The organism is Candidatus Thermoplasmatota archaeon, assembly GCA_035540375.1.
Taxonomy (GTDB): Archaea; Thermoplasmatota; SW-10-69-26; order JACQPN01; family JAJPHT01; genus DATLGO01.
Map to the genome: position 1 here is coordinate 1 of DATLGO010000107.1, position 51135 is coordinate 51135.

64 protein-coding genes are annotated in these 51135 nt (G+C 70.6%); 28 read left to right on the top strand and 36 right to left on the bottom strand.

Features of this window, described 5'->3' with window-relative positions; genetic code table 11:
- Positions 1–243, top strand: a 243-nt coding sequence (locus VM889_14125) for a hypothetical protein (GenBank protein HVL49689.1), incomplete at its 5' end; no start/stop codon positions are given.
- Here the strand turns inward: VM889_14125 and VM889_14130 are convergent.
- Positions 244–786, bottom strand: coding sequence for a cob(I)yrinic acid a,c-diamide adenosyltransferase (locus tag VM889_14130; protein HVL49690.1), 543 nt, complete (start codon positions 784–786; stop codon positions 244–246).
- Between the two features lie 90 nt (positions 787–876).
- On the opposite strand from VM889_14130, the gene VM889_14135 reads away from it, so the two are divergent.
- Both VM889_14135 and VM889_14140 read left to right on the top strand, forming a co-directional pair.
- The gene (locus tag VM889_14135) at positions 877–1596 is read left to right on the top strand and encodes a hypothetical protein (GenBank protein ID HVL49691.1); all 720 of its coding nucleotides are present in this window, start codon (positions 877–879) and stop codon (positions 1594–1596) included.
- Between the two features lie 9 nt (positions 1597–1605).
- Positions 1606–2259, top strand: a complete 654-nt coding sequence (locus VM889_14140) for a hypothetical protein (protein ID HVL49692.1) — start codon at positions 1606–1608, stop codon at positions 2257–2259.
- On the opposite strand, the gene VM889_14145 is transcribed toward VM889_14140, so the two are convergent.
- Positions 2260–3651, bottom strand: coding sequence for a class II fumarate hydratase (locus VM889_14145; GenBank protein ID HVL49693.1), 1392 nt, complete (start codon positions 3649–3651; stop codon positions 2260–2262).
- 56 nt (positions 3652–3707) lie between these two features.
- Positions 3708–4262, bottom strand: coding sequence for a peroxidase-related enzyme (locus VM889_14150; GenBank protein ID HVL49694.1), 555 nt, complete (start codon positions 4260–4262; stop codon positions 3708–3710).
- A gap of 41 nt (positions 4263–4303) precedes the next feature.
- Between VM889_14150 and VM889_14155 the strand changes: the two genes are divergently transcribed.
- The 3 genes from VM889_14155 (at position 4304) to VM889_14165 (ending at position 6105) form a co-directional block, all read left to right on the top strand.
- A complete protein-coding gene (locus VM889_14155) occupies positions 4304–5023 on the top strand; it encodes a class II aldolase/adducin family protein (GenBank protein HVL49695.1) in 720 nt (239 codons plus the stop codon).
- Between the two features lie 454 nt (positions 5024–5477).
- On the top strand, positions 5478–5693 hold the full coding sequence (locus VM889_14160) for a type II toxin-antitoxin system CcdA family antitoxin (protein HVL49696.1): 216 nt from the start codon (positions 5478–5480) through the stop codon (positions 5691–5693).
- Complete coding sequence (locus VM889_14165; protein ID HVL49697.1) at positions 5677–6105, top strand: type II toxin-antitoxin system VapC family toxin; 429 nt, start codon at positions 5677–5679, stop codon at positions 6103–6105. Before VM889_14160 ends, VM889_14165 begins: the two co-directional genes overlap by 17 nt.
- Before the next feature lie 12 nt (positions 6106–6117).
- Here the strand turns inward: VM889_14165 and VM889_14170 are convergent, their stop codons facing one another.
- From VM889_14170 to VM889_14180, 3 genes are read right to left on the bottom strand one after another with little or no spacing between them, the layout of a single operon-like run.
- Complete coding sequence (locus VM889_14170) at positions 6118–6882, bottom strand: proteasome assembly chaperone family protein (GenBank protein ID HVL49698.1); 765 nt, start codon at positions 6880–6882, stop codon at positions 6118–6120.
- Positions 6883–6887: 5 nt separating this feature from the next.
- Complete coding sequence (locus VM889_14175; GenBank protein ID HVL49699.1) at positions 6888–7061, bottom strand: RNA-protein complex protein Nop10; 174 nt, start codon at positions 7059–7061, stop codon at positions 6888–6890.
- On the bottom strand, positions 7058–7852 hold the full coding sequence (locus VM889_14180) for a translation initiation factor IF-2 subunit alpha (GenBank protein ID HVL49700.1): 795 nt from the start codon (positions 7850–7852) through the stop codon (positions 7058–7060). The genes VM889_14175 and VM889_14180 overlap by 4 nt, the downstream gene beginning before the upstream one ends.
- Before the next feature lie 179 nt (positions 7853–8031).
- Between VM889_14180 and VM889_14185 the strand changes: the two genes are divergently transcribed.
- The gene (locus VM889_14185) at positions 8032–8400 is read left to right on the top strand and encodes a hypothetical protein (GenBank protein ID HVL49701.1); all 369 of its coding nucleotides are present in this window, start codon (positions 8032–8034) and stop codon (positions 8398–8400) included.
- A gap of 76 nt (positions 8401–8476) precedes the next feature.
- On the opposite strand, the gene VM889_14190 is transcribed toward VM889_14185, so the two are convergent.
- The 3 genes from VM889_14190 to VM889_14200 all read right to left on the bottom strand — a co-directional run bounded on the left by VM889_14190 (position 8477) and on the right by VM889_14200 (position 9494).
- Complete coding sequence (locus VM889_14190; protein HVL49702.1) at positions 8477–8656, bottom strand: 30S ribosomal protein S27e; 180 nt, start codon at positions 8654–8656, stop codon at positions 8477–8479.
- Positions 8657–8660: 4 nt separating this feature from the next.
- Positions 8661–8939 carry a 50S ribosomal protein L44e gene (locus tag VM889_14195; GenBank protein ID HVL49703.1) on the bottom strand — a complete coding sequence of 93 codons (279 nt, stop codon included), beginning with the start codon at positions 8937–8939 and terminating at the stop codon, positions 8661–8663.
- Between the two features lie 255 nt (positions 8940–9194).
- Positions 9195–9494 carry a hypothetical protein gene (locus VM889_14200; GenBank protein ID HVL49704.1) on the bottom strand — a complete coding sequence of 100 codons (300 nt, stop codon included), beginning with the start codon at positions 9492–9494 and terminating at the stop codon, positions 9195–9197.
- A gap of 130 nt (positions 9495–9624) precedes the next feature.
- On the opposite strand from VM889_14200, the gene VM889_14205 reads away from it, so the two are divergent.
- From VM889_14205 to VM889_14245, 9 genes are all read left to right on the top strand, one after another.
- The gene (locus VM889_14205; GenBank protein HVL49705.1) at positions 9625–10923 is read left to right on the top strand and encodes an alpha/beta family hydrolase; all 1299 of its coding nucleotides are present in this window, start codon (positions 9625–9627) and stop codon (positions 10921–10923) included.
- Positions 10924–11007: 84 nt separating this feature from the next.
- Positions 11008–12378 (top strand): solute carrier family 23 protein, encoded by a 1371-nt coding sequence (locus VM889_14210; protein ID HVL49706.1) that lies wholly within the window; start codon positions 11008–11010, stop codon positions 12376–12378.
- A gap of 20 nt (positions 12379–12398) precedes the next feature.
- Positions 12399–13376: a cysteine hydrolase gene (locus VM889_14215; GenBank protein ID HVL49707.1), complete on the top strand. Its 978-nt coding sequence runs from the start codon at positions 12399–12401 to the stop codon at positions 13374–13376.
- Positions 13373–14785, top strand: coding sequence for a solute carrier family 23 protein (locus tag VM889_14220; GenBank protein HVL49708.1), 1413 nt, complete (start codon positions 13373–13375; stop codon positions 14783–14785). The genes VM889_14215 and VM889_14220 overlap by 4 nt, the downstream gene beginning before the upstream one ends.
- Before the next feature lie 41 nt (positions 14786–14826).
- Positions 14827–15705 (top strand): carbon-nitrogen hydrolase, encoded by an 879-nt coding sequence (locus VM889_14225; protein HVL49709.1) that lies wholly within the window; start codon positions 14827–14829, stop codon positions 15703–15705.
- A gap of 9 nt (positions 15706–15714) precedes the next feature.
- A complete protein-coding gene (locus tag VM889_14230; protein ID HVL49710.1) occupies positions 15715–16770 on the top strand; it encodes an agmatine deiminase family protein in 1056 nt (351 codons plus the stop codon).
- A 2-nt stretch (positions 16771–16772) separates the two neighbouring features.
- Positions 16773–16952, top strand: a complete 180-nt coding sequence (locus tag VM889_14235; GenBank protein ID HVL49711.1) for a hypothetical protein — start codon at positions 16773–16775, stop codon at positions 16950–16952.
- An 83-nt stretch (positions 16953–17035) separates the two neighbouring features.
- Positions 17036–17257 carry a heavy metal-associated domain-containing protein gene (locus tag VM889_14240; GenBank protein HVL49712.1) on the top strand — a complete coding sequence of 74 codons (222 nt, stop codon included), beginning with the start codon at positions 17036–17038 and terminating at the stop codon, positions 17255–17257.
- A gap of 119 nt (positions 17258–17376) precedes the next feature.
- Positions 17377–17760, top strand: a complete 384-nt coding sequence (locus VM889_14245; protein HVL49713.1) for a hypothetical protein — start codon at positions 17377–17379, stop codon at positions 17758–17760.
- Here VM889_14245 and VM889_14250 read toward each other — a convergent pair whose 3' ends face one another.
- Positions 17761–18489, bottom strand: coding sequence for a hypothetical protein (locus VM889_14250; protein HVL49714.1), 729 nt, complete (start codon positions 18487–18489; stop codon positions 17761–17763). It lies immediately after the preceding gene.
- A 268-nt stretch (positions 18490–18757) separates the two neighbouring features.
- Positions 18758–19426 (bottom strand): fumarylacetoacetate hydrolase family protein, encoded by a 669-nt coding sequence (locus VM889_14255; GenBank protein ID HVL49715.1) that lies wholly within the window; start codon positions 19424–19426, stop codon positions 18758–18760.
- An 80-nt stretch (positions 19427–19506) separates the two neighbouring features.
- Between VM889_14255 and VM889_14260 the strand changes: the two genes are divergently transcribed.
- Entirely contained in the window at positions 19507–20241 is a 735-nt protein-coding gene (locus VM889_14260) for an MBL fold metallo-hydrolase (protein ID HVL49716.1), read from the top strand.
- Positions 20242–20266: 25 nt separating this feature from the next.
- On the opposite strand, the gene VM889_14265 is transcribed toward VM889_14260, so the two are convergent.
- Both VM889_14265 and VM889_14270 read right to left on the bottom strand, forming a co-directional pair.
- Complete coding sequence (locus VM889_14265; protein ID HVL49717.1) at positions 20267–21022, bottom strand: peptidylprolyl isomerase; 756 nt, start codon at positions 21020–21022, stop codon at positions 20267–20269.
- A 40-nt stretch (positions 21023–21062) separates the two neighbouring features.
- Positions 21063–22340, bottom strand: a complete 1278-nt coding sequence (locus VM889_14270) for a DNA primase small subunit PriS (GenBank protein HVL49718.1) — start codon at positions 22338–22340, stop codon at positions 21063–21065.
- Positions 22341–22430: 90 nt separating this feature from the next.
- Here VM889_14270 and VM889_14275 point away from each other — a divergent pair, with 90 nt between their 5' ends.
- Positions 22431–22658 (top strand): hypothetical protein, encoded by a 228-nt coding sequence (locus tag VM889_14275; GenBank protein HVL49719.1) that lies wholly within the window; start codon positions 22431–22433, stop codon positions 22656–22658.
- Here VM889_14275 and VM889_14280 read toward each other — a convergent pair whose 3' ends face one another.
- Both VM889_14280 and VM889_14285 read right to left on the bottom strand, forming a co-directional pair.
- Positions 22659–23705 (bottom strand): hypothetical protein, encoded by a 1047-nt coding sequence (locus VM889_14280; protein HVL49720.1) that lies wholly within the window; start codon positions 23703–23705, stop codon positions 22659–22661. It abuts the gene before it with no gap.
- Between the two features lie 2 nt (positions 23706–23707).
- Positions 23708–23878, bottom strand: a complete 171-nt coding sequence (locus VM889_14285; protein ID HVL49721.1) for a hypothetical protein — start codon at positions 23876–23878, stop codon at positions 23708–23710.
- A gap of 80 nt (positions 23879–23958) precedes the next feature.
- Between VM889_14285 and VM889_14290 the strand changes: the two genes are divergently transcribed.
- Both VM889_14290 and VM889_14295 read left to right on the top strand, forming a co-directional pair.
- Complete coding sequence (locus tag VM889_14290; protein HVL49722.1) at positions 23959–24903, top strand: DNA cytosine methyltransferase; 945 nt, start codon at positions 23959–23961, stop codon at positions 24901–24903.
- 26 nt (positions 24904–24929) lie between these two features.
- On the top strand, positions 24930–25349 hold the full coding sequence (locus VM889_14295; GenBank protein HVL49723.1) for a hypothetical protein: 420 nt from the start codon (positions 24930–24932) through the stop codon (positions 25347–25349).
- A gap of 110 nt (positions 25350–25459) precedes the next feature.
- Here the strand turns inward: VM889_14295 and VM889_14300 are convergent, their stop codons facing one another.
- The 6 genes from VM889_14300 to VM889_14325 are packed head-to-tail and all read right to left on the bottom strand — an operon-like array spanning position 25460 to position 30677.
- Complete coding sequence (locus VM889_14300) at positions 25460–26116, bottom strand: hypothetical protein (protein HVL49724.1); 657 nt, start codon at positions 26114–26116, stop codon at positions 25460–25462.
- Positions 26113–27381: a DUF58 domain-containing protein gene (locus VM889_14305; GenBank protein ID HVL49725.1), complete on the bottom strand. Its 1269-nt coding sequence runs from the start codon at positions 27379–27381 to the stop codon at positions 26113–26115. The genes VM889_14300 and VM889_14305 overlap by 4 nt, the downstream gene beginning before the upstream one ends.
- Position 27382: 1 nt before the next feature.
- The gene (locus VM889_14310) at positions 27383–28384 is read right to left on the bottom strand and encodes a MoxR family ATPase (GenBank protein ID HVL49726.1); all 1002 of its coding nucleotides are present in this window, start codon (positions 28382–28384) and stop codon (positions 27383–27385) included.
- Positions 28381–29265, bottom strand: coding sequence for a hypothetical protein (locus VM889_14315; protein HVL49727.1), 885 nt, complete (start codon positions 29263–29265; stop codon positions 28381–28383). Before VM889_14315 ends, VM889_14310 begins: the two co-directional genes overlap by 4 nt.
- A complete protein-coding gene (locus tag VM889_14320; protein HVL49728.1) occupies positions 29258–30103 on the bottom strand; it encodes a DUF4129 domain-containing protein in 846 nt (281 codons plus the stop codon). Before VM889_14320 ends, VM889_14315 begins: the two co-directional genes overlap by 8 nt.
- Entirely contained in the window at positions 30096–30677 is a 582-nt protein-coding gene (locus tag VM889_14325; GenBank protein ID HVL49729.1) for a hypothetical protein, read from the bottom strand. Before VM889_14325 ends, VM889_14320 begins: the two co-directional genes overlap by 8 nt.
- Before the next feature lie 124 nt (positions 30678–30801).
- Here VM889_14325 and VM889_14330 point away from each other — a divergent pair, with 124 nt between their 5' ends.
- On the top strand, positions 30802–31548 hold the full coding sequence (locus VM889_14330) for a molybdopterin-binding protein (protein ID HVL49730.1): 747 nt from the start codon (positions 30802–30804) through the stop codon (positions 31546–31548).
- Here the strand turns inward: VM889_14330 and VM889_14335 are convergent, their stop codons facing one another.
- The 7 genes from VM889_14335 to pcn form a co-directional block, all read right to left on the bottom strand.
- Positions 31549–32655, bottom strand: coding sequence for a DNA primase large subunit PriL (locus VM889_14335; protein HVL49731.1), 1107 nt, complete (start codon positions 32653–32655; stop codon positions 31549–31551).
- 23 nt (positions 32656–32678) lie between these two features.
- Entirely contained in the window at positions 32679–33683 is a 1005-nt protein-coding gene (locus VM889_14340; GenBank protein ID HVL49732.1) for a homoserine dehydrogenase, read from the bottom strand.
- On the bottom strand, positions 33680–34177 hold the full coding sequence (locus VM889_14345; protein HVL49733.1) for a hypothetical protein: 498 nt from the start codon (positions 34175–34177) through the stop codon (positions 33680–33682). The genes VM889_14340 and VM889_14345 overlap by 4 nt, the downstream gene beginning before the upstream one ends.
- Positions 34174–35358: a threonine synthase gene (thrC, locus tag VM889_14350; GenBank protein ID HVL49734.1), complete on the bottom strand. Its 1185-nt coding sequence runs from the start codon at positions 35356–35358 to the stop codon at positions 34174–34176. Before thrC ends, VM889_14345 begins: the two co-directional genes overlap by 4 nt.
- Positions 35345–36268, bottom strand: coding sequence for a homoserine kinase (locus VM889_14355; protein ID HVL49735.1), 924 nt, complete (start codon positions 36266–36268; stop codon positions 35345–35347). Before VM889_14355 ends, thrC begins: the two co-directional genes overlap by 14 nt.
- A gap of 35 nt (positions 36269–36303) precedes the next feature.
- Positions 36304–37203, bottom strand: coding sequence for a hypothetical protein (locus VM889_14360; GenBank protein ID HVL49736.1), 900 nt, complete (start codon positions 37201–37203; stop codon positions 36304–36306).
- A 208-nt stretch (positions 37204–37411) separates the two neighbouring features.
- A complete protein-coding gene (gene pcn / locus VM889_14365; GenBank protein HVL49737.1) occupies positions 37412–38146 on the bottom strand; it encodes a proliferating cell nuclear antigen (pcna) in 735 nt (244 codons plus the stop codon).
- A gap of 146 nt (positions 38147–38292) precedes the next feature.
- On the opposite strand from pcn, the gene VM889_14370 reads away from it, so the two are divergent.
- On the top strand, positions 38293–38913 hold the full coding sequence (locus VM889_14370; protein HVL49738.1) for a hypothetical protein: 621 nt from the start codon (positions 38293–38295) through the stop codon (positions 38911–38913).
- Between the two features lie 205 nt (positions 38914–39118).
- Here the strand turns inward: VM889_14370 and VM889_14375 are convergent, their stop codons facing one another.
- From VM889_14375 to VM889_14395, 5 genes are all read right to left on the bottom strand, one after another.
- Positions 39119–39847 carry a hypothetical protein gene (locus VM889_14375; protein ID HVL49739.1) on the bottom strand — a complete coding sequence of 243 codons (729 nt, stop codon included), beginning with the start codon at positions 39845–39847 and terminating at the stop codon, positions 39119–39121.
- A gap of 108 nt (positions 39848–39955) precedes the next feature.
- Positions 39956–40231: a hypothetical protein gene (locus VM889_14380; GenBank protein HVL49740.1), complete on the bottom strand. Its 276-nt coding sequence runs from the start codon at positions 40229–40231 to the stop codon at positions 39956–39958.
- Between the two features lie 70 nt (positions 40232–40301).
- Positions 40302–41411, bottom strand: coding sequence for a DegT/DnrJ/EryC1/StrS family aminotransferase (locus VM889_14385; GenBank protein ID HVL49741.1), 1110 nt, complete (start codon positions 41409–41411; stop codon positions 40302–40304).
- Positions 41408–42046: an acyltransferase gene (locus VM889_14390; protein ID HVL49742.1), complete on the bottom strand. Its 639-nt coding sequence runs from the start codon at positions 42044–42046 to the stop codon at positions 41408–41410. The genes VM889_14385 and VM889_14390 overlap by 4 nt, the downstream gene beginning before the upstream one ends.
- A gap of 64 nt (positions 42047–42110) precedes the next feature.
- Positions 42111–43091, bottom strand: coding sequence for a Gfo/Idh/MocA family oxidoreductase (locus VM889_14395; GenBank protein HVL49743.1), 981 nt, complete (start codon positions 43089–43091; stop codon positions 42111–42113).
- A gap of 99 nt (positions 43092–43190) precedes the next feature.
- Here VM889_14395 and VM889_14400 point away from each other — a divergent pair, with 99 nt between their 5' ends.
- Genes VM889_14400 through VM889_14425 form a run of 6 tightly spaced genes read left to right on the top strand, consistent with a single transcriptional unit; the run spans position 43191 to position 49335 of the window.
- Entirely contained in the window at positions 43191–44261 is a 1071-nt protein-coding gene (locus VM889_14400; GenBank protein ID HVL49744.1) for a glycosyltransferase family 4 protein, read from the top strand.
- 48 nt (positions 44262–44309) lie between these two features.
- The gene (locus VM889_14405) at positions 44310–45143 is read left to right on the top strand and encodes a glycosyltransferase (GenBank protein ID HVL49745.1); all 834 of its coding nucleotides are present in this window, start codon (positions 44310–44312) and stop codon (positions 45141–45143) included.
- Positions 45140–46168, top strand: a complete 1029-nt coding sequence (locus tag VM889_14410; protein HVL49746.1) for a glycosyltransferase family 4 protein — start codon at positions 45140–45142, stop codon at positions 46166–46168. Before VM889_14405 ends, VM889_14410 begins: the two co-directional genes overlap by 4 nt.
- Entirely contained in the window at positions 46156–47757 is a 1602-nt protein-coding gene (locus tag VM889_14415; GenBank protein ID HVL49747.1) for a polysaccharide biosynthesis C-terminal domain-containing protein, read from the top strand. Before VM889_14410 ends, VM889_14415 begins: the two co-directional genes overlap by 13 nt.
- Before the next feature lie 53 nt (positions 47758–47810).
- Positions 47811–48632 (top strand): glycosyltransferase, encoded by an 822-nt coding sequence (locus tag VM889_14420; protein HVL49748.1) that lies wholly within the window; start codon positions 47811–47813, stop codon positions 48630–48632.
- 19 nt (positions 48633–48651) lie between these two features.
- On the top strand, positions 48652–49335 hold the full coding sequence (locus tag VM889_14425) for a glycosyltransferase family 2 protein (GenBank protein HVL49749.1): 684 nt from the start codon (positions 48652–48654) through the stop codon (positions 49333–49335).
- On the opposite strand, the gene VM889_14430 is transcribed toward VM889_14425, so the two are convergent.
- The 3 genes from VM889_14430 to VM889_14440 all read right to left on the bottom strand — a co-directional run bounded on the left by VM889_14430 (position 49336) and on the right by VM889_14440 (position 50982).
- Complete coding sequence (locus VM889_14430; GenBank protein HVL49750.1) at positions 49336–49725, bottom strand: (deoxy)nucleoside triphosphate pyrophosphohydrolase; 390 nt, start codon at positions 49723–49725, stop codon at positions 49336–49338.
- Between the two features lie 40 nt (positions 49726–49765).
- Positions 49766–50302 (bottom strand): transcription factor, encoded by a 537-nt coding sequence (locus VM889_14435; GenBank protein HVL49751.1) that lies wholly within the window; start codon positions 50300–50302, stop codon positions 49766–49768.
- Between the two features lie 131 nt (positions 50303–50433).
- Complete coding sequence (locus tag VM889_14440; GenBank protein HVL49752.1) at positions 50434–50982, bottom strand: tRNA (cytidine(56)-2'-O)-methyltransferase; 549 nt, start codon at positions 50980–50982, stop codon at positions 50434–50436.
- Between the last annotated feature and the right edge of the window lie 153 nt (positions 50983–51135).

Sequence of the window (51135 nt, forward strand, 5' to 3'; positions counted from 1 at the left end):
AGCCCCTACAACTTCGCGTGGTGGCTCGGCGCGGGGACGTCGCTCCTCTCGAGCCTCGGACCCGCGCTCGCGTTCGGGTTCGTCGCGGGCGTTCTCCTCTGGGTCGCGACCTTCCCCGCGGCCGTGGTGGCGGCGCGACGCCGAATCCCCTCGCTCGACCGCTGGATCTCGCTCGCGAGCGCGGTCATCCTCGCGGCGTTCGCGGGTTGGCTCGCCTGGTCCGTCCTTTCGCCCCGCCTCTGATCAACGCTTGCGCGGTCGCCATTCGGGCTCGGCCACGCTGGCCCGGCGGTTCTCGGCGCGGGCGAGGAGGAACAGCATGTCGCTCAATCGGTTGAGGTAGACGAGCCCATACCGATTCACGGACTGCTCGGTGGCGAGACGCCACACGGCGCGCTCGGCCCGCCGCGCGAGACCCCGCGCGACGAAGAGGCGGGCGGCCGGCTCCGCTCCGCCCGGCAGGATGAAGTGGCGAAGCGGCGGGAGCTCGGCTTCGAGACGGTCGGTCTCGCGTTCGACACGCTCGACCGCGTCGGGACCGAGACGCATCGGACCGTCCTTGTCGCCCGGCGTGGCGAGGTCCGCGCCGAGGACGAACAGATCCTCCTGGAAGGCGGCGAGGGCCGAGCCGAGGTGCGGGGCCGCGGAAGCGGCAAGGCCGAGGGCATCGTTCACCTCGTCGACCGCGCCGACGGCCTCGACGCGCAGGTGCGCCTTGGGGAGGCGGGACCCGTCGACGAGCCCCGTCGTTCCATCGTCGCCCGTGCCGGTGCTGATGCGGGACACGCCGCGACATCGGTTCCCGGGCCAAAACACTTGCCGGACCGAAGACGCGGGCACAACGTACATCCCCACCGCGGTGGCGAGCGTCGTCCGATGGACGAGCGCGAAGTACGCCGGGAGCACGAAGAGCGCCGCCTTGCGACAGACGCGCGGATGCGCGACCCGGACGCGACCCTCCCCGAAAAGCTGCTCGCCGCCTTGAGCGGGGCCGCCGAGGGATTCGCCGAGGAGTCCCGGAACGGGTCCCTGCCCGCCGTGGTCGGCGCCGCCGTCGAACGCACACAGGAGGCCCGCGTCGAGCTCGGGGGCTTCGCGGGCGGGTCGACGCAGACAATGGAATCAGGCCCTTCCTTCGTCGAGCGCGGCGAGGCCGCGGCCTCGCGGGCCGCCGAATCGGCCGCAGCGCGCGCTGCGGACGCGGCGAATGCCGTCGCAACGGCGGCCGACCGCGCGTCGCGCGCGGCCTCGGCCGTCGCCTACGAGGCGCGCGCCACCTCGAAGGCGGCCGCGCGACGCGCCGGCCGCGCGCTCGCGGCCTACGCGGTGGCCGCGCTGTTCGCCGTCACCACGTTCGCGCTCCTCACGGCGGCCTTCGCGGGCGTGCTCGACGACGTCCTCGGGTTCCCCTGGGGGGCGATCGTGCTCGCACTCGTGTACGCCATCATCGCGGCGATCGCCTACGCCTTCGCGAACCGTGGCATCGACCGCGCGAAGGCGCGCGTCGAACGCGGCGTGGCGGCCGCGCGCGAGGAGATCCGATCGATCACGCGACCCGTCGAGCGATTCAACCGGCCCGGCGCGGGCGCGAGGTGAGGTATCGACATGGACGAGCATCCAAGGAGAATGGGAACGCACGTGGGCGATCCCCGGCCTGAAAGCTGGGAACGCCTCGAGCACGAGCAGGGCATGGGAAAGAAGGACATGATGGGCCGCCTCGACGAGGCGCTCAAGGGTCGGTCTCCCGAGGAGATCCGCCAACGCGCCAAGGAGGCCGCCGCGAAAGTCACGGCCTCCGCGACGGGCGCGCTCGAAGGATACGCCGAGGGGTTCGACCCCCACGCCGCCGGGATGGCGGCCCGGAAGACCGCCGCCGCCGCGCGCGCCGTCGCGAACGAGGCGAAAAGCGAGATGCCGAGCGGCGGGCAGGGCGCGATCGCAACCGACACCGCCGCGCACGCGCGGCGGGATCCGATGGAGGTCGTGCGGCAAGGGGCGACGCGAGCCGCGCGCGGCGTGCGCGAGGAGATGCGCGGCCGATCGCCGGCCGAGCTTCGCGAGTCCATGAAACGCCGCGTGGGCGGCGCCATGGCCGGCGCCTCGGGCGCGCTCGAGGGCTACGCCGAGCAGGCCGACCCGGAAGCCGCGCGCCAGGCCGTCCGCAAGACCGCCGAGACGGCTCGCGAGGTCGCTCGGGAGGCCAAGTCGGAGGCCCGCAGCGCGGAGCGAGGCTACCGGGAGTCGCACGACAGGCTGTGATCAGCCGCCCGCCGCGCCCTCGCCGCCGGGCTCCGTCTGGCGGCGGGGGTCGAGGGCGTCGTCGACCTGCTTCTTCGTGAGACCCGACTTCTCGTAGGCGAGGTCGCGCACGGTACGGCCCGTCTTGTAGGATTCCTTCGCGATGGCCGCGGCCTTCTCGTAACCGATGAGGGGATTGAGCGCCGTCGCCATGCTGATGGACTTCTCGATGTAGCTCTCGCACCGCGCCTCGTCGGCCTTGATGCCGGCGATGCATCGGTCCACGAACATGCGCGAGGCGTTCGCGAGAAGGTGCGCGCTCTCGAGGAGGTTGCGCGCCATCACGGGGAGCATCGTGTTGAGATCGAGCTGGCCCCATTGCGCCCCCATCACGACCACGTGGCAGTTGCCCGTGACCTGGGCGCCGGCCATCACCACGCTTTCGCAGATGACCGGGTTCACCTTCCCGGGCATGATGGACGAGCCCGGCTGGACCGCGGGGAGGATGATCTCGCCGAGACCCGCCTGGGGGCCGCTCGCGAGGAGGCGGACGTCGTTCGCGATCTTCATGAGCGACGCGGCCGTCGCGGCGAACGCGCCCGCGGTCCACGCGTAGCCGTCCTGGGCGCCCTGCGCCTCGAAGTGGTTCTTGGCCTCGACGAACTTCGTGCCCGTCGCCTGCGTGAGCTCGGCCGCGACGCGGCTCCCGAACTCGGGGTGCGCGTTGAGGCCCGTGCCAACGGCCGTGCCGCCGATCGCGAGCTCGCGCATGTGCGGGAGCGTCGCCTCGATGCGCTCGATCGAGCGCGCGACCTGGGTGGCGTAGCCGCCGAACTCCTGGCCGAGGCGGATCGGGACCGCGTCCTGGAGGTGCGTGCGGCCGATCTTCACGATCGGGTCGAACTCGCGCGCCTTCGCGTCGAGGGCGGCGTGGAGGTGCTTCAGCGCGGGGATGAGCTGCTTCTCGATGACGAGGACGGCGGCCACGTGCATCGCGGTCGGGACGACGTCGTTCGACGACTGGCCCATGTTGACGTGGTCGTTCGGGTGGACCTTCGAGCCGAGGATCGCGGTCGCGCGCGTCGCGATGACCTCGTTCGCGTTCATGTTCGACGACGTGCCGGAGCCGGTCTGGAAGACGTCGATCGGGAACTGCGCGTCGAGCTTGCCGTCCGCGACCTCGCGCGCGGCGCGCTCGATCGCCTCGGCGGCTTTCGCGTCGAGGCGGCCGAGGCCGCGGTTCACGCGGGCGGCCGCGAGCTTGACGAGGCCCATCGCGTGGACGAAGTCCGCGGGCATCGGCTGACCGCTCACGGGGAAGTTCTCGACGGCCCGCTGCGTCTGGGCGCCCCATAGGGCGTCCTTCGGGACCTTCATCTCGCCGAGCGTGTCCTTCTCGATCCGGTACTCCATCCGATCACCGCGACGCCGCGCCGATCGGGGAGGCCGTTATTAAAGGTGCGGCCTGATCAGTAACGGTACGGCGCGGCCGCGTCGTCGCGCTCCACGCCGAGGCCGAGCGCGACCCGGTTGATGAGGTTGTAGTAGCCCGTCAGGAGGCAGGCCTCGAGGATCTGGTCGTCCGAGAGGCCGGCCTCGCGAAGCACCTCGACGTCGCGCTCCGTCACGGTCGAGGGCGACTCGGTGAGCTTCGTCGCGTATCCGAGGATCGCGCGCTCGCGCGGCGTGATCGGCGCCTGGTGCCAGTCGCCCGCGACGCGCGCGACGAGGCCCGGTTCGCTCACGTGGCGGCCGAGGGCGTCCGCGTGGTGCGTAAACGCGTAGCCGCCGTTCAGCATCTTCGCCACGACGAGGCCCATCATCTCGCGCTCGCGGCGCGAGAGGCCCTGCTCGCGGTACGCGAGCGCCTCGTAGAGATCGAGGTTCGCCGTGAGCGCGCCCGGGAGGAGGCCCTGGACCTGCCAGATGTGCGCGAGCGCGCCGCGGCGCTTGGTGACGGCCTCGTACGCCTCGCGCTCGGGGCCGACGGCGTCGCTCTCGTTCACGATCTCGATCCAGGGCATGACGATACCGTCCCAGGGGACGCGGGAGGATGTTGATAAAGATGGAGGTTCCGGAAACCGCGCGCGAGGACTTCGCGCGGCACCACGTTTCAAGCCCTCGCGGCGCGCTCGCCCGCGCGATGGAGCCCACCGGCGCGGTCGCGCTCGTCGCGGCCGGCAACCGACTGTACGAGCGCGGCCTCAACCACGCCACGAGCGGCAACCTCAGCGTCCGCATGGGGGACCGCATGCTCGTGAAACCCGCCGCGGTGCCGTACGACCGATTGCGTCCCGAGGAGCTGTCCGTTGTCGTCCTCGCCGACGGCCGCCACGTGGGTGGCCTCCCGCCATCAAGCGAGCATCGCATGCACCTCGCGGTGTACCGCGCCCGCGCCGACGTTCAGGCCATCGTGCACGCGCACCCGCCGCACGCCTCCGCCTTTGCCGTCGCGCGCAAGCCGATTCCGCCGGTGCTCGACGAATCGCTCGCGTTCCTCGGCGGCGAGGTGCCGTGCGCGGACTACGCGCCCTCCGGCGACGCGGCCGTGGGCGAGCACGTCGCGCGCGCGCTCGGCGCGACCGGCGTCGCGGCGCTCATGGCGAACCACGGCGCCGTCACCGTGGGCCGCACGCTCGACGAGGCGATGGGCGCGATGGAGCACGTCGAGCACCTCGCGCGCGTGGTGCTCCTTGCGGAGGCGGCGGGCGGCGCGAAGGCGGTGCCCGAGGCGGGCGTCAAGGCGATGCGGGCGATCTTCGAGCGCGGAGCGCGGAGATACTAGCACAGTTGGGTTCGGGGCCTTCAGCGGGCGCTCCGTCGCACAGCGCTGCGGCGCTGTGCGACTCCGTGCCAGAGGAGGGGGCTGTCCGCCCCCTCCTCTGGACTCCGCCCGTTGACCAGGGCTGCCGCCCCCTGGACCCCCGACCCAAACCCGCGTTCATCTCTCGGAGGGCGCGCTTGCGCGAACTTCCGGGACGCTGGGTCCGGCACACGTCCGTTCCCGATGCGTTCATATCCCGTCCTTGAGGAATGACGGCCATCCGATCCCGCGCGGCGGCGACACTCCCGGCCTTCGAGGCCCTGGAGGCCCCGCTTGCGCGCCGCCCGCCCTAGGGGGCCGCGGCCCCGCGCGGGATTCGGCCAAACCTGATTTTGGCGATAGCCCGCGGCCGTCCATCGTATGGACGCCACATATGGACAGCGGATATATACATGCGGGCATTCCATAGGGCCTTGTGTCCACGATTTCCGTCCGCATCGAGGCGGAAGACCTGGCTGAGGCGCGCCGTTTCGGGATCAACGTCAGCGAAGCCTGCAGAAAGGGACTCGCCGCTGAACTGCGCAAGGCCCGTGTCGCGGAGAACGTCGCGAAGCTCGCGAGAGTCGCCCGCAAACCCTCCATTCCTTCGATCGAGCAGATCCGGAGGCTTCGTGATGGGCGCTCCCGGTGACCCGATTGATTTCGTGGTGGATGCAAGCGCCCTCGCGAAGCTCTTTCTCGAGGAAATCGAAAGCGAAGCATTCCGCGCATGGTACGTCGCGGAAGTCCAGCGCGGGTCGACCTTCGGGGCCCCGGCGCTGCTCGGCTACGAGATGGCGCACCTTCTCGCATCCAATATCGAAGCCCCGGGAGCAAAACGAGAAGCTGCGAAGTGGTGGGCCCGGCGGCTCGACGAGATCTTGGACGGAATCGACCTCGATGACAACGCCGCGCGGCACGTATTCCCCTGGATGCCTCATCTCTCAGGGTATGATGCGAGCTACCTTGCCGTGGCCACGCTTCACAAAGCTTCTATCGTGAGCTATGACCGACGCATGCTCACTGAAGCCGAACGCCAGGGTTTGAGGACGATCACGCCGTAGGACTCGTAACCTTCACCCGATGTAGCGGAGGTCCTCTTCGCTCGGCGCCTCGGCCGCGTTCTCCAGCTCCTTGAGCTGCTGCGCGAGCTTGTCCATCTGCTCCGCGCGCGATTCGAGGTCGCTGAAGTCGACCTTGACCTTGAGGAGCGCCGAGAGCACCTCGAGCACGCTCTGCGCGCTCTTCGGGTCGACGAGGTAGCCGCTCGTCTCGCCCATGAGGCACACGCCGCGCATGCCGCGCAGCTTCCCCATGCCGAGGATGAGGCCGCTCGCGCCGACGATGCCGCCGCCGGGCTCGTTCTTGCGGAACACGACGTTCCGCTTCTTCATTTCCTTCACGAGGTCCTTGTCGGTCGCGGCGCCGAGGACGCGCGGCTTCTCCTGCATCTTGCCGGTGCCGTAGCCGCCGAGCGTGTAGAGGCGCTTCGTGCCGAGGCCGCCCACGAGGTCGAGGATGGCGTCCACGAGGACGTACTGCCCTTCGGCCGTGAGGCCCTGGTAGTCGCCGATGAGGATGACGAGGTCCTGCTGCTCCGCGTTCTCGGCCTTGTAGTAGTACAGCTCGTTGTTCACGAGCCGCACCGTGCCGTCGGGGAGCACGAGGACCTGGGGCGGGAAGTGGCGCGAGTGGATCTCGGCGAACTTCTTCGCGCCGAGCTCCTCGATGAGGTGGTCCGCCGCGAGCTTGCCGACGTTGCCCACGCCGGGGAGGCCTTCGATGAAGATGGGCTCCTTGAGCTGGGGCCTCTCGAACCACGTCACGTTGACTTCGTCCATGAGCGTCACCTCGCCTTCTCGCTCCGGTCGAGGAGCTTCAGCTTGCGCCGGTAGGCCCCATAAGGGTCCTCCGGAGAATACTTCGCGGGACCCGCGCGCACGACCTTCGCGCCGCACGTCGGGCACGTCGCCTTGAGCGTGTAGCCGTGGCCCTGCGGGCACCGCTCGATCACGTTCACGCCTCGGCTTCGCCGCGCTGGAACTCGCCCTTGCCGCCGCGCTTCGCGATGATCTTGATCGCGCGGTCCGCGGCTTCGCGGAGCTGCTCCTCGGCCACCTTGTAGTCCGGGGCCTTCACGCGGATGCGGTAGCGGGGCGCGCCGACGTACTGGATCGCGATCTCGACGTCCTCGAACTCGCTCTCGCCGGCCTTCTCGAGCGCGGCCTTGAGGTCCTCGATGCCGTCGGGGTTCGGGGTCTCGAGCTGCACGAAGCCCTTGATGACGACGAAGGGGATCGCGATGTTCTCGCGCGCGACCTCCATGTAATGGGTCGTCCAGGGGCCTTCGAAGCCCTCTTCCACGAGCATGTCCTCGTTCATCGCCGCGGCCTCGAAGGCGCGGTACATGGAGCCGAACTTCTCGGCGAGCGAGAAGCCGTACTTCTCCCAGGCCTGCTCGACGGGGACGGAGGCGCGCTGCGCGACGATCTCGAAGAGCTTGTCGGCCTTCTGCTCGTTCTTCCACTCGTTGATCTTCTCGCGGCGCTGGTGGTCGTTGACGCGCTTGAGCGAGAGGTCGACGTGGCCGCGGCCCTGGTCGACCTGCACGACCTTGCACACGACCTTCTGGTTCTCGCGCACGTGGTCGCGCACGTACTTGACCCAGCCGGCGGCGACCTCCGCGATGTGGATGAAGCCCTCGCGGCCGGGGTACTCGTCGAGGTTGACGAACGCGCCGAAGCCCTTGACGTCCTTGACGGTGCCGACGACGAGTTCGCCTTCTTCCGGGAACTTGGATTTCTTCACCATGACGAGAGCCTCGATGAGCGTGAATCTCCGGGCGGACGGCGGGGCCGCGGGCCCGGGGGATGGCTCCAAGACAGCGGGGTCGTATAAATACCTGCGGCTTGCCGAACCGGGCCCGCGCAAGGCCCGATGCGCGCACGGTGCGCGCGGATTGATCCCGCGCGCCGCCCACGCCCCCCGCGATGTCGCGCCCCTTCGTCGCCGCGGGCGTCGCCGCCTTCCTCGCGGGACTCCTGCTCCTCGCCCTGGCCGAGGTCGAGGCGCGGGCGATCCTGGAGTGCTACACGAACCCGGGTTGTCCCGGATTCCGCGAGTACGGGATCATGAACCCGAAATACGTCGGCGCGAGGCTCTGGGCCGCCGCGGGCGTCATGGTCGCGGTGGCGGGCGGATCGACGGCCGTGGCCGGAGTGGTCACGCGGCGCGCGAAGCGCCGGCGGATGACCGTCGCGCGCGCCCCGACCCGTTTCTGCGATGCGTGCCGCTCCGCGATCCCGTCCGACGCCGCCCTGTGCGCGGAGTGCGGCGCCGCGCTCGTCGCGGCGTCGTGACGCGGCCAAGCGCGCGCTCGGGGCATGAAATGGAGAGAAGAGAGCCCCGGTCGCGAGGACCGGGGAACGCGAAGGCCTACTGGACTTCGCCGACAAGCTCCGCGCGGAACTTGCCGAGGCCGCCCGCGGGCTCGGCGAGAACGGCCCCGCAGACGAGGCAGTTCACGACCATCGCGGGCTTGTTGAAAACGACCTGCTCGTTCGAGCAGTCCGGGCACTTGGCCTTGACGAACTTGGAGGTGGTCTGGCGCGGCATCGTCTCACTCCTTGAGCTCGAACTTCTTCGCGCGCAGGCACGGGGCCTGGTTCGCCTTCTTGCAGGCCTTGCAGCGGTAGCGGAGCGCGACGCGGCGCGTGGCCTTTTCGCGGCCTTCGGGCTTGGGGCGCGGGAAACCGCGGTAACCCGAGGTGACGCGGCGGAAACGCCGCTGGCCCTGCTTCAGTTCGCTCGCCTTGCGCTTCTTCACGCGCTCGACTTCCTGCTCCGTGTGCTTCTTGCACGACGGGCAGTACCGCTGGATCATGCGGGGTCGGATCATGGTTATCACCGGTGCTCCGCGACGCGTCGCCGGGGAACGATGCCCGCGAGCCGGAGCCCGTCGGGTTCGCATCGGTCGGGCCGGAGCCCGCCTTTCCGCTCGGAACGCCCTCGACCGGAAACGGACCGGCCGTGGGCGGACGTCGGGTGCAAGCGCTCCGAAGGCGGGGTGCCTTATAAAAGGCTTGCTGGCCGGGAAGGGGGTGCCCGCCGGGCCCGCCCCCGGCCCGGCGGGACCGGGTCCAGGCGATCAGGCTCAGACGGTCCGCGGGGGCGACGGCTTCTTCGCCTCGCGGTTCTCGAAGGCGTCGCCGATCCAGACGCCCACGACGAACGCGAGCACGATGACCAGCGTCGCGATGATGAGGTCGATGAATCCGGCGCCGCCCAGGCCAAGCGGGTTCGCGCCGAAGATCGCGCCCAGGATCGAAAGCACGACCGCGATCACGAGGCCGATGAGGAAGCCTTTGACCAAGAGCCGGGACTTGTCCTCCCGTCCGGGCGAGAGATAGCCGTAAGCGATGCCTCCGATGAGGGCGAGCAGTGGACCCCACATGATCCATCGTTTGCGGGGCGATCCGGCAAGTAGGCACTGGCCGCTTCCTTGATCCCGGCGAGAACGTTCATCGGCCCCGCGCGCCCCGTTCGGTCCAGGGATACAAATGCGCGCCTCGGAGGACTGCTGAATGCCGTTCACCGACCGCCGCGACGCGGGCCGCCGCCTCGCCAGGGTCCTCGACCGGTTCTCCACCGAGGACCCGCTCGTCCTCGGCATCCCGCGCGGCGGCGTCGTGGTGGCGCGCGCGGTGGCGGACGCGCTCGGCGCGCCGCTCGACGTCGCGGTCGCGCGCAAGCTGGGCGCGCCATCGCAGCGCGAGCTTGCCCTCGGCGCGATCGCGCCGGGCGACGTTCGGGTCGTCGACGAGCGCCTCGTCTCGGCCTTGCGGGTGGGCCGCGACGACCTCGAGGAGATCGTGGCCGCGGAGAGGGACGAGATGAAGAGGCGTCTTGCGCGATACCGGGGCGAAAACGCGCCGCCCGACGTCCGCGGCCGCGTCGCGCTCGTCGTGGACGACGGGCTTGCGACCGGCGCGACGGCGACGGCGGCGGTGCGGTCCTTGCGCGCGGGCGGTGCCTCGAAGGTCGTGCTCGCCATCCCCGTCGCCTCGCCGGAAGCGATCGCGCGCCTCGAGCGCGAGGCCGACGAGGTCGTCTGCCTCGAAGCGCCGCACCACTTCCGCGCCGTCGGCCTCTGGTACGACGACTTCACTCAGACGACGGACAAGGAGGTGATGGACGCGCTCGCCCCCCCGGGGTCCGAGGGCACGCGCGCCGTGTCCATCCCCGCAGCCGATCGCGTCCTCGACGGGGACCTCGCGATGCCTTCCCGCGCGAAGGGTCTCGTCGTCTTCGCCCACGGTTCCGGCTCCGGCCGCGCGAGCGCGCGCAACCGGGCCGTCGCCGAGCGCTTCCGCGAAGCGGGTTACGCGACGCTCCTCTTCGACCTTCTCGCGCGCGAGGAGGCCGCCGTCGACGCCGTGACGCATCACCTCCGCTTCGACGTCCCGCGGCTTGCGGACCGCGTCGTCGCGGTCGTCGACTGGTGCCGGCGCGAGCCTTCGACGTCGCGCCTCCCCGTCGCGCTCTACGGCTCGAGCACGGGCGCAGCGGCGGCGCTCATCGCAGCCGCCGAGCGGCCCGGCGACGTCGCCTCCGTCGTGTCGCGCGGCGGCCGACCGGACCTCGCCGCCGCCTCCCTTCCGCGCGTCGAGGCGCCGACGCTTTTCGTCGTCGGGGCGCGCGACGATGCGGTGCTCGACCTCAACCGCCGCGCCCTCGCGGACATCCCGGGCGAAACGGCGTTGACCGTGATCCCGGGCGCGGGCCACCTCTTCGAGGAGCCCGGGACGCTCGACCGCGTCGCCGAGGCCGCCGTCGACTGGCTCGACCGACGCCTCTCCCCGGCGCCCGCGCGCGGCGCTTGACCCTCCTGTGGCGTCCGTGACAAATCCGGCAGCGCGCTTCGGCGAGGCGACACCCCTATGCACGCGATGACCGTCGCTCGCCCGATGGCGGATGCGGATCTCGTCTACGCGCCCGACGAGAAGCCGAGATCCGCGTTCGACTGGGGCCTCTACAGCCTGCAATGGGTCGTCACGATGTTCTACGCGGTCGTGTGGGGCTACGCGATCGTCGGGCTCGGCCTTGGATTCGAAGGCGCCGAGTTCTCCGCCTACATGTCGGCGATCGTCCTGACGATCGGCGTCGGGACGCTCGCGCAGGCCCTCGCGGGCCATCGTTTCGCGATGGTCTCTGGACCGAACATCATCCCGTCCCTCGCAATCGTCGCGGCGCTTGCGGCCGGAGGACGCGAATACGCGCTCCAGGCGTTCACCGCCCAGGCGATCACGGGCATCGCCGTCGCCGCCCTGGGGCTCGTCGGCGTCCTCGGTCTCGTCCGGAAGGTGTGGAGCCCGCTCGTGCTCGGAAGCATGGTCTTGACGGTCGGCCTCGCGATCGCGGGCGTGGGCCTCGAGCAGCTCGCGGCCCTCGGCTTCGGGTGGCCCTTCGCCTTCGGCCTCGCGCTCGCCGTCGGCGGCGCGGCGCTCTCGATCCGTGGACGTGGCCTCGCGGCCACGCTCGCGCCGCTCCTCATCATCGGCCTCGGGTACCTCGTCTTCGCGGCGACCGGCGCGCTCGACTGGAGCCTTTCCGCGGCCGCGCCGACCTTCGTCCTCCCCGCCCTCTTCCCCTACGGCCTGGCGATGCCGCCGCTCGACCTTCTCGCGGTGATGCTCGTCGTCAACCTCATGGCGGCGCTCAACCTCTTCGGGAATCTCCGAGGCTACGCCGACGTCGTCGGCGAGGAGGTGCCGCCCCGTCGCGAGCGCCGCTCGTTCGCGATCCTCGGAGCGGTCGAAACCGGCCTCGCCGGAGTTCTCGGCGTTCCCGCCACGGTCGCGTACGGCGAGAATCTCGGGATCGTCCTCCTCACGCGCGTCGCGGCCCGCGCGTTCATCATCGTCGCGGCGGTCGTGTTCATCCTCCTCGCGTTTCTCGGTCCCGTCGGCGGCTTCCTCGCGGCCATGCCGGGCCCCATCGCCGGGGCCGTCCTCCTCGGCGTCGCCTCGACCGTCATCGGCATCGGGGCTTCGATGATGGCCGACGCGCCGGAGTTCGGACGCCGCGAGCAGACGCTCGTGGGCTTCTCCGTCTTCCTCGCCCTCGGCCTCTATCTCCTGCCCGAGGGCGCCTGGTCGGGGGTCCCCACGCTCGTCACCACGGTCCTCTCGAACCCCGTGATCAGCGTCATTCTCTTCGTCATCGTGATGGAGCAGGTCATCCTGCGCAAGACGAAGCCGCGGCGTTCTACGCCGCGCCAGGAATCGGGGGCGCCCGATCGACCGGCGCGCGGGGATCGCGGGACCACCGCGCGATGACGACGGAAGGAGGACTGGACATGGCGAAGGAAACCCAGGCAACGAAAAGGCAGGGCGGATCGAGCGAAGCGGAGGAGCACCGGCCCGGCGCGACGCCGCGCCCCGGACAGAAGACCTACGAGGCCTTCATGGACGCCGGCCGGGAGCGCGTTCTCGAGCAGGTCCGCAAGGGCTACGAGTCGTTCATGGAGACGCGGACGTTCAAGGTCCCCACGTGGCTCTACGGCCCGCCCAAGGGGACGCTTTTCAAGGTCAAGTGCGAGGACAGCCCCGACTTCGGCGAAACGTCGCATCTCGAGTTCGATTCCGGCCGCACGGCCTTCCTGAGCATCGACATGCAGATCGACTTCGCGGGCGACCGCGGGTACGTGGACGTCATGGGTTACCCGCTCGAGAACACCGCCCGCGCGATCGCCCCCATCCAGCGGTCGCTCGAGGCCGTCCGGGGCACCGACATCACCGTCGTGCACACGCGCGAAGGCCACCTGCCGGACCTGAGCGACGCCCCGTACAACAAGCTTCTCAGGAGCAAGATCATCGGCAACGGCGTCGGCATCGGCGAAGCCCCCGAAGGCGGCCTGGGTCGACTGCTCGTGCGCGGCGACACCAACTGGGACATCATCGACGAGCTCTACCCGCTTCCCGGCGAGATCGTGGTCGACAAGGCCGGGAAGGGGGCGCTCGCCGTGAGCACGCTCTTCATGAGGCTCCAGAACCAGGGCATCACCCACCTCGTCATCACGGGCATCACGACGGACGTGTGCGTGGACACCATCATGACGCAGGCCAACGACCTCGGATTCTGGTGCATGCTCCTCAAGGACTGCACCGGCGCGACGGACGACAAGAACTACGAGGCCGCGGTCAAGATGATCAAGATGCAGGGCGGCGTCTTCGGCTGGGTCTCCGATTCGGCTTCCTTCATCCAGGGGCTCGAGGAGGCCGGACTGGCGCGCCAGGGCAAGGGCGTGCGACGCGAGCCGTCCGGGTCGTCGTGAGCGGCTCCGTCGCGGCCGGCGGCGACGAGGAAGGCCGCGTGGTCTACGGCCTCGACGAGCGCCCACCCACGGGGCGCGCCGTCGTGTATGCGTTCCAGCACATCTTCGCGATGATCGTGGGGAGCATCACGGGCGCGGTCGTGATCGGCACCACGATAGGCCTCGACGACGCCGCCATCGGCCGACTCGTGGGGATCATCAACGTCGCCGTGGGCATCGCCACGATCGCGCAGGTGCGCTGGGGGGTCCGCCTCCCCGTGATCCAGGGCTCGACCTCGGGACACCTTCCCGCCTACCTCGCGCTCGGATCGGTCGGCGTGGCGCTCTTCCAGGACGCGACGCTCACGATGCAGTACATCGTCGGCGCGCTCCTCGTCGGCGGCGTGATGGAGGCCGCGATCGGCTTCGGCAACGTGATCCCGAGGCTGCGGCGCTTCGTGTCGCCGATCGCCGTCGGCATCGTGATCATGATGGTCGGCCTCGGGCTCTGGCCGCTCGTCAACGACTTCATCGGCGACGCGTGGGGCGTCGCGATCGCCGTCTTCGTCCTCGTCCTCGTCTTCAGCTTCGCGTTCGGGACCACCGCCCGGACCATGGCCGTGTTCCTCGCCGTGATCGTGGGCTACGGCGCGGCCGCGGCCGGCACGGCCCTGGGATGGTTCGGCGCCGGCCACGCGCTCCACGTCGATTTCGGCGCCATCGCGGCCGCGCCCTGGTTCCAGGCGCCGACGCCCTTCGCGTGGGGCGCGCCCCGGTTCGACGTGGGCTTCATCCTGGCGATGACGATCCCCTATTTCGCGACGATCTTCGAGTCCTTCGGCGATTACCTCGCGGTCGCCCGGTCGAGCGGGGTCGAGACGCCGTCGCCGCGCAGGATCAGCCGCGGGATCGCGACCGAGGGGCTCGCGAGCGCCCTGAGCGCGATCCTCGGAGGCACCGCCACCAGCTCCTTTTCGCAGAACGTCGGCGTCGTGAGGCTCACGGGCGTCGCGAGCCTCTTCGTCTGCGTGCTCGCGGGCGCGATCCTGATCGCGCTCGGGATCTTCGGCAAGCTCGGCGCCACGCTCGGGGCCGTCCCGCGATCGATCCTGGGCGCGGTCTACCTCGTCGTCTTCGGCGTGCTGGTGATGACGGGGCTCCGGCTCGTCCTCAGGGCGCGCGTGACGACCTCCCGCAACGAGGCGATCATCGGCACCGCGCTCCTCCTCGGCCTCGCGCTGCCCGCCTACGTGCGCGAGAATCCCATCGAGGCGGGAGAAACGGGCGTCCGCGTCCTCGCGAACACGTTCCTCGCGACGCCCATGATGGTCTCGGGTCTTTGGGCGCTCGTGCTCGACAACCTGATCCCGGGAACGGACGAGGAACGGGGACTCGTCGGTTGGCTGGAGCCGTCCCCGGGGAAACCTTAAACTCCGAAACCCGCCATCGCTCGTCCGTCGGGAGACGAGCCATGGCGAACGCGAAGGAGCGGAAGGTCACGGTCGGCCTCGTGCAGATGCAGGCGCGCGACGAGCCCGCCTCGTCCCTCAAGCGCGCGATCGATCTCATCGGGCAGGCCGCGGACAAGGGCGCGGAGATCGTGCTTCTGCAGGAGCTGTTCCTCACGAAGTACTTCTGCCAGACGGAGGACCCCGCGAACTTCGACCTCGCGGAGAGCGTCCCGGGCCCCACGACCGACGCGCTCGCGAAGGTCGCAAAGGCGCGCGGCGTCGTCATCGTCGCGAGCCTGTTCGAGCGCCGCGCGGCGGGCGTGTACCACAACACGGCCGCGGTCATCGACGCGGACGGCACGTTCGTCGGCAAGTACCGCAAGATGCACATCCCCGACGACCCGCGCTTCTACGAGAAGTACTACTTCACGCCGGGCGACCTCGGCTTCAAGGCCTTCGACACGAAGAAGGGCCGCATCGGCGTCCTCGTGTGCTGGGACCAGTGGTACCCCGAAGCCGCGCGCCTCGCCGCGCTCGCGGGCGCCGAGATTTTGTTCTATCCGACGGCGATCGGCTACTGGCCGGGCGAGCCGGACGGCATCCCCGACAAGCAGCACCAGGCGTGGGAAACGATCCAGCGCGCGCACGGCGTCGCGAACGGCGTCTACGTGGCCGTCGCGAACCGCATCGGCGTCGAGGACGATCTCGTCTTCTGGGGCCGCAGCTTCGTGTCGGATCCGCTCGGGACGATCCTCGCGAAGGGCTCCGACGACAAGGAGGAGGTCGTGCTCGCGACGCTCGACCTCGGCGCGATCGAGCGCACCCGGCAGGGGTGGCCCTTCCTGCGGGACCGCCGCATCGACGCCTACGGACCGATCACCTCGCGCTATCTTGACTGAGGCATCCGCATGACGCCGACGACCCCCCGCGCGATGGGCTACCGCATGCCGGCCGAGTGGGAGCCCCACGAAGCCACGTGGCTCGCGTGGCCGCACGACCCGATCACCTGGCCCGACCGCGTGGCGCAGGTCGAGGAGATCTTCCTCGACTTCTGCGAGGCGCTCGCGCCGCACGAGCGCGTCGAGCTCCTCGTGAAGGACGAAAACCTCCTCGCGAGCGTGCCGAAACGCCTCCGCGCGCGCGGCGTCGACGAGGGGCGCGTGCGCCTGCACCTCGTCCCCACCGCCGACTCGTGGATCCGCGACTACGGCCCCATCTTCCTCACGCGCCCCGGCGGTCCCGAGCCCCGGCTCGCCGCGACCGACTGGATCTTCAACGCCTGGGGCGGCAAGTACGACGCGCTCCTCCCGGACGACGACATCCCGCAGCGGGTTCGGCACCTCTTCCCCGCGGGCACGCCGCTCTTCGAGCCGGGCATCGTGATGGAAGGCGGCTCGCTCGACGTGAACGGCGCGGGCACGGTGCTCACGACGGAGCAATGCCTTCTCAACAAGAACCGCAACCCGAAGCTCTCGCGCGAGGACATCGAGGGTTACCTGCGGGACTACCTCGGCGTTTCCAAGGTGCTGTGGCTCGGCGACGGCATCGAGGGCGACGACACGGACGGCCACGTCGACGACATCACGCGTTTCGTCGCGCCCCGCAAGGTCGTGACGGTGATCGAAGAGGACGAGACGGACGCGAACCACGCGCCGCTCGCGGCGAACCTCGCGCGCCTGAAGGAGATGACGGACCAGGACGGCCGCAGGCTCGACGTCGCGACGCTCCCGATGCCCGACTTCGTCGGCGACGAGGAGGGCCGGCTCCCGGCGAGCTACGCGAACTTCTACATCGCGAACAACGTCGTGCTCGCCCCGGTTTTCGGCCACGATGCGGACGCCGAGGCCGTGGACGTGCTGAAGAAGCTCTTCCCGACGCGGCGCATCGTGCCGATCAACTGCGAGCCGCTCGTGTGGGGCTTCGGCGCCATCCACTGCGTGACGCAGCAGCAGCCGAAGGTGTGAGCATGGCCGCGGCCGCGCACCGTTTCGCGGTCTGCACGGCGTGCGGCCACGGGGCCGTCGCGAGGTCGGCGCGCGCCGCCTGTCGGCTCTGCGGCGCGCCCCTCGCGGAGCGCGCGGCGCCGGCCACGCTTTTCGCCGGCTGGCGGTGCGCCTGCGCGGCCTGCCGCGTGTCCCCCTGTTGACGTCCGAAACCAGGCGCGAGGGGGGCCACGCGTCCCGATCCGGACATCGCCTATATGATCGAGCGCGACCGATGGAAGGCAGGATGAGGCGCGTCGCGCTCGAGGTCGACACGCTCCGCTGCGAAGCGGACGAGGCGGCCATCCTCGACGAGGTGCTCGCCCAGGAAGGCGTGCTCGCGGCCGAAGTGGACCTCGCGTCCGAGCGCGTCTCGCTCGCCTTCGACGAGCACGTCACCACGAAGGCCGCCCTGCTCGGTCACCTCCGTTTCTTCGGTCTAACCCCTCGCCCGGCCCGCCCCTTGTAGCGGTTTGAAGGACCGCTCCGGACCCGTTCCAGCGATCGTACGGGACGCTTCATTTTCTGATCCAGCGAATGCAACACAATCTTCATGGTGTAGGAAGCCCCATGGAATGAACGGGCTCCATGGAATCGATCGTCTGGAGGATGGATTGGAATCCGGAGTTCGAGGATGAGCCGCGGCTCAAGCGCGAGATCCTCAAAGCGCTCCAGGACGACAAGACGATCGAGACCATCAAGCGCTTCGCCGAGACGGCGCACAAGGAGGCCCTCGAGGACGGGCTCGAAACCGAGCACCTCCTCTGGCTCGACTCCTCCTTCACCTACGCCTTCTTCGTCCGGGTCTGGTACGAGGTGAGCGAGAAGAAGCTCTTCATCATCGTCGAGGAGAACGACCTCGGCGACGTCGGCTTCCTCATCCTCGAGGATCTCGACTGCGCCTCCTACAACGAGGAGAACACGCTCAAGGTCGAGTTCCGCGAGCCGGACGACCTCGGCGTTTCGCTCTGATCAAGCGGGCGTGAGCGTCCAGCCGATCGGCTCGGCCTTTCCGCGCATGACAAGCGCGCGCGCCGTGTCGCGCGGGAGCGAGGCGACGTCCTCCTCGGCGAGCTGGTACGTCTTGAGGTCGCTTGCGACGAACGGCTCGATCTCCGTCGTGACGCGGACGAGCGCGTGCGTCGGCTCGTGCGGCGCGGGCGCCGCCGCCTCCGCAGGCGCGGCCTCGGCGGGCTGGAACGTGGTGAGGGCGGGCTCGGGGCCCGTGCGCGTCGTCGCCATCATCTCGTCGAGGAGCGCGGCCGGGTTCGCGTGGGCGGAGACCGGGGGCGGAGGCACGACCGCCGCCTCGCGCTCGCCGCGCTTCAGGAGATTCTTGCGCGCGTCGCGGAACGCGCGGAGGATCTCGTCGAAAAGCTCCTGCTCGCCCTTCGTCATGTTCGCGCGGTCGGGATTGCCGCCGCGCGCCCCGATGAGGGCCGCGACCGCGATCTTCTTCTCGCGCAGGTCGTAGAAATCGTCGCGCGCCCGCTGGAGATTGCGCAGCTCGTCCTGGAGGATCACGGCCTTCGGGGCCGCGGGGTTGACGCCGCTTTCGCGCTGGTAGTCCTCGGAGAGCGCGCGAAGATGAGCCTCGAGCGCGAGGTAGAAGCCGGGATCGATCTTCGTGAGGGTGGGCGTCGAACGCTCCCGGCGCCATCGGTTCATGAGCGCCTCGTACGACACCTCCTCGGCCGGCATCGTCACTCGTACGCGGAACCGGCTGACAAAGGTTTCCCCCGGATCACGCCGAGCTTCCGCTCGGCGAGCGGGGTGAGAAGAAGATGTTCCGGGTGACGAGCTCCGCCGCGGACCGCCGCGGCTTCATGGCCCCGAAGGGCGCCCCGGAAGACGCCGCTTCAAGTATCCTCGACCCCCAGGAACCATGCTCCCCCCTATAACTCATTCGCAATCGGCGGGCGCGCGGCCTTCGACGCTTGACGGGTTCCGTTTCGCGCGTGCGGCGCGCTCACGCGGCGCGGGCCACGACGCGCGCGTCCAGGGGCGGAAGGCCCGGCGCGCGCGCTTCGAGGCGATCCCCGGGAGAAACGGGCCCGACCCCCTCGGGGGTTCCCGTCGCGAGGATGTCGCCCGCTTCCAGGGTGACGTGCCTCAGGACGGACGCGAGGAGCGCGCCGACCGGGTGCGCCATGTCGCGCGTGTTGCCGCGCTGGCGCACGGCGCCGTTCACGGCGAGCGTGAGGTCGAGCGAGCCCGGGTCGATCGCCCCCGGGGGAACGGCCTCCCCGATCGGAGCGAACGTGTCGATGCCCTTCGAAAGCGACCAAGGATTCCCGGCCTTCTTCGCGGCGGCCTGCAGGTCGCGCGCCGTCATGTCGAGGAAGAGCGCGTAACCCCAGAGGGCCGCGAGCGCCGTCCCCGCGTCGGACCCGCGCGGGACGTCGCGACCGACGATCGCCGCCAGCTCGACCTCGTGGTGCACGCTTCCGATGCCGGGGGGAATCTCCACCGCCCCGCCGGAGTGGACGAGCGCGCTTCGCGGCTTCAGGAACCACATCGGCTCCGCGGGCGCCTCGCCCCCCATCTCGCGCGCGTGCGCCGCGTAGTTCTTGCCGATCGCGACGATCTTGCCTGCGACGAGCGTCGCGCCGTCCGTCCGGCGCAGCGTGAAGGGCATGCCTCCGCGAACGCGCGGCCCCCACGTCAAGCCTCGCCCGCTCCGCGAAGGCTTATGCGGCGGGGCGGCGAGGAATCCTCGTGCGCGTCACGGTTCTTGGAAACTCCGGCCGGCTCCTCCTGCCCCTCGGGGCGGGCGCGAGCTACCTCCTCGAGGCCGCGGGCCGCCGCGTCCTTCTCGACGCGACGAACGGGACGCACTTTCGCCTCGCGGGTTCGCGTCTCGACGCGGTCGTCATGACGCATCTGCACCTCGACGCGTTCGCCGACATGCTGCCCGTCCTCGCGTCGCTCGACCGGCCGACGCCGTTCTTCGTGCCCGCGGGCGCCGAGCGCCACATCCGCGACATCTTCGACCGGCGCGCGATGGACCCGAAAGCGATCGCCCTCGCCGAGATGCGGCCTGCGAGCGCGGGTTCCGAAGCCTGGGTCGGCGACCTTCGCCTGCGCTTCGCGAAGGCGCGCCACGGCTGCATCGCGGTGGCGTTGCGCGCGGACGCGGACGGCGCCGCGCTCGCGTATCTCGCCGACACGGGCGCGCGCCCCGGCCTCGTCGACCTCGCGCGCGGCGCCGACCTCGTGGTCGCGCATACGCTCCTCCTCGACCGCGAGGCCGGGAAGGAGGTCGCGACGACCAACATGACCGCGGGCCAGGCCGGTCGCCTTGCGCGCGAAGCCGGCGCGCGCCGGCTCGCGCTCGCCCACGTCCCGTTCTACCTGCGCCGCGAGGATTCGCTCCTCGAGGCGAAGGGGCATTTCGGCGGCGAGGCGTTCGTGCTCGAGGACGGCCGCGCCTACGACGTTAGGGCGGAATGAGACCGCCGGGCGCGGTCGATCCGCCTCACGCCCACTCGATCGTGGCCTTCTTGAGATCCACCGGCGAGAGCGGGCGGTCCGTGGGTCGACCCGTCGTCGGGACCTTGTTGATCTCGTCGTTCACCGCGAGGCTTGCCGGGTCCGCGACCTGACCGAAGATCGGATGCGCGCCGTCGAGGTGCGACGCGGGGGCGGCCGTGATGAAGAACTGGCTGCCGCCCGTGTTCGGGCCCGAGTTCGCCATGCTGAGAACGCCGGGCTTGTCGTGCTTGTACTTCAGCGCGCCGCCGCACGGCTGATAGCGGTACGTCTCGCCCGGGCGCTGGAGGTACTGAGGCTCGTTCATGCGCGCGTCGATCGTGCCGTTCTTGCAGGTGAACTCGTCCGTGATGCGGTAGCCGGGCCCGCCCGTGCCCCAGCGGCTCTGCTGCGCGTCGTCCTTCGAAAGCGGGTCGCCGCCCTGGTTCATGAAGCCCCGGATGACGCGGTGGAAGCGCGTGCCGTCGAAATAGCCGTCTTCCGTGAGATCGACGATGTTCTGGGTCGTCTTCGGTGCGTCTTCGCAGAAGAGCGTGATGCGCATGACGCCCTTCGACGTGTTGAGGACCCACGTCGGGGTCTTCGCCGTCACGTTCGTGTCCTTCGACGAGACGCAGCCCTTCGCGGCGGCGGGGGCGCCCTTCCCGTCGTCCTTGGGCGGGGCGGGGGCATCGGGCTGGAGGCAGCCGGCGAAACCGGCGGCGAGGAAGAGCAGCGGGACAAGGATCGCAAGGGCGCGCATGGAACTCGTCCGCGCATGCGCGACTTCAGAAATAAGGGTTTCACGCGAGCGGCAGCAAGGCCTTGCGGCGGAGCATCATGAAGATGGCCGCCTTCTCGGGCAGCTCCTGGAGGCCCGGCTTGATCTCGAATCGCGTCGTCCCGAGCGTCAACGTCTCGGGTTTCGAGACCACGACCTCCACCGGCTCCTCGCCGAACGCGACGGCGTCCCGGAGGGGCTCGAAGTCCCGGAAACCCCCGATCGGGACCGGCGTCACCACGAGGCCCGTCTTGCCGTGCAGGCTCCCGGGGAGGCGGATGAGGCGCTTCACGTCCGCGGTCACCGGCTCGTCCGACTCGCCCATCTCGTCGTTGATGCCCCTGACGCGAAGCTCGGTGATGGAAGCGAGCTTCATGAGTTCCCCGTGGCCGAGGACCCCCGTCGCCGCCGCGATCTCGAGCGGGGAGAGGCCGCTTGCGTCCTCCTTGTGCAGCTCCGCGACGATCGCGGCCGCCTTCTTCGGGCCGATCCCCTCGAACTCCTGCAGCTCGCGGGCTGCATCGCGATCCGGCATCGCGCGGTAGCGGGCGAGTTGCGCGAGGAGGCCGCGCGTCGATCGCCCGCGCCAGCCCGGCTCCGTGGGCTTCGGGATGACGAGGGATTTCGTTCGGTTGCCGAACTTGTCCTTGTCGCGCGTGGCCTCGATCGCGAGGGAATCCGTCGCGAAACCCTGCGCTTCGAGATAATCCACGATCTCGCGCCGCTCGCTCGCGCCGAGCCGCCACACGCGCTCGTTCGAGACGTGGAAGTGGAAGCCGCGACCGCCCGAGAACACGATGCGGATGTCCTCGGGCTCGAAACCGAAATCCGGGAGGAGGAAATCCTCGAGAAGCTTCACGGCCTCCGTCTTCACCGCGCCGAGCTGCTCCTCGAACGAGAGCTTGTCGGCGCCTTCGAGATGGTCCGCGTCCAGGTCGAAGATGAGGTCGGCGCCGAGCCACTCCTTCTCCTTCATCGTGGGCGCGTCCGGCCGCTTGTAGTAGGCCGTCGAGTAATAGCAGTGGCCCGGGGTGCGGTCCACGAGGAAGCGCGCGAGGTCGGCCCGCGTTGGGAACGCGACGTGCCGCTGCATGAACGTCTTCGCGAGCCACATGAATCCGAACTCGCGGCGACCGTACCGCGGCGGCATCTCGGGCGGGTTCGCGCGGTACCATGCGCCGAAGCGCGCCTGGAGCCAGTCCACCGTCTTCTGGATCTGCTCCGGGGGCGGCGGACCGCCCTTCGGGGGCCCGGACGGCGGGGGCGAGACCTCCGCCTGCTTCGCCTCCGGGTCGGCCATCGCATCCCGAGACCGCCCGCGCGCCTTGAGCCTTCCCTTCGCGACGGCGCCACCGGAGGGGTTTTGTGGCGCCCCGCGTCTGGCCGCCCCGTGGCCAGCCCCGCGGTCCCCCCGGCCGAGATCCGCGCGAGCCTCCTGCGCGGGGCCCTCGTGGCGCTCGGCGGCCTCCTCCTTGCGGCCCTCGCGCTCTACGTCGTCGGCCCGATGCAGGGCGTCGTGTTCAACCTCGCGGCGGGCCTCCTCGCGCTCGCGGGCCTCACGGGCATCGTGCTCGGCGTCTTCGTGTGGATCCTGCCTGCGATCCTGCCCGCGAAGTGATCAGGCCGCGACCGCGCGAGCCGCCTTCTCGCGCAGCTGCCGTTCGAGGAGGTTGTGCTCCTCCATCGACACGCCGAGCTCCTCGCGAAGCCCCTTCAGGACCCGGACCTCGGTCGTCTCCACGACGCCATCCGCGAGGATGCCTTCGAGCGCGACGCGATACAGCTCGAGCCGGCGGAAGTTCAGGTAGCTCTCGGTCGCCGAGACGTTCGGCATCGCGCGCTCGCTCAAGCGTTCCGCCGCGCGCTGGAGGGGGGTCGCCGCGAAGATCGCGAGCCCCGCGACCAGGCCGCCCACGACGACGCCCTGCTCGCTCCCGACGTACTGCTCGATCATCTGCTGCACGACGAGCAGGATCGCGAGGGCGACCGCGCCAAGCGTGCCGCGCTTGATCCCCCTCTTGACCGCGATGTCGACGTCGAGGATCTGGTACCGGACGGCGCCGTACGCGAGGATCGGGAGCACGAGGACGTCCACCGCGAGATGGACCCTCATCATGGGATAGGGCAGGTCGAGGAATTGAAGGGCGGCGAAGGGAGCCGTCAGTCCGAAGGCCACGAGCATCGCGCGATCCTCGGGCGCGTGAGCGCGGGAGAGGACGCGTCGCGCAGAGTGGCCGACGACGGCGAGCGCCAGGAATACGCCCGCGGCGTGAACGACGGCGTTGGCCAACGCGATTGGTCGATCGATCTCATGGGACGCGAGGGCGTGGACCCCGCTCAGCCCGTCATGGAGCGCCCAGAAGGCGAGGGCCAGAAGGACGAAGGAGAACTGCGCGCGCATCGGCCCGTCCGGCTGTCGGACCCAGCGGGGCAGGAAGACGGCGAGCATGAAGGCGTAGGAAACGCCGGTGACGAGAAACGTGACCTCCATCGCGCTCGGCGTCGCGAATCCGCTTTCGCGCACCATCAGGCCGGGCCAGGCGACGACAGCGATGAGGAACGCGAGGGCCGGCGTGAAGGACCAGGCGACGAACCAGCGACGCCGCGTCGTCAGGACCCGATGGGGGTACGCGGCGGCGAAGGCGAAACCCAGGCATCCGAGCATGCTCAGCGCGAGCGTCGAGATCCACCCGTGCCCGTGGCGCAGGCCCCGAAGAGGACGAGCGTCGCCGCGAGGAACCCCGTCGAGGCCGTGCGGCTTCCGCGCCGCAGGAGAAAGGCCGCAAAGGCAAGGACGGCGATGCCCTCGATGACGAGAAGGACCTCAAGGGCATCCATCGATCCGAAGGACCCGCGCCAGGCGACAAATAGCCTTCGGGCGGGAAACCCTCAAATCCGACGCCCACCTACCCGCGGACGTGGCCACGGTCGTGGACGTCTTCGCGGGCGCCGGGGGTTTCAGCTTCGGCTTCGCGGAGGAAGGGTTCGAGATCCTCTCCGCGGTCGAGAACTTCCGCACGGCCTGCGAGACGTACGCGGCGAACGTGCCCGTCGGCGAGGTCCTGCAGGCGGACGTGCGCAACGTCGACGAGACGGACTTCCCGAAGCCCGACGTGCTCATCGGCGGACCCCCGTGCGAGGGCTTTACCGTCGCGAACGCGGCGCGCCGCGTCGATCCCCTCGACCGGCTCTACAAGGATCCCGCGGGGTCGATGACGCTCGCCTACATCAAGCTCCTCAAGCTCGTCAAGCCGCGCGTCTTCGTGATGGAGAACGTGCCGCAGATCATGGAAGGCGCGCTCAAGGACGAGCTCCGGATGCTCTTCGCGCGCGCCGGCTACGACACGATCCACTTCAACGACCTCCTCGCGGAGGAGCACGGCACGCCGTCGCGCCGCCGGCGCCTCTTCGTCTCGAACGTGCCCATCGCGCCGCCGAAGTCGAGCCGCCGCGTCCCCGTCTGGGAGGCGATCGGCGACCTCGAGTCGCTCGACGTCGACCTCCCGAACCACGTCGAGGTGCCCGTGCGCGGCAAGCGCGGCCGCGCGATGAAGGACCTCGAGGAGGGCGAGAGCATCTACCATTACCGCGCCGCGGACGGTCGCGTGCACGGGTCCTGGACGCGGCTTCCGAAGGACGACCTCGCGCCCACGATCAAGGGACTCGGCCGCTTCATCCACCCGACGCAAGACCGCCTCGCGACGGCGCGCGAGCACGCGCGGCTCATGGGCTACCCCGACGACTACGTGTTCCACGGCGGCAAGAACGACGCCTACAACCAGGTGGGCGAATCCGTTCCCCCGCCGCTCTCGCAGGCCATCGCGCGCGAGGTCCGCAAGGCGCTCGACGGAGGGCAAGGCTGAAACGACCGACGCGCGATCGATCCCCCATGACGGGCCCCAACAGCCAGACGGCCTACGCCCTCTCCCTCGCGGCCGGCATCATCGCGCTTGCCATGGCGTTCTTCACGGGCGGCATCGTCTCGTTCTTCGCGGCGCCGGCATTCATGGAGTGGGACATGGGCCACGGCATGAGCTTCTTCCCGATGGGAACGGGCATGGGCCCGTTCTTCGCCGTCGTCGGCCTCGTCTGGTTCCTCGGCAGCATCGTCATCGGCGTCGTCCTCCTTGCGGCCGCGCCGAAGCTCAAGGATCCCTCGCCGGACACGCGCCGCACGTGGGCCACCTACGCCATTGTGGCAGGCGCCTTCGGCCTCATGGCCTCCTTCGGCGGCCTTGTGGTCGCGGGCCTCGGCATCGCGGCGGGCGTCCTCACCCTCATGGACCTCAACCAGCCGCGCGCGGCGTGACGCTCGTCGCGCGTTCGCGGTGGCCACGGGTGTTCCCACGCTCGTGGACCCGCACCGCGCGCGATCGACTTGAGCCGGGGTCCCGCGCATACCGGCAGGAGGGGGGTGGATCACCGAAGCCCGAGCGCGCGGGCGTGCCGCGACGCGAGCGCCATGGCGAGGGCCCCCGCGGCCACGAGGCCGACGAGGAGCCCGACCTCCGCGCTCATGGGAGCCTTGTCGCCGATGAGCCGCTCCGCGACGAGCGCAACCCCGCCGAGGACCGCGACGCCGCCGGCGGCGAGGCCGACGCGCGCGCGACCGGCGCGCGCGAGGAGCGCCCCCGCGGGCGCCGCCTCGGCGGACGGGAGCCCCCGACGCTCGAGGTCGCGCGCGAACCGCGCGGCGGCCACCTCGGCTTCGAGCGCGAGGAGCGCCGCGAGCGCGCCGATGGACGCGGCAAGCCGCACGACGGGGGCGCGCGTTCCCGCAAGCGTCCCGGGTTCGCTGCTGAACCAGCGGATGCTCGTCGCGTCGAGCGAGAGCGCGACAAGGGTGACGACGGCGAACCACAGCGCGGGCTGGCGGCGCGGACCCCAGGCGGCGAGCGCGCCGACGGCGAGGGCCGCCGCGCCGAGGAACGCGAGCCGCCCGTCGGGGAAGAACCATAGGGGCATCGGGGCGCTCGCGAGGTCGAGCACCGTCGAGCCGAAGGCGGCGCCGATGATGCCGGCGGCAAAGAGCGCGACCCACGCGGCGCGGCGCGCGTGACGCTCGAGGAGGCTCATCGCCGGCCTCCCGCGAGGAGCGCGCTCAACGGCGAGCGGTCAGGCTCCCAGAGGAGCACGTCGACGCCGAGCGCGGCGAGCGAGCGTCGCTCGCCCGCTTCCTGGGCGGCGAGGAGCGCGCCCGAGGGCGTGTCCTCGACGGGCACGCGGGGGGCGACGAGGAGCGGCGGGGGCGGCCGACGCCTCCCGGTGGCCGCGAGGGCGCGGGCCCGCGCGAGCCCGGCGACAAGGCCCGGGTCGCGCCCGAGCGGCGCAAGGACGACGAGAAGGGGCTTCTCGCGCGCGAGGAAGCCTTCGGTAGCCGCGACGCCAACCTCGAGTCCCGAGGACGTCTCGCCGGGGCGCGCGGTGGCGAGCGCGCGCGAGACGCGCCGGCGCTGGCCGGAGCCCGACTCCGGATAGACGAGCGTGGGGGCGGGCGACCCGTAGAGCGTGAGACCGACGCGGTGACCCCGCTGGATGTAATGCGTCGCGATCGCTTCGGCCCCCTCGGCGAGGTGATCGAACGTGGACGCGAGCGAGGAGCCGGAGGCGGTGTGCGCGCCGGCATCGACGAAGATCCAGACGCTCTTCTTGCCTTCGGCCTCGTACTCGTTGACGACCAGGCTCATCTCGCGCGTGCTCGCGCGCGCCGTCGCCTTCCAGTTGATGATGCGGAGAGGATCGCCCGGCGCATAGGGCCTGAGCTCCCGGAAGTCGGTCGTGCGCGTGCCCCGCTCCGCGCGGTCGCCGTCCGGGAGGAGCCCCTGTCCCTGCATCGTGGGGGCGCGCACGCGGTCGACGGGCGTCGGCGCGGCGGTGGCGACCGCGACCTCGGTCTCGCGGCCCGCCTTCGCGAGCGCGCCCTCGGCGACCGCGGCGGGGTCGGGCGCAAACACCTCGCTCGGCGGGAGCGCGAATGCGCCGCGCCGGGGCAGGCGCGCGCTGAACGTCGCGTCGAGGATCCCGTCCGTGTGGACGCGGAAATTGGATCCAGTCTCCAGGACGAAGCCGTCCGGGAGCTTGTCGTGCACGGTCGCGACCGTGGCGCCGGCCACGGCGCCTTCGAGACGGACGCCGAGGATCGAGCCGCCGCGCGGCTCGCCCGCGCCGTCGACCGCGCGCTCGAGCCGGACCTCCGGGGCAAAGCGGCGCGAAAGCACGACGTGCGCGGCGAGGAGCGCGCCCAGGAGCAGGTGCACGTAGTTTCCAAGGGCGAGCCCGAGGCCGAGGAGCGTCGCCGCGGCGAAGGCGAGCGAGCGCCCCCACGGCAGGAGGCGGCCCACGTCACGACCCCTTCGCGCGCGGAACGGGCACGCTCGCGACGGCTTCCCGCACGACTTCGCTCGACGCTTCGCCCGCGAGCAGGTGCTCGACCTTGAGGATCGTGCGATGCGCGAGCGCCTCGACGGCGAACGCCTTCACGTCGTCGGGAACGACGAAGTCGCGGCCGGAGAGGAGCGCATGCGCCTTGCCGAGCTTGAAGAGGGCGAGTGATCCGCGCGGCGAAGGTCCCACGCGCACGCGCGGGTGCGCGCGCACCGCGCGCACGAGACGCGCGATGTAGAGCTCGACCTCGGAGGAGACATGCACGCCCTTCTCCACCGTCGCGAGGAGCTCGCGGAACGTGGGGAGATCGCAGGCGGGCGCGAGGTCGGTGGTGGGGTCGTCGCGTCCCCAGGAGGCGCGCCGGGCGAGGATCGCCGCCTCCTCCTCGTCGGTCTTCGGATAGCCCATCGAGAGCCGGATGAGGAATCGGTCCATCTGCGCCTCGGGAAGCGGATAGGTTCCCTCCTGCTCGATGGGATTCTGCGTCGCGAGCACGAAGAACGGCCGTCCCAGGGGCATCGATTCGCCGTCGATCGTGACCTGTCGCTCCTCCATGGATTCGAGGAGCGCGCTCTGCGTCTTCGGCGGAGCCCGGTTGATCTCGTCCGCGAGCAGGATGTTCGTGAACACCGGTCCGCGGTGCAGCTTGAATTGGCGGGACTCATTGTCCCAGATCTTCGTTCCCAGGATGTCCGTGGGGAGGATGTCGGGCGTGAACTGCACGCGGCGGAACTCCGCGCCGATGTTGCGCGCGAACGTCTTCACGAGAAGCGTCTTGCCGAGGCCGGGATAATCCTCCATGAGGACGTGGCCGCCCGCGAGCGCGCCGGCGACGAGCTTCTCGACGATGCGCTCCTTGCCGACGATGGTGCGCGTCATCCCGTCGACCAGGCGACGGAGCTGGGCGACCTCGCCCGCGTAGACGGCGTGGCTCTTTTCGAGGAACTCGTGGGACTTCATGGGATCACGGGGGTGGAGCGTGGCGTTTCGAGTCGGCGGACGATGGCGTCGACGGCCGCGCGGAGATCATCCTCGCGCGTCGTGCCGGCGCGCGCGACGGCCTCGCGCACCTCGCGCTCGAGGTCGGGCATGTCGCGCTCGGGGAGGGACGCGAATCGGGCGGCGCGGCGCGCCGCGGCGAGGACGCCTTCGAGGTCGCCGTCGGCGAGGAATTTCGCGAAGCTTGCCTCGATGGCCCGCGCCGCAGGGTCCGGAAGCAGGCGCTCCGTGCGCGCGTGGACGCGATGCCCGGGCGGTGGCCGCGCCGACGCCGGCGGAGCCTTGCCGGGCGCGAGGAGACCACGCCACGCGAAGGCGCCCGCAAGGATGCACGCGAAGCCCCAGTCGAGCAGCACCGCGTACGGAAACCGCGAGGCGACGACGACGTGGAAGGCGCCGAGCAGGGCGAGCGCGCCGAGGGCGACGAGGAATTCGCGTCCCGGAAGGGGAATGCGCGGGATCGGAATCCGCAACCGCCTTCGCGCGCCCGGGCGGCGCTTGGACAGCGCGCCGGCGGCATCGAGCGCGACATAGGCGCCGAGCGCGAGGAGCCCGGGACCGTCCGCGATGAGGCCGAAAAAGAAGAAGACGACGAGGAGCGCGGCCCACGAAGCGATGCGCCATCCCCACGCCATGCTGTCGCGCTCGCGGTGGACCGCGACGGAGTGTCCCACGAACCGAAGGAAGAAGAAGGCGGCAATAGGCGGCGCGGCGAGGTTCATCGGGAGGTAGCCGTACCGCGTGACGACGCCCGAATCCATGAGGGCCGCGAGGCCGAAGGCCGCCGCCCCGAGTCCGTGGAAAACCTGCCCCGCGCGCGGGCGGAGAAACGGCTCAAGCACGCGCCTCGGCCCCCTGGCGGGGCTTGATGTGGGCCTCGACGTCGGCGACCGCGCGCGCAAGCGCGAGGTACGTCGCGCGGTCCGCGGCGCGCTCGCCGTAGGCGACCACTTCGTAGATGCGCGTCGCCTCGAGGATGGCGGCGCCCGCCGCGGGGGCGCGGTCCGCGAGGCCGTCCGCGATCTCGCGGGCGGTGAGCGCGTCCCGCCCGCCGGGCAGGCTTTCCTGGGCTCGGACCCGCATCGACTGGTAGGCCTCCTTGATCTCGTCCTCGTACCGGACGATGCGGAGGCGTCGCGACGCGCGCGCGATGGCGCCCGCATGCTCGACCTCCGCCACGAGGTCGAGCGATTGCGGAGACTCGAAGGCGATCGCGAAGCGGGCGATGGCCCGCGCGTCGAGCACGCCTTCTGCGACGGCGTCGCCCGAAGCCACGATCCGCGCCCGCGCGCCCGCCGCCGGGATCCGCGCGTCGCGGGTCGCGGAGACGATGATCTCGAGCGCCTCGCCGATGCCCCACACGGGTGGCGCGCCGTCGGCGAGTCCAGGCAGCGTGAGACCGGCCGCGAGCGTGGTCGCGGAGGCGACGGGCGTCGGCGCGGCTTCGGCGACTTGCGTCGCGGGCGTCCGCGCGGCCGCGTTCCTGAGGCGCGGCCCGAAGCGGATGGCGGCCCATGCCGTCGCCGTGACGACGAGACCGAGGGTGACGAGGCCCGCGAGGCCCTGGACGAGATTCACCGCGGGAAGAAGGCCCCCCACGAGCGACCCGAGGAGGACTCCCGCGAAAGCGCCGGCGAGCGGGAAGAGGATGAACGGCAACCACGGACGGACGTCACGCACGGGGGACGCCTCCGGGGAGCTTGCCGCATGGATAGTACACGAGGAACAGGACCTGGGCCTCGCCGGAAAGGATGTGACGGTTCCACCGCAGCGACCATTCGCCAGGACCCGGCTTCTCGACGCTGGCCTCGACGCTCTCCGGGGCGGCGACGCCGCGGGGGGTCGGCGCCAACGAGACGTCGATCGAACCCGCCTCGCCTCCATCGGGCCGCACGACTTCGAGCGCGATCGAACCGGTGAAGCGGGTGAGGTTCACGATGCCGTGGATGACCGCCGCTCCGCCCTCGACGATGAACGGCGCGCTTCCAGGCGTCGCGAGCGGCGTGAAGCCCCAGACCTGGGCATAGACCGCTTCGGTCACGGCCGTGCGGTTGCAGCTCGGGCCGTCCGGATCCGGCATGACGGGGGGCAGCTCGATCGCGGGGCCGCGCTCATCCCCCGGGACGCCGCCGTCGACCTGGAGCGGAGGTTCCACGTCATCGATGTGCGTCTGGTTGATCGCGTTGAACGCGGGGAGGAGCGCGACGACGAGGAGGGCGGCGACGCCGAGTGGAACGAAGGAATTCGCGACCATCGCCTCCCGCCTATTCGCGTCGAAACCCCGTCCGTCGCGTTATATAGTTTGTCGATGCCCCCTTGAACGGAGAACGAGCACGCGACCGTCAGGGCCAAGCAGGGGCGCGCGCCGTATCGGGTCCGTGGACGTCGTCCTCGTCATCATCGGCGACGAGATCCTGACCGGGAGCACGGTCGATTCGAACGGCGGTTGGCTCGCCCAGCGGCTCGACGGGCTCGGTCATCGCGTCTCCCGCATCGTGGTCGTGGGCGACGACGTGGACGCGATCGGCGAGACCGTCGCGGACGCCCTCCGCCGCGCGCCCATCGTGATCACCACTGGCGGACTCGGCCCCACGCACGACGACCGCACCACCGAATCGCTCGCCCGCGCTTTCGGCCGCGCCCTCGTCGTCGATGCCGAAGGCCTCGCGACGCTCGAGAAGCGGTACCGCGAGCGCGGGCTCGAGCCCAACGAGGCGGCGCGACGCATGGTCACGGTCCCGGAGGGTTCGCTCATCCTGCGCAATCCGAAGGGCTCCGCGCTCGGCTACGTCCTTCGCGAGAACGATCGGCGCGTCCTCGTCCTGCCGGGCGTCCCCGCCGAGATGCGCGCCATCTTCGACTCCGCCGTCGCGGGCGTCATCCTCGGGGACGAGCGCGGAGACCGCATCGTGGTCGAAGCCGTCGTGTACCACCCGGAAAGCGCCTTCAGCGCCGAGCTCGGTCGCGTCGCGCAGGCCCACCCGGCCGTCGCGATAGGCTCCTATCCCAAGGCCGGAGAGAAACGGGTCGTCGTCCGCTTCCGCGGAGGAAAGGCCGAAGCCGAGCGCGCCCGCGACGAATTCCTCGCGGCGCTCGGGACGCTCGACGCGGAGCCGCGCGCCTGATCACGGCTTGGACGGCGCCGGGGCCGCGGTCGCCGCGGCCGGCGGGGCGGGCGCGTCGCGGGCCTTGCGCTTGAGCGCCCATTTGTAGTACGAGAGCGGATGGTTGACGTAGCGCCCGCTTCCGTCCTTGCGCTCCATGCGGCACCACTGATCCTCGTTGTAGCAGATGCCGTACGTCTTCATCGCCTGGCATCCCGGGGGCGAGTATTCGGTGCCGGAGGTGACGCCCGTGATGTGCTCGACCTGGTAGCGCGTGAGGTCCTCGCGGAAGTCGGGCGCGGTCGAGAAGAGCTTCATGATGTCCTCGCTCGTCATTCCGATCGCGTGGAGGAACGACGTGATCGCGAACCGCGACGTGTGGGCCGCGTTCTCGCCGCGCTGGAGCTGACCAAGGATGTATTTCATGCAGGGCGGCAGGAGCTGGAGATCGACCTCGCCGAACTGCTCCGTCTGCATCGCGTCCTTGCGCGTCTTCGCCTCCTCGACGACGGCGGCGAGCTCCTCGGCGAGGCTCTTCGCGACCTCGTCGCTCACAGGGCGCGGAAGCTCGCCCTCGATGCGGCGTCGAAGCGCCTCCTGGACGAGTCGAGATAGATCCTTCGCGTCGAGCGTCAGGACGCCCTTCGCGAGGGGGCGGTTGACGAGCTTCCATTCGGAGGCCTTGAGATGGACCGCGAGGCGCAGGTAGTCCGTGAAATGCAAGCGGTAGGCATCGCCCGCCGACTCGACCTCGAGGCCGACGTCGCGCGCGGCGGCGACGATGGCGGCCGTCGACTCCTCGCGCTCGAGAAACGATTTCACGCGCACGGCTTCCGCGAGGGCGTGGCGGCGGACGACGTAGGCGTCCTTCGTCAGCGACACGAGGATGCGCGCCACGCCGTACGAAAGGAGGTCCGTCATCGTCTCGGCGACCGGCGTCCCGCGCCCGAGGTTCGCGGGCGGAAGCGCTCCGTCGCGGAGCGCCGCGAGGACGCGGTCGCGCCCGGCCCGGCGCACGCGCGCCCACACCGCGTCGTTGAGCAGCTCCTCCAGCGACGGCCCTTCTTCCGCGACGTAGCGCGAGGCGTCGGGGAGGAACGGGTAGCGCGCGCAGTGGAGGACGTCCACGCGCGACCCATCGCGAGGCCGCCTTATGTGGCTTTGCCGGCCGCGCCCCGGGGACTCGTCGCCTGGATGACGTCCGAAAGGACCGCGGTCGCGGTCTCGCGCCCGCCCGCGCCCTTCCCCACGAGCGTGAAGGCGCCCGCGTGCTCCGTCGTGTAGCGGACGACGTTCAGGGTCCCGTTCACGTTCAGCTCGCTCGAGCGGGGGACGAGCTTCGGCGCGACCTCGGCGGGGCCGTCGAGCCCGACGCTCGCGACGAGCCGGATCGCGTATCCGCGCTCCCGCGCGAGCCGCATCGCGGCGCCCGACACCGACCGGATGCCGGTCGTCGCGACGTCCCCGAGGTGCAGGTTGCGACCGAGGACGTGGTTCGCGAGGATCACGACCTTTGCGGCCGCGTCGTGGCCGTCCACGTCCGCCGACGGATCGGCTTCCGCGTAGCCCAGCTCGCGCGCCTCGTCGAGCGCGGGCTCGAAGCCGAGACCCTCCTCCGCCATGCGCGTGAGGATGAAGTTCGACGTTCCGTTGAGAATGCCGTCGACGCGCGTCACGCGATTGCCTGGAAGGCAGCGATCGTGCAGGTTGAGCGTAGGGATGGCCCCCGCGACCGAGCCCTCGAAGAGGAAGGGAACGCCCTTCGCGCGGGCAAGCTCCGTGAGCTCGCGGTAAGCGACGACGAGGGGGCCCTTGTTCGCGGTGACGACGGGAATGCCCCGGCCGAGCGCTCGGCGCGTGATCTCGAGGCCGACGCCGCCCGTCGCGAGGTTCGTGGGCGTGAGGTCGACCACGAGGTCGCACGCCACGGAAGCCGCGAGGTCGGCCGCGGCGCCCGGCTTGCGCCGCGCGAGGACGTCCGCGCCGGGCGCGAGGCCCGCGGGATCGATCCAAGCGCCGGAGGACCGCACGATGGCGACGACGGAGGGGTCGATGCCGTGGATCGATCGCAGGCGATCCCGGTCGGACGCGAGGATCTGGTGGAACGCCTTCGCCACCGCGCCGTAGCCGAAAAGCGCGATGCGCACGCGCTTCATCGCGCCGCCTCCTCGATCGCCGGAACGACCACGAGTCCGCGCGCCCGCGCAAGGGCTTCGACGCGTTCACGGGCGTCGGCGAGCACGCGCGCGGAAGGCGATTGGAATTCGATCAATACGGCGGAGGGCTTGTCCTTGTGCTCGATCTCGGCGCGCACATGCCGCACGTCCGCGCCGGCCGTGAAGAGCGCGTCCGTGAAGTCGCCGAGCTGCGCGCGGAATACATGACCGACGAGCAGAAGGGCGTGCGACGTGCCCGCGGCGCGGCCCGACACCGTCGTGACCCGGACCTCCGCGGAGAGCGCCGCGGTGAGCGGCTCCACCGCCGGCTCCTCGACGTCGAGCGCGAGGCGCACGGGCACGAGGTCGCCGCGGGCGCGCTCCCGCTCGTGCACGATGCTCAGGATGTTGGCCCCGAAGCGCGCGACGATGCCGAGCACGAGGCCGAGCTGGCCCGGCTGGTCGCGCAGCTCCACGAGGTATTCGACCTTCATCGGAGGATCGCCTCCAGGGCTTCGAGCGTGGGATCGATCACGCGGGGTTCGGGCTTCCAAGCCGCCGCGTCCTTGAGGCCGTGTCCCGTCGCGACGAGAACGACCGATTCGTCCGCGGCGATCGCGCCCTGGGCCGCGAGCTTCCGCCAACCGGCAAGCGGCGCCGCGGAGGAGGGCTCGACGAAAAGGCCTTCGCGCGCCGCGAGGTCGCGCTGCGCCGCGAGGATCTCGTCGTCGGTCACCGTGAGCACCGCTCCCTTCGATTCGCGGAAGGCGGCCATCGCCTTCGTCGCGTTCACGGGATCGCCGATGCGGATCGCGGTCGCGACGGTCTCGGGCTTCGCGACGGCCGTGACCTCGGAAGCGCCCGCGGCGATCGCCCGCGCGATCGGGGCGGCGCCCTCGGCCTGCACGCCGACGAGGCGCGGGAGGCGGTCGATCATGTGGAGCGCCTTCAGCTCCTTGAGCGCCTTCCAGGCGGCGCTCACGTTCCCCGCATTGCCGACGGGGAACACCATGACGTCGGGCACGTTCCAGCCCATTGCCTCCACGACCTCGAAGGCGAGCGTCTTCTGGCCCTCGAGCCGGAGCGGATTGAGCGAGTTGACGAGGTACACGTCGCCCTTCGCCGCGAGGGCGGATACCATGCCCATCGCGTCGTCGAAGCTTCCGCGCACCGTCACGAGGCGCGCGCCGTGCGCGACCGCCTGCGCCACCTTGCCTTGCGCGACCTTGCCTTCGGGGAGGAGCACGATGCAGTTCAGCCCGGCGCGCGCGGCGTAGGCGGCCGCGGAGGCGCTCGTGTTGCCGGTGCTCGCGCACACGACGGCCTTCGCGCCCAACGCCTTCGCCCACGTCAGGCCGAGCGTCATTCCGCGGTCCTTGAACGACCCCGTCGGGTTCGCGCCCTCGAGCTTGACGGCGACCTTGTTTCCGCCTTCCTTCGATAGCGGCACGAGCGGCGTGGCGCCCTCGTTCAGCGTGACCCAGGGCGCGGCGTCCGGGAACGGCAGCATGGACGAGTAGCGCCACACGCCGCGGCCGGAAAGGAGCGACGGCTCGATCCACCACGCGCCGCGCGCCTCCAGGAGGCCGCCGCAGTCGCAGACGTAGCGCGTGAGCGTGACGGCGTGGACGCGGGCGCATTGCAGGCAGTGGAGCGCGAGGTCATGGGGCGGCAACGGGGAGCACCTCCCGCGCGGGCGGCGCCGCGAAGGCGTCGGCCGGGACGCCCGCTTCGCGGTACACGTCCGCGAGCGCCCTCGCGACCGATTCAGCCTGCGTCTTGAAGTCGCAGACGGCGAACATGGAGGGGCCCGACCCCGAGATGGCGAACCCGTGCGCGCCCGACGCGAGCGCGGCGGCGCGCGCCTCGGCGTGCCGGGGAATGAACGCCGCGCGGTGCGGCGCCGCGAGCGCGTCGTCCATCGCCGCGCCGAGCGCGACGACGTCGCCGCGGTGGCACGCGTCCACGACGCGCGCGACGCGCGCCATGTTCGCGACGACGGCCTCCATCGGGACGCTGCGCGGCACGACGGCGCGCATGCGGCGCGTTTCGAGCTTGACATGCGGCCGGACGACCGCGAGGTAAAGCGTCTGGGGCGGCTCGACGCGCACGACGTCGTCGCGGCCGGGGCAGACGAGCGCGAGCCCGCCGAAGAGCGCCGCCGAGACGTCGTCGCGGTGCGACCCGGAGACGGCGGCCTCGCCCGCGGCGGCTGCGGCGAGGAGGTCGGCGGCGCCGATCGCGTGGCGCTTGCCGTACGCAGCGAGAAAGGCCTTCGCGGCCGCGGCGGAGGAGGACGCCGAGGAGCCGAGGCCCGACCCGGGCGGCACGCCCTTCTCGACATGCACGTGGAGCGCGTCCTTCACGCCGAAGCGCCGGCGCAGGTGCTCGACCGCGACGGCCGCGCAGTTGCGGCGCCAGTCCGCGGGGATGTCCGCCGCGCCGATCCCGGACACGGTCACGCGGTCCTCGGCCGCCTCGGCGAGGCGCACGCTGTCGCCGCGGATCGCGAGCGCGAGGCTCATGACGTCGAAGCCGGGCCCGAAGTTGCCGACGGTCCCGGGAGCGTGCCCGGTCGCTTCCATGAGGAGAGCGGGTCACGACTGGTCGGGGTCGGGCTTCAAGATGTCGGAACGGGCGGCGCCTCGGGGGCCAAGGGAAGCTCCACATCCGCCGCGAGCAGGTAGAACTCCGCAAGCCCCGAGATGCCGCCGCCCGCGCCCGTCGCGTGGAACGTGTAGTCGCCGGGCCCTCGCGCGTCGGGACCCGTCGTTTCCCCCCAATGGCAGATGGGCTGGAGCGCGATGAAAACATCCGTGCACGGCTCCACGCCCTGAGGGCCCGTGACGGCGAAGGCATTCGCCGACGCAAGGACCGGCGCGTAGATGCCGACGAGCGCGCGCTCGATCGAGAGGTCGCGCATCGAGGCCACGTTGGCGCGCACGCCCCACCCGTCCTCGTACGCGTGCGCGCTCGCCGCCGAGCGGAACTCCGAGGAGGTGAGGAGGTACGCTTCGACGCCGCTCGTGATGCCGAGGATCTCGACGCCCTCGCCGCCCTGGAGGCGCCAGGCGAAGCGCTCGATGTCGCCCGCGGCGAAGAGGAGGAGGACGCGCTCGCCGACGATCGTGACGGGGGACCGGGGGTCGTTGAATCCGCTTCCCACGCCGACGCCTTGCCAATGGAAATCGCCGCGGTTTAGCGCGTCGTGCCGGACGGCGCCGAATCCCGCGTCGACGGCGACGCCATGCTGGCCGGGGAAGCCCGCATACGTGTTGGTGGACTGCCAGGAGCCATTGCCCGCGTAGCCGAAGGAAGCGGCGCCCACGGGCCCCCCCTTGCCCCACACGGAAGCCTCTCCGACGACCTCGGTGCCCGGCGTCGACAGGCGGATCGCGACCCAGCCCGGGCCCGCGAATTCGCCGCTCGCGAGCGTCGGGAGATCAGGGTCGTGGATCGCGAACGCAGGCGCGGCGAGGGCAGCGACAAGACAGAGGGCGAGCGCGGTGGAGCGGAGCATGGCGGAAGGCCTCCCGGCCTCAGGACGAAGGGCGGGGTCTTGGTCTTGCCGCGCAGCGTTCGGCGGCGGACCCGCGTGGGTACGGGTCAGCCCGGAAGCCGCACGTCGCCGAACGGGCACGTCTCCTCATCAGGTTGGCACGGCGCCGGCGTGGCCGCCCAGCCATGGAGCGCGTCCGCGCGGGGGGATACAGAAGGGGAAGGCCGTCTCAGCTCTCGATGCGCGGCGCGAGCAGGTACGTGACGTGCCCGTTGCCGCCCGCGATGTCGAACTCCATCCGCACGGGGTAGTCCGACCCGAGGTTGAGGTGCACGCCCTCGGACCCCTTCGCGGCCTTGACCATGTTGGAGAAGTAGTCGAGCGAGAAGAGCGACTTCACGCGCTCGTTCGTCTTGAGCTCCGGGAGCGTGGCCTTGTCGAGCTTGAGGTTCACCGTGTCGGTGTCGCCCTCCGCGAGAAGCTCGAAATGGTCCTTGTCCGCGATGAGCGCCACGTGGTCCGAAACGGCCTCCGAGGCGCGGATGCCGCGCTCGAGCTCGGAGGCGGCGACCGTGACCTGGCAGGGAAGATCGAGCTTCGGGACCTTCGGGTCCGTCATGCCCGAGGTGTCGACGAGCGACATGCGCCGCACGAGGTTGCCGATCTTGAGAACGAGGCGGTGGTTGTCCGCGTCGTACGTGACGTCGACGATGTCGTCCGAGGCGGCGAGCTTCAGCACCTCCTTGAACTTGTCCATGTCGATGCCGATCTCCATCTTGTCGGCCTCGAACTTCTCGAAGGCCGACTTGCGGATGGTGAGCTCGACCATCGCCACGTGCGCGGGGTCCACGGCCTTCAGGGAGATCCCGTCGGCGCTGATGTGGAACTTGGCCTCGTCCACCAGGGTCGAGGTGGCGTCGATGACGTTCTTCAGAACGTCGGCCTTCACGCGCGCGTGGAGCATGGACGCTTGAACGGGGGGCACGTTTTAAAAGCTTCTCCCAAGCGATCAGCCAGCCCCCGAAAAACCCCTCGAACACTTGCCGAAACGGACCCTTGTTTCCGATGGAGATCGGGCACCTTGAAGCGTCGCGGCGGCCGTCCCCGGCCATGCGCGTCGCGCTCGCCTGGGCGGGAGGTCTCGGAAGCGTCCTCGCGCTCGACGCGCTCCTCGACGCCGGCCACGACGTGACGCTCGTGAACGTCGTCGACGCGGCCTCGCGGCGCGACCCCGCGCGCGGCGCGCCCGACTTCCTTCTCGACGCGCAGATGGCGCTCACGGGCGCGCGCTTCGCGCAGACGCGGTTCGACGGCGGCGTGCAGGCAAAGTCTCGCGAACCCCCCGCGTTCGCGCCCGTGGTCGCGCTCGCCGCGCGCGCGTCGGGCGCGGAAGCGCTCGCTGTCGGCGGCGCGCTCGACGGAGCGTGGACGCGCGCCGCCCACGCCGCGGGGCTTGAACCGCTCGCGCCCGTCGCGGGCCTCGACGCGGCAAGCGCCCTCGCGCGCGCTCGTGAACGAGGACACCGAGCGTTCACGGTCGCGGTCGCGCAGCGCGCGGACGCGGCGCGCCTCGGCCGGTTCGTCGACGAGACGGATGGCGCGCCGCGGGCGGGCGACCGCACGCTCGTCGTCGCGAGCCCCCGATTCGCGCGGCGGCTCGACGTCGCGGCGGGCGAGGCGCGCGAGCACGGCGACGGGATGGCGCTCGACGTGACCTTGCGGGGATGCTGATCGGATCGGCGCCCGAAACCCGGATGCCCGTCGACGTGCCGGCCGTGCCCAGGACGAACTCTTGTGTCAACGATGGCGGCGGTAGGTTCGCGTCGCAAAATTCCGGGCCCGATCGAGCAACATCGAGGATGCTTGAGCGCGCGATCTGCAGCGCGATCGAAGGAGTCGGCGAGCCACCGAGCCCGGCCGCATCGACGGCCGGGTGTCAACGATCGTGCACGCGCAATTCCTCAAGCGGCACAATATCGTATCCCTCGATCGCGAACACGGGCGTTTCCCAGCTCATGTCGATCGCAACGGGCACCCCGAGAATCTTCGTGTCGTCTTCCGCGAAGCATCCCTGGTCTCGCAGGTGGCGCTCGCCCACGTCGCTCAGCACGACGCGCCGGATGCCGCGCCCGCTCGCCCAGCGCGAGCGGATTGCCTGTTCGACCTGGCCCCTGAGATGGCCCGCCTTGTCCTCCTCCTGGACGCTGCGGGCCGAGGATTTCTGCGCGTGCGCCTCCGTGGTGAGGCCGCGGAGGGTTTCGCGCAACTGGTCGCAGATCTCGCGATGGAGGTCCGCCATCTCATCGAACGGCTCGCGCGTCTCGAGCGTCGGCGCCGAGCGCGCCATGAACGCAATGAGTCGCAACTGGTTCTCGGCGAGGTCGAGGAATGATTCGAGGATGAAACGCTCGCCCTCGCGCAGGAACCGCTCATCGAGCGCGCGGTTCCCTCGGGTGCGCGCCCAATCCTCGGCGGCGCGCCGCGCGAGACGGTGCGACCGCACAACCAGGCCCGGGAGGGCCGCGAGCGCGTCGCGCCGCTCCGGCACCGGATCATGATAGAGAATCCCGTGATATCGGGAATTGAGCATGGGCTCATCAAAGATGAGAAGGCCTTCCACGATGTCGCGGATGCTGGGGTTCTTCGGCCCGCGCTCTGTTTCCATGGTCCAACATGTGCGAAGCGCGGGACTGAATATTTTGCCAAAGCCGCCCCGTTGTCCCCCCGGGCCTTCCTTCCGCCGGTCGCCAGCGACCCCGCCCGGTTTGGGCGTTCACCATCGGTCAGGGTAGCGCTCCTTTCCCGGTTTCGGCTTCCAATCCTCGTGGTCTGTGCCGGCCCGTATGGGCGTCGAGATGCCGGGCATCACGTCGCCGCCCGTGTCGGGTCCCGATCGGCGGGCGAGGGGAGGGGCGCGCTGGCGCGCGGCGCGCGCTTCCTTCGCGCGGCGGCGATCCTCGTCGTAGGGCTTGTACGTGGGCTCGCCGTAGGTGAGCCGTTCGTACCATTCGCGCTCCTCCATGTTCGTCACCTTCCGGTTGCCGACCATGGTTCCGGAAAGCCCGGAAACGCATGATGAAGCATCTGGCCGGTTCATCGAGGACGGGGTGAAACAACCCTCAACCGGCGAAGGCCCGGATGGCCTCAGCGACCGCCTCGACATCCGCCGTCGTGAGCGCCGGATGCACGGGGAGCGCGAGGACTTCCTTCGCAAGCGCTTCCGCGTGGTGGAGGTCCGAGTGCCCGTAGGGCGCAAGGTGCGGGTACGCGTGGAGCGGTTTCGGATAATAGATACCGGACCCGATGCCCGCCGCGCGCAGGTGCTTCTGGAGCGCGTCGCGCTTCCCGCCCGCGACGCGGATCGTGTACTGGTGCCAGACGTGCCGCATCCCGGCGGGCTCGACCGGCGTCGTGATGCCGCGGATGCCGTCGAGGCGCTTCGTCAGGAGGGCGGCGTTCGCGCGCCGCTTCTCGTTGAACGTCTCGAGCTTCTTGAGCTGCTCGAGGCCGATCGCGCTGTGCACGTCCGTGAGTCGGTAATTGTAGCCCATCCGCACGTGGTCGTACGTGCCGAGCGTCGCGAGACCGCGGCCGTGGTTGCGGATCGAGCGCATGAGTTCGGCCATCGCGTCATCATTCGTCGTGACCATGCCGCCTTCCGCGCTCGTCATGTTCTTTGTCGGATAGAGCGAGAAGCCCTCGACATCCGCGAGCGAGCCGACGGGGCGGCCGTTCGCGGCGGCGCCGTGCGCCTGCGCGGCGTCGCCCACGATGACGATGCCGCGCTCCCTCGCGGGCGCGAGCGCCGCGACGTAGGCGGGGAGGCCGAAGAGATGCACCGGCATGATGGCCTTCGTGCGTGCGGTGATCGCGGCGAGCGCCATCTCCGTGTCCATGTTGTAGGTGACGGGATCGACGTCGACGAGCACGGGCTTCGCGCCGCAGGCGAGCACCATGTTCGCGGTGGCGATGAACGTGAAGGCTGGAACGATGACCTCGTCGCCGGGCCCGACGCCGGCGCCGAGGAGCGCGAGGTGCAGCGCGACGGATCCGTTCGCGACGGCGAGCGCTTGCTTTGCGCCCGTCATGCGCGCGAACTCGGCTTCGAAGGCGCGCGTGCGCGGGCCTTCCGCGATCTGGCCGCTTCTCAGCACTTCGAGGACGGCCGTCGCCTCCTCCTCGCCCACGAGGGGCTTCGCGATCGGGACGCGGATGGGAACGTCGGTCACAGGCTCGTCCTCCGCATGTTCGCCGCGACTTCGCCCGTGACGCGGGCCGGCGACCCCACGACGACCGCGCCGGCCGGGACGTCCTTCGTGACGACGGCGCCCGCGCCGACGACCGCGTCGCGGCCGATGCGCACGCCGGGCAGGATCGTGGCGTTCGCGCCGATGCGCGCGAAGTCCTCGATCACGACGCCTTCGAGCTTCCAGTCGCCGCGGCCCATCTTCTTGTCGTTCGTGATGCACGCGCGCGGGCCCAGGAAGACGCCGTCGCCGATCTTCGTGAAGGTCGGGATGTAGACGCCCGTCTGGATGGAGCACTTTCGGCCGATCGTGACCGCGTTGTCGATGACGACGTTCGTGCCGACGAGCGTGCCGTCGCCGACCGTCGTGTCTTCGCGGACGAGGAAGGCGTGGCCCGTCGTCACGCGGTCGCCGAGCGTGGCGCGGCTGTAGACGATGCCGTTCGCGCGGAGCGTGCAGCCCGCGCCGATCCTCGCGCCCGCAAGCGTGTCGTAGGCGCCCGTGCGGAGCACCTCCGCCTCGTCCTTCCCGGGGTGGCCGACGATGACGTTCGGACCGAGGACGGTCCCCTCGCCGATCACGGACTTGCCCCAGACGACGGCGGTCGGGTGCTTCATGGTCGGGGCTGACCAAGCCGGCGGTCGGTTATCAGCCTTTCCTCTTCTCCCGGGGAGGACGGCTTCAGGGCGCGACGGGCGCGCCCTTTGACGCGCTCGCGACGGCGGCCTGCGCGACCGCGAGGGCCGCGACGCCGTCCTCGCCCGCGACGAGCGGGCGCCCGCCGGAGGCGCAGGCCCGCGCGAAGTCGGAAAGCTCGAGCTTGAGCGGCTCCTGCTTCTTGAGGGCGACGACGCGCTGGTGCAGCTCGAGCGGCACCTGGAAGAGGTTCGCCGGGTCGAGCGCGCCATACGTCGAGGACGAGATGACGGCCCGCTGCTCGATGTAGTCCGCCTCCACGTAGGCCTTCGAGGCCGTGAGGCTGAACTGCCGCACCTTCATCGGGGTGAGCCAGTTCACCTCGACGACGCCCGTGACGCCCGAGGCGAACTCGAGGAGCACGCTCGCGTGGTCCTCGAAGGCGAGATTCGGGGTGAACGTGCCGGCGCGCGCGTAGACGCGCCGGATCTCGGACCCGGCGACGTGGCGCAGCACGTCGATGTCGTGGATGCCGATGTCCATGATGCAGCCCACGTCGCGGATGCGGCCCGGCAGGTTCGAGACGCGCCGCGCGGAGAGCGTGATGAGCTCGCCGAACTCGCCTTTCGCGAGCGCTTCGCGCGCGAAGGCCACGACGGGATTGTGCCGCTCGATGTGGCCCACGGCCAGGGTCCGGCCCGCCTTCTTCGCGCGCGCCACGAGGTCGCGGCCCTCCTCGAGCGAGCCCGCGATCGGCTTCTCCACGAGAACGTGCTTCCCCGCTTCGAGGAGGCGCGACGCCGTCGCGTGATGCGTGGACGTGGGCGTCGCGACCACGACGGCGTCGATGGCGCGGTCGCTCGCGAGCGCGTCGAGGGAATCGTACGCCTTCGCGCCGTGCGCGCTCGCGACCTCGCGCGCGGCCTTCGCGTCCATGTCGAAGACGCCCGCGAGGAAGCCCAGCTCCCGCGCGGCGCGCGCGTGGTTGCGACCCATGACGCCGGTGCCGACGACGGCGAGCTTCACGCCCCGGGGAGAAGGCCCCCCGGGGATGAGCGTTTCGGGATCGCCCCCGGACCGCGATGAAGGGAAGATTGAATGCGGTTCGCGCGCCTGCGACGCCCGATGGCGGGGCGGGTCCTCCTCGGGCCGATGTTCGGCGAATTCGGGGGCGTGAGCCAGCACGTGCGGCAGCTCGACCGCCGCCTCGCCCACGAGCACGAGGCCTTCCGGCTTCCGCCCTGGTCCGTCTACCATCCCGTGTGGTCCGGCCTGTCGTGGCGCTTCGAGGCCGCCCGTCGGGCCGCTCCCGATCCCTTCGCGCTCGCGCTCTCGCGGAAGGCGCGCGCCTTCGACCTCGTGCACCTCCACGCCTTCCCGTTCTGGATCCGCGCCCACCTCAGGAAGTCGGCGCCGCGGGCGAAGACCGTCGCGACGCTCCATCAGATCTTCTTCGAGGAGGACTTCTCGGAGGCCGACTGGCCTCGATGGCGCGCGGTGAACGAGAGCGTCCTCGAATCGCTCAAGGACGCCGACCGCGTGATCGCCGTCGCGAAGTGGCACGTGCCGCTCCTCCGCGCGCGCGGCATCGAGGCGACGTGGATCCCGAACGGCGCCGACGTCGCCGCCTTCGCCGCCGCGGATGGCGCGCGCTTCCGGGCCAAGCACGGCCTCGACGAGCCGTTCTATCTCTGGGCCGCGGCGCTCCTGAGATACAAGCGCCCGAACCTCTTCCTCGACCTCGCGGACCGGTACCCCGACCGCCGGTTCGTGATGATGGGTCGCGGCGTGACCCCCGCGAACCTCCACGCGCTCACGGGCCGCGCGCCGCCCGACAACGTGCTTCTCCTGGGCGAGGTGCCGCGCGCGGACGTGATGGACGCCTTCGCGGCGGCGCGCGCGTACGTCCTTCCCTCGAGCCGCGAGACGTTCGCGATCGCGGTCCTCGAGGCGATGGCTGCAGGGTGCGCCGTGGTGGCCGCCCGGGGGACCGGAGCCTCCGACATCCTCACGGATGGGCAGACGGGGTTCCTTTTCTCCCCCGACGACGCGGACGACCTCGCCCGCGCCGCGGACCGGGCGTGGGACCGCCCCGAGGTGGGCGAAGCCGCCCGGGACCTCGCGGAGAGGCATTACGCGTGGGACGCGGTCGTCGCGCGCATCGACGCGCTCTACGACGAGGTCCTCTCCTCCTGAGGCGAAAGATAGAGACTTAAGAGTCGGCCCCCCGTTCCCCGGGCGACCATGCGCGTCACCGTCCTCGTCACCCTCCTCAACGATCCGCGGGTGGCGGCGACGCTCGACTCCCTCCGCGCGCAATCCCGCCCCCCGGACGAGATCCTCGTCGCGGACGGCGGCTCCCGGCCCGACCACCTCAAGCCGCTCCTCGAAGCCGCAGCGCGGGACGACCGCGTCCGCATCGAGACGTGCCCCGGGTCGGTCGCGGAGACGCGCAACCTCGCGCTCCCGATGTCCACGGGCGACGTGATCGCTTTCCTCGACTCGGATGAGGTCGCGCCGCCCGGATGGCTCGAAGCCCTCGTCGCCCCGATCGAGGCGGGCGCGGCGGATTTCACGGGCGGGCCGACGCGCCCCCTCCGCGAGCCCCGCACGCGATCGGAGCGCTACGTGAACGACTTCGACGCGTGGTTCTACCCGAACGTCGTCGCGAAAGACCCCACGATGACGCCGATGGGCAACTCCGCGTGGCGTCGCGCGGTGTTCGACGCGATCGGCAACTTCGACGACCGACTCGTGTGGGGCGGCGAGGACTACGACGTGAACCTCCGCGCCGTCGCCGCGGGCTTCCGCGGCGCGTACGTGCCGGAAGCGTGGGTCTGGCACGACCAGAGCCACCTCTCCTCCTTCCGCAGGATCCTGCGTCGCAAGTACCGCTATTCGGTCGGGGCGACGGTCGCCTACCTGAAGAACGGCGTCCTCGGCGCGAAGGCGGGGGGCGCGGCCGCGACCGCGGCGCGCTTCCGCCATCCGTACGAGTGGGCGAACGTCGTCGTGAAGCCCGTCGCCCTCGTCGCGGGTTGGCTGAAGTGGCGGCGCCTGAGGAAGGTGAAGCCGTGAAGGTCGCCCTCGTCGGCGCGGGCCGGATCCCCATCCCGCCCCCCGGGTACGGCGCGGTCGAGAAGCACATCGCGAACCTCGCCGAGGCGCTCCGGGCGCGCGGCCACGAGGTCCACGTCGTGAACGAGGCCCTTGGCGAATCGGGCGACGCCGAATACCGTTTCGCGCTGAAGGCGCGCCGCGCTGTCGCGGGGCTCGCGCCCGACGTCGTCCACGTGCACACGCCGGGCGTCGCGCTCGTCTTCTCGCTCCTCGGTCCGAAGCGGTTCGTCTTCACGACGCACAGCCGCCACTGGACGACGGTCGAGGGGTGGCGCGAGCGGGTCGGCTTCGCGCTCGAGCGCCGCGCCGTCCGCAACGCGGCGCGCGCGATCGCCGTTTCGCCGGAGGTGGGCGCGCTCGCGGGCGAGCGCCTCGGGGTGCGCGCCGCGGTGATACCCAACGGCGTCGACGTCGAGCGCTACGCGCCGGACGCCTCGAAGCGGGTCGAAGGCCTCGTCGTGGGCGTCGGCGAGGTGGCGCGCCACAAGCGATGGCATCTCGCGGCGCGCGCCCTCAAGGGTACGGGGCTCTCGCTCGCCGTCGCGGGCCCGATCCGCGACCCCGCCTACGCGAACGAGATCGAGGCCGAGGGCGGGCATACGCGGCTTCTCGGGCCGATGGACGAGGCCGAGCTCATCGACCATTTTCGATCGGGCGTCGCGCTCGCGCATCCGAGCGTCAGCGAATCCTTCGGCATGGCGGTCGTCGAGGCGATGAGCTGCGGCCTTCCCGTCGTCGCGAGCGACATCCTCTCCTCGCTCGTGAAGCACGGCGAAACGGGGCTCCTCGTGCCGACGGAAGGCGACGACGACGCGCGCGCCGCCGCCCTCCGCGACGCGCTTCTCGCGCTTGCCGCGGATGCGAAGCGGCGGGAGCGCCTCGGCGAAGCGGCGCGCGCGCTGGCCGTCGACCGATACGCCTGGTCGAGCATCGCGCGCGACGTCGAGGCCGTCTACGAGGAGGTGCGCGGATCGCGACCCTAGGCCGCAAGTCGGTCCTCATCTTCGGCAATTCCATCGTCGGAGCGCTCTTCGGATTCGTCGCCATCCACTACGTCGCCGTCTACCTCGGCAAGGGGGTCATCGGCCAGGTGGACGGCGCCCTCGCCGCCCTCGGCATCCTGTTCTTCGTCACGGACCTCGGTTTCCCGATGGCGCACACGAAGCGCGTCTCGGAGGGCGCGGATCCCGGGGACTGCCTCGCCACGTTCACCGTGTTCAAGCTGGTGGCCACGGCGGCCTTCGCCCTCGTCACGACCCTGATCGTGGTCTACGCGACGTTCATCAATCCCGCCCAGTTCCAGGACTACTCGCCGGTCGTCCTCATCTTCGTCGGCGCCTATCTCGCGGCGAAGAGCTTCGCGGGCATTCCCCAGGCGAACTTCGACGCCCGGCTCGAGGCGGCGAGAAGCCAGCTCGTCACGTTCACCGAGTCGATGACGCGGATCGCGTTCACGATCCTTTTCGCGTGGCTTTACGCCGCCGTGGTCTCGCGCGACGGCCCGCTCGCCGGCCTCGTCTCGTCCGCCCCCGGGTTCGTCGGCGAATGGCTCGTCAGGCATCCCGCCGAATCGCTCGCGATCGCCTACATGCTCGGGGGCGTCGCCTCGGCCTTCGCCGCATTCCGCTATGTCAGGACGGCGCGCGACTTCGGCCGCTTCAGGTGGGACATCCTCAAGAGCTACTGGCAGTTCGCGCTGCCCCTTTTCATCGTCGGGACCGTCGGCGTCGTCGGCGCGAAGATCGACGCCGTCGCGCTCACGCTCTTCGGGTCGGACGTGAACACCGGGACGTTCACGGGCCTCAGGCGCATCACGCTCTTCGTCGAAACGCTCCCGGTCGCGGTCGCCCTCATGCTTTTCCCGACCGTGAGCGCGCTCGCGGCGGCCGGCGACAAGCAGGGGGCGGTCGACACGACCCGTCGAGCGCTCCGGTACACGAGCATGGTCGTCTTCCCGGCCGTCGTCTTCGTGATCGTCTTCGCGAAGCCGATCATCTCCCTCGTCCTCTCGAACGCGTGGCTCGACGAGGCGATCGTCCTCCAGGTTCTCGCGATCTATTCGCTCCTCTTCGCGATGTCCCGCCCGTTAAGCGCGCTCCTCACGGGCATCAACCGTCCCGACGTCGCCGCCCGGGCCGCGATCGCGATGAGCGTGACGCTCATCGTCTTCAATCTCCTCCTCATCCCCTCGGACATCAAGAGCCTCAACATCCAGCTCTTCGGCCTCTACGCGCTCGGCGCGGCGATCTCGACGGCGCTCTCCGGCCTCGTCGGGTACATCCTCTACTTCTACGCTTCCTCCCGTCTCGCGGGCCTCCATCACCCCCCGGAGATCCTGAAGCACCTCGTCGCCGCCCTCGGCATGGCGGCGGCCCTGTGGCTCCTCGCCGAGAGCGTCGTCGGTCTCGAGCGGTGGTACCACCTCCTCTTCTTCGGCATGATCGGCGGCGCGGTCTACCTCGCGCTCCTCTGGGTCCTCAAGGAGTTCCGCGACGAGGAGTTCCGCTTCTTCCTCAATCTCGCCCATCCGGGGCAGATGCTGCGGTACGTCCGAGGGGAGCTGAAGCGGTAGGCCTCCCCGAGAAACCGCCAACCTTTAAATGAAAAGGCAGGAATGGTCCGCCGATGTCCGCCGCCCACGGCTCCGACGCTCCCGAGAGCGTGAGCGTCGTGGTGACCGTGCGCAACGAGCAGCGGCACATCTCGGACCTCCTCGACAGCCTGGTCGTCCAGGAAGGCCCGCTCGAAATCCTCGTCGTCGACGCCGCGAGCACGGACAAGACGCGCTCGATCGTTCGGCAGTACGCCGAGCGATTTCCCTTCGTGCGCCTCCTCGAGCGCGCCGGCACGCGCGCCGAATCCCGAAACTACGGCGTGAAGGAGTCCCGGAGCGCGATCGTCGCGTTCATCGACGGCGACTGCATCGCGAATCCGTTCTGGCTCCGCGAGCTCCGCCGCCAGCTGCGCCACTCGGACGTCGCCGCGGGACGGACCATCCAGATCGGCTATTGGGCGTTCGAGGCGCTGCACCGCGTCGAGCTGGGCCACCGCGGCTACGACGTCACGTTCCCCTCCTGCAATCTCGCCTACAAGCGGGGCCTCTTCGAAAAGATCGGAGGCTTCGACGGCTGGTTCCACACGGCCGAGGACATCGATCTGAACTATCGCGCCGTGGACACGGGCGCGACCATCGGCTACGTCGAGGACGCCATCGTGTATCACCGCGCGCGCGACACCTTCGGGAAGTTCTTCAAGCAGGCTTATTGGAACGGCTACGGCCGCAAGCAGCTCACGCTCAAGCACGGCAACCTCTGGTCGTCGTACTCGTTCAAGCGGATGTTCCGCCAGCAGCTCAACTTCTGGGGCGTCCTGCGCCTCGCGAGCGCGAGCCTCGGCTACATCGCGGGTCTTCTCAAGGAGGGAAGCTACCCTGGCCGAGCCGCGTGAGCGCAAGCTCGTCTCCGTCGTGATCCCCGCCCTCAACGAGGAGGCGGGCATCGGCAAGGTCATCGACCAGGTGCCGCGCGAGGCGCTCGCCCGCCTCGGATACGACGTGGAGGTCATCGTCGTCGACGGCGAATCGCGCGATCGCACGCGCGACATCGCCGAAGCGAAGGGCGCGCGCGTGATCATCGAACCGCGCAAGGGCTACGGCCGCGCCTACAAGACAGGCTTCGACCGCGCGCGCGGCGACGTCATCGTGACCGCCGACGCGGACACGACGTATCCGGTGGAGACGCTTCACGAGCTGGTCGCGCGCCTCGACCGCGAAGGGCTCGACTTCATCACGACGAACCGCTTCGCGCGCCTCGCCCCGGGGGCGATGAGCGCGAAGCACCGCATCGGCAACTGGGTCCTCACGACCACCGCGAAGACGCTCTTCCTCGTCCGCATCGACGATTCGCAGAGCGGGATGTGGGCCTTCCGTCGCTCGATCCTCCCGAAGCTGCGCCTCACGAGCGACGGCATGCCGCTCAGCGAGGAGATCAAGATCGAAGCCTTCCGGGCGGACGGCGTCAGGGCCGCCGAGGTTCCGATCGAGTATCGCGTCCGCGTCGGCGAGGTCAAGCTCTCGTCGTTCAAGGACGGCTGGCGCAACCTCTCGTTCCTCTGGAAGAAGCGGCTCGGCATCGCCGAGCCCGAAAGCTGATCAGCCGGCGAGCTTCGCGACGAGCGTCCAGTTCGCGTCGGGTATCGCGAGATGCGCGATCTCCCAGGGGGCGACCCACCGGTGCTCGCCCTTCGCGTCCGCATCCGGCCGCGAGGGCTCCCCCCGGTAGGCCACGAGCACGACGTGGCGGCCGTCCTTGTAGACGTGGCTCGTCACGTCGAAGAGCGCGAGCGGGCCGGCTTCGAGGCCTTGCTCTTCGAGAAGCTCGCGCCGCGCGGCGGCCTCGGGGGACTCGCCATGCTCGACCTTGCCGCCGGGGAACTCCCAAAGACCCGCGAGATGAGAACCCTCCGGGCGCCGGGCGAGGAGGATGCGGCCGTCGCGCTCGAGGATGACGACGGCGATGAGGAGCGGACGGTCCGGCTGCACGCGGGGGGAGGGCCCCGTCCCACTAAAATGGCTTCGCGGCTCAGGCGCCTTCGGGACGCGCGGAGGCCGCTCGAAGCGCCTCGATGCGGGCGTGGATGGCTTCGATCTCCTTCGCGTTGTCGAAGGCGTCGAGCATCTCGCCGTGCTCCGGACAATGGAAATCCGTCTCGGTCGCGGTCGCGAAGTCGAAGCGTTCGTGGCCGGTCGGGCAGACGAAGAACTCGTGCTCCGACTCGAAGCGGAGGCGCTCTTCGAGGCGGTCGAGCTCGCGCTTCCTGCGCATCTCGAGGGCATGCTCCACGTGGTCCGGCGTGAGGTACCAATAGAAGGTGAGCCATCCGGTCTCCTTGTCCTTCTCCTTATGGTAGTCCGCGACGCGCGCCTCGTAGAGGTTGTAGAGGACCTTGCGGACGTGGCTCGGCTTCTCGCCCAGCTCCTCCGCGATCTGCGTGTCGGTCGCTTCCTCCCTCGAGAGGAGGAGCTCCGCGATGCGCATGCCCTCGTCGCCGACGGCTTCTTCGATGTAGGCCTTCAGCCGGGGATCATCGAGAAGACGCATGGGGGTGGGCAACTCCACACCTTCTTTCGTCTCCCGTCAATGATAAGGGTTCGGAGAGTCCCGATGGACCCCCTCGGGAAGAACTCCCCACGGGAAGGACCCGGAAGGGACGCGGGCGGACGCGCGCGGCCGGAAACGACAGGGACCTGTCAAGGGTCGTCGGGCATCGCATCGGGATCCTCGTCGGTCGAACCCTCGACGATCTTCCCCCGGGCGCTCGGGCGGATGCGCATCGGGGCCCCGGGGAACTCGCGCGCGAGCACGTCCGGGCCGAGCGCCTCGTAGAGGAAGACGGCGAGGGCTGCGACCTCGGAGTGCGGCTGGTTGCCGACGGACACGTTCAGGTCCACGAGATCGTAGACCTCGCGCGGCACCTTCTCGGCCCCGACGACGACGAGGAGATCGCGGCCCGGCCGGACGGCGCCCGCGCCTTCGCGGACGGGGACGCCGTACATCGTGAGGTGCACCTTGACGCCGTCGAAGTCCTGGAGCACGCGCTTCCATCCCGTGCCGCTCTCGACGACGAAATCGCCGCCGAAGCGCTTCGCGACGCCGCGCACGTTCTCGACGAGCTTGTCGTCGCGCTCGGCGATGAGAACGCGGTCCGCCCCGAACGCGCGCGCCGTGAGGCACACGTGCGTCGTGATGCGCTTGTCGCGCTCTGGCCGGTGACCGAGGCGAAGGACCGTGACCGCCACGCGGCCCCCAGGCGCGAAGGGCCTCTTACCGCTTGCGGAGGACCGCAACGCCGAGCCCGACGACGCCCGCGAGGAAGACGGCCCCGACGAGCAGGAACAGCGGGCTCAAGCCGGGGTCGACGGGGGGCGGAGGGGGATCCTTCTCGGTCGCGT

Excerpts from the sequence above, each read along its gene's own strand:
- VM889_14235 (HVL49711.1), top strand. The coding sequence starts at position 16,773 with ATGGCCGCGGCCGCGCACCGTTTCGCGGTCTGCACGGCGTGCGGCCAC.
- VM889_14420 (HVL49748.1), top strand. The coding sequence starts at position 47,811 with ATGTCCGCCGCCCACGGCTCCGACGCTCCCGAGAGCGTGAGCGTCGTG.
- VM889_14225 (HVL49709.1), top strand. The coding sequence starts at position 14,827 with ATGGCGAACGCGAAGGAGCGGAAGGTCACGGTCGGCCTCGTGCAGATG.
- VM889_14195 (HVL49703.1), bottom strand. The coding sequence starts at position 8,939 with ATGATCCGACCCCGCATGATCCAGCGGTACTGCCCGTCGTGCAAGAAG.
- VM889_14280 (HVL49720.1), bottom strand. The coding sequence starts at position 23,705 with ATGCTCGGATGCCTGGGTTTCGCCTTCGCCGCCGCGTACCCCCATCGG.
- VM889_14165 (HVL49697.1), top strand. The coding sequence starts at position 5,677 with ATGGGCGCTCCCGGTGACCCGATTGATTTCGTGGTGGATGCAAGCGCC.
- VM889_14345 (HVL49733.1), bottom strand. The coding sequence starts at position 34,177 with ATGAAGGTCGAATACCTCGTGGAGCTGCGCGACCAGCCGGGCCAGCTC.
- VM889_14400 (HVL49744.1), top strand. The coding sequence starts at position 43,191 with ATGGCGGGGCGGGTCCTCCTCGGGCCGATGTTCGGCGAATTCGGGGGC.
- VM889_14295 (HVL49723.1), top strand. The coding sequence starts at position 24,930 with ATGACGGGCCCCAACAGCCAGACGGCCTACGCCCTCTCCCTCGCGGCC.
- VM889_14370 (HVL49738.1), top strand. The coding sequence starts at position 38,293 with ATGCGCGTCGCGCTCGCCTGGGCGGGAGGTCTCGGAAGCGTCCTCGCG.
- VM889_14185 (HVL49701.1), top strand. The coding sequence starts at position 8,032 with ATGTCGCGCCCCTTCGTCGCCGCGGGCGTCGCCGCCTTCCTCGCGGGA.
- VM889_14250 (HVL49714.1), bottom strand. The coding sequence starts at position 18,489 with ATGCCGGCCGAGGAGGTGTCGTACGAGGCGCTCATGAACCGATGGCGC.
- VM889_14230 (HVL49710.1), top strand. The coding sequence starts at position 15,715 with ATGACGCCGACGACCCCCCGCGCGATGGGCTACCGCATGCCGGCCGAG.
- pcn (HVL49737.1), bottom strand. The coding sequence starts at position 38,146 with ATGCTCCACGCGCGCGTGAAGGCCGACGTTCTGAAGAACGTCATCGAC.
- VM889_14205 (HVL49705.1), top strand. The coding sequence starts at position 9,625 with ATGCCGTTCACCGACCGCCGCGACGCGGGCCGCCGCCTCGCCAGGGTC.
- VM889_14170 (HVL49698.1), bottom strand. The coding sequence starts at position 6,882 with ATGGACGAAGTCAACGTGACGTGGTTCGAGAGGCCCCAGCTCAAGGAG.
- VM889_14325 (HVL49729.1), bottom strand. The coding sequence starts at position 30,677 with ATGGTCGCGAATTCCTTCGTTCCACTCGGCGTCGCCGCCCTCCTCGTC.
- VM889_14355 (HVL49735.1), bottom strand. The coding sequence starts at position 36,268 with ATGGAAGCGACCGGGCACGCTCCCGGGACCGTCGGCAACTTCGGGCCC.
- VM889_14180 (HVL49700.1), bottom strand. The coding sequence starts at position 7,852 with ATGGTGAAGAAATCCAAGTTCCCGGAAGAAGGCGAACTCGTCGTCGGC.
- VM889_14210 (HVL49706.1), top strand. The coding sequence starts at position 11,008 with ATGGCGGATGCGGATCTCGTCTACGCGCCCGACGAGAAGCCGAGATCC.
- VM889_14145 (HVL49693.1), bottom strand. The coding sequence starts at position 3,651 with ATGGAGTACCGGATCGAGAAGGACACGCTCGGCGAGATGAAGGTCCCG.
- VM889_14200 (HVL49704.1), bottom strand. The coding sequence starts at position 9,494 with ATGTGGGGTCCACTGCTCGCCCTCATCGGAGGCATCGCTTACGGCTAT.
- VM889_14255 (HVL49715.1), bottom strand. The coding sequence starts at position 19,426 with ATGCCCTTCACGCTGCGCCGGACGGACGGCGCGACGCTCGTCGCAGGC.
- VM889_14245 (HVL49713.1), top strand. The coding sequence starts at position 17,377 with ATGGAATCGATCGTCTGGAGGATGGATTGGAATCCGGAGTTCGAGGAT.
- VM889_14270 (HVL49718.1), bottom strand. The coding sequence starts at position 22,340 with ATGGCCGACCCGGAGGCGAAGCAGGCGGAGGTCTCGCCCCCGCCGTCC.
- VM889_14215 (HVL49707.1), top strand. The coding sequence starts at position 12,399 with ATGGCGAAGGAAACCCAGGCAACGAAAAGGCAGGGCGGATCGAGCGAA.
- VM889_14240 (HVL49712.1), top strand. The coding sequence starts at position 17,036 with ATGAGGCGCGTCGCGCTCGAGGTCGACACGCTCCGCTGCGAAGCGGAC.
- VM889_14390 (HVL49742.1), bottom strand. The coding sequence starts at position 42,046 with ATGAAGCACCCGACCGCCGTCGTCTGGGGCAAGTCCGTGATCGGCGAG.
- VM889_14310 (HVL49726.1), bottom strand. The coding sequence starts at position 28,384 with ATGAAGTCCCACGAGTTCCTCGAAAAGAGCCACGCCGTCTACGCGGGC.
- VM889_14340 (HVL49732.1), bottom strand. The coding sequence starts at position 33,683 with ATGAAGCGCGTGCGCATCGCGCTTTTCGGCTACGGCGCGGTGGCGAAG.
- VM889_14135 (HVL49691.1), top strand. The coding sequence starts at position 877 with ATGGACGAGCGCGAAGTACGCCGGGAGCACGAAGAGCGCCGCCTTGCG.
- VM889_14360 (HVL49736.1), bottom strand. The coding sequence starts at position 37,203 with ATGCTCCGCTCCACCGCGCTCGCCCTCTGTCTTGTCGCTGCCCTCGCC.
- VM889_14140 (HVL49692.1), top strand. The coding sequence starts at position 1,606 with ATGGACGAGCATCCAAGGAGAATGGGAACGCACGTGGGCGATCCCCGG.
- VM889_14300 (HVL49724.1), bottom strand. The coding sequence starts at position 26,116 with ATGAGCCTCCTCGAGCGTCACGCGCGCCGCGCCGCGTGGGTCGCGCTC.
- VM889_14375 (HVL49739.1), bottom strand. The coding sequence starts at position 39,847 with ATGGAAACAGAGCGCGGGCCGAAGAACCCCAGCATCCGCGACATCGTG.
- VM889_14285 (HVL49721.1), bottom strand. The coding sequence starts at position 23,878 with ATGGATGCCCTTGAGGTCCTTCTCGTCATCGAGGGCATCGCCGTCCTT.
- VM889_14405 (HVL49745.1), top strand. The coding sequence starts at position 44,310 with ATGCGCGTCACCGTCCTCGTCACCCTCCTCAACGATCCGCGGGTGGCG.
- VM889_14380 (HVL49740.1), bottom strand. The coding sequence starts at position 40,231 with ATGGTCGGCAACCGGAAGGTGACGAACATGGAGGAGCGCGAATGGTAC.
- VM889_14265 (HVL49717.1), bottom strand. The coding sequence starts at position 21,022 with ATGCGCGCCCTTGCGATCCTTGTCCCGCTGCTCTTCCTCGCCGCCGGT.
- VM889_14150 (HVL49694.1), bottom strand. The coding sequence starts at position 4,262 with ATGCCCTGGATCGAGATCGTGAACGAGAGCGACGCCGTCGGCCCCGAG.
- VM889_14155 (HVL49695.1), top strand. The coding sequence starts at position 4,304 with ATGGAGGTTCCGGAAACCGCGCGCGAGGACTTCGCGCGGCACCACGTT.
- VM889_14190 (HVL49702.1), bottom strand. The coding sequence starts at position 8,656 with ATGCCGCGCCAGACCACCTCCAAGTTCGTCAAGGCCAAGTGCCCGGAC.